Here is a 57,671-nt window from a genome sequence, read left to right on the forward strand (position 1 = left end):
ACTCCCGGGAAGTTCATCACTTCCCCCAGCCCCGCGACGCCTTGCCAGGCAAGGCCTTCCTCAATGTCTTTCACGCCGAGCGCCGCTCCGGCATCTTCCAGCCCGTCCGTTGCGGGAACGCATGACGGATACGTCGTAAATACTTTCAGCGGGAGAGCCCGCCCCTCTTCATGCATCCAGCTTACGCCTTCGCTGCCAAACACATTGGCGATTTCATGCGGGTCCATAAACACAGTCGTCGTGCCTTTGACAATGGCCGCTTTGGCAAACTCGGTCACGGTCATCATGGTGCTTTCCACATGCATATGGCCGTCGATCAATCCCGGAACCATATACCTGCCCCCGGCATCCACGACTTTTGTTCCTGCTCCGATCGTATACTCCGCATTCCCGACGTAAGCCACCCGTCCGTCCGCAACGGCTACATCCACATTCGGGAGCAGTTCGCCGGAATACACATTCACCAGCGTTCCGTTTTTGACAACGAGATCGGCTGCTTCCTCTCCCAAAGCTACCTTGGCCAGTCTTCGGCTTACTTCATATAATGCTTTTCTTCCTGCAGCGCACATCGCCTATTCCCCATTTCTGTTTCCGGTATGTTTTTGAAAATTATATAGCAATTGGGGGCAATGTCAACCGCGCATTCCTCTCAGCAATAAATTTTTGTATCATTTGGACTGTTCGAAATCATTAACGTGTTTCCTTACAAATCGATGACGGCGGTAAAACATCCATATTGCAAGGCTCACGGTAAGGAAGAGGATTTGCATCAGGGTGCGGGGAATCAATTCATCCTCCGGACTCGTCGCAAGACCATTAATAGCTATGTAAAGATTGGCAGGGAACATGGCAATCAGTAGAAGGGATAGCCCGCTGGCTGCCCATGTGACAGTGTGACGCCATAGTAAACCTATTGCCCCGGCCAATTCCAGTACACCGGTGATCGTTACAATCAAGGCGGGATAAGGCAAGATAGGAGGAACCATACTAATGATCTCTGTCCGCATATAAACGAAATGAACTGAGCCGGTTAAAATGAACATTGCTGCAAGACCGCCTCGAAGCGCAACGGGCCATGGGCGCAAACGGCTTACCCCAGCAACTCCTGCAATGAGAATGGCAAACGTGACGACAACGAGCACAATAAGGGGTTCCATAAAATGACCTCCACAAAATTAGTGATTAATGCGTATAGATACTAAACACATTATCCAAAAAAAAGATGCTATCATTTGCCTAGTTGTTCTTCTAGCTTCATTAAAAAATCTTTGATAAATAGCACCTTATCGTCGGGAGCATCCCCTAATACTTCCACGACCATTTTTTTGAATTGGTTCTGATAATCCAAATGGCGAGCGTATGCAATCTCACCTTTAGGGGTTACTTTTAGAATTAACCTTGATTGATTGCGAACATCCTTTTCTTTGGTGACTAGCCCTTTCTGTTCAAGTTTTTTCAGTACTTGGGATATTGCACCTTTCGTAACTCCACAACGTTCAGCCAGCGCTGTAATATGGATGCCTTCATGCTCTCTAATCTCATTAAGCGTATATATCTCGGAATGAAATAAAGGCTCACCTACACCATAATCCCTATTCTTCCTGTCCAGTTTAGCAAACGTTTTGAACACATCCAAAAGGATGTTGCTAATTTTCTCTTTTGAAAGTTCATCATTATTCATCATAGAAGAAAGTGTATAGCGTCTAAACACTATTGTCAAATGGTTTTAACCTATTATCTAAATTTAATTGCTAATTGTTTCTTGCTGTTCATTCCGCAGATCATAGGCGCTAGCCGAGAGGATAAAAAATGAACCCGGCGTGCTTTAAGCCAAACCGGGTTCCGCAGGGTGCAGGGTGTTGTCGTATGGAGAAAGGCCGCTTTTCCTCGTATGCTTGCCTGGCGGGCAGCCTAAAGGTGAAGCTGCGGCGGCTGTGATATTTGCGGGCCGGATGCAGGACTTAACCACGTTTCTCACCGAGTTGTATCATTCATTCTCCCGTTTTCCTTTCTGTACGATCACTTCTTCAGCGGAGGACAGATTGTTGCTTTGGCGCATCGTAATACCTTCATCCGCAAACTCGATATTGACAGTCACGCAAAGCGGGGTCTCTGCAAACCGCAACGTCAGGAGCAGCGAGTGCTCCTGTTCCCAGGTAAAGCTGGCCATCGCCGGCTGCTGCTCCTGTCCCGGCAATGCAATGAGGTTTCTTATCCAAACGCCTCTGCCGAAGCGGATCGTTTCCATATCGCCCGAATCCAAGTAAAGCCCGAGCTCGGCAGTTTGCTCGCCGAAAGAGAACCCGATCCGGCTCCAAGGCAGCTCGCCGCCTTCTAATGCATAAATAAGGCCGGTCACGCGTCTCTCCAACGTGGAGTCGAACAAATAGCGGGGCGGAGTCAGCTCAAGCTTCTGCAGCGTATCTTTCAGCCGCTCATAGGTGCCTGCCTCTTCCTGCACCGGCTCCTCTCCCATTGCGCCGCGCAAGTGTGTCCATACCGCATCTAATACAAGGTGCGTTTGCTGAGTGGCGCAAGTCGTCACCACCACTGCGTCCTCCTCCGGCATCACGATGCAAAACTGCCCAAACGCGCCATCCGCCCTGTAAGCGTCGTCCTTGCACCGCCAGAACTGGTAGCCGTACCCCTGGCCCCAGTGGCTGTTCTCCTCTTCTTCACTTTCGATTTGCTTGGAGGTTGAAAGGTCAATCCACGATTCCGGGATCAGGCGGCTGTCCTGCCAAATCCCCCGCTGCAAATAAAGCTGCCCGAATTTGGCGATATCCTCCGTAGTCAAGCTGAGGCCCCATCCGCCTGTATTGTACCCATCGGGGCACAGTTCCCATCTAGCGCCTGTAAAGCCCAGCGGCTTAAACAACCGCGGCTGCAGGTATTCGTATAATGTAATGCCGCAAACGGTTTGCAGAATGACCGACAGCATGTAAGTAGCTCCGCTGTTATAGACAAAGCGGGTACCCGGCTCAAACACCACTTCCGCCTGAAAAAAAGTGCCGATCCAATTACTCTGCTGCCTGCCATCAATGTTCAGCGTCTCCTTATCATGCCCGGTGGACATGGTCAGCAAATGGCGAATCGTCATCTGCTGCAAGTAGGGGGACAACTCGCCGTCCCGTAGAATATCCGGAAAAAAAGAAATGACTTTGTCATCCAGGGAAAGCCTCCCTTCCGAAACAGCCAGGCCGATCGCGGCGGATGTAAAGCTCTTGCTCAGCGAATACAAGCTGTGGGGAAAATGAGCTTTATAAGGAGCCCACCACCCCTCCGCTACCACCTGGCCATGCCGCAACACCATCAGGCTGTGCAGTTCCACCTGCTGCAGCTTCATTTCATTCACAAAATTAATGATTCCGCTTGAACCCATGCCTTGAATTTCAGGCCGGCTTCTAGGCAACCTAACACCGGAGTCTACTGTCACGATAGCTGATCCTCCCTTGTTAAAAAATGATGATACGAGTAGAAATCGCAAAGCCGTCCTTTACAAAGACGGTATCCGTGTTACGCGAGTGGCCTGATTTCAAACCTTCCAGGCATTCTCCTTTGAAAACGGATTCAACTTATTTTACTTCACTTTCCAATTCAGGTTAAGGTTAACTTAACAATCTTTCGAAAACAGTGAGCGAAATCATAAGTCGACTACAGAAAAGCGAGCTCATAAACAGGTCCCGCCATCATTTTAACGAAAATATACGCTAAGCCTTTGATCCTGTCCGGCTTGGCGTTTTTTTTTCATACTCTAAGCTTGGTTCGGGACGTTGAAAGATAATCCTGAATGAAGATCGTTTTTTCGATTCGTCCCATCTCCCGAAGCGTGGTAGGTAGCTAAACTGATTTGTCTAGCATAGTAGCCTAGTTTCCCTTAATAAGCGAAGCAGAGACAGTCCCTAGTTTGGAGTCAGCTAAGTCGCGTAAGCGCAGCTCAAATCGGAATCCGAGCAAATGCGTCAAACCAAAGACTTGATCCGTGTAAGTATTTGGTCGAGCATGTCAAATTTTGATGTAAAATTTTTGTTTTATTACCAAAAAAACGTGATACAATCTTACTGGTAATATTACACAATATTTGTATATTAATGAAAACAACTACAATTGGGGAGCGATTTAATGTGAAAAAGAAGGCTATTTTTTTAACAGGAGCAGTTTTGGTGATCGCTGTTGGAGCAGCTGGAGCTGCTTTTGGCGCGAACCCGAGTAAACTTCCTGGATCTTTGAAATTTTGGGATGGAGTTATTTATTCAGAACAGGACCAGATTACAAAAAAGGAAATATCAGACTCAATTGACCCCGTTACAGGGAAGTCAACAAAAGAATTTAATATTAAGTCAGGTCAATTAAGTAAAGATGGTAGTTTAGAAATTGATGATAAAAAAAACGAGAAGACAATCGAGTTTAATATGGATGGTAAAGAGCTAAGATTAAAATTCCATTACGTTCTTAAGTCAAATAAAAATATAGTACTGCCCAATAGCGAAGAGGGCTATCAATTAAGTCCAATACCAAATAGTGATCAATATCTGATTGAATATAATGGATCTCTTTATCAACTGGATATAAAAAATTCTAAGATAACAAAAGTTCTATCAGATCAAGTTGACGCTTTTGAATACACAACGTTAAAAAATAAAAAGGTTGAAGATCTTCCTTTGGCTTGGGGTGAAAGACCGTATTATAGCCCAAACGGTGATTATTTGATTTATTATAGTAACCGTAATGCAGTAAAGAACGGTGGCGGTAACGGCCAATTATGGGTTAAAAATTTTAAAAACAATAATGAAAAAGCTGTATATGATGGTGGATTTGAATTTGCCGGTTGGGGAGAAAGTAGCCAAGTGTTCATTCGTGACAATAATAAGTTAGTAGAAATAAATCTGGAGGATAGCTCCAATAAGGTTATCCAAGATAATGTCGCCCTTGAGACTCTTGTGGTTTACCCGTTCGTTATTGCTCCTGAATTAGGTAACATTAATATTACTGATATGAAGACTAATGAAACACATTCAATTAATGAAGGTGTTGGGCGAGCAGATATGTTGCTTGCTGACCCATCTGGTTCACATATTGCGATAAAAAATTATCCTGATCCCAATTCATTCGATACCAATATCTTAGTTCTAGATGATTTGAAAAATGCTGCTTCCTTCAAGAAGATTTCCCCTGATGATGGATATGTTATCGATAGTTTTTCATGGGTAGATTCTGAAAATCTTTTGGTTGTAGTTATTAAAAAGGGAACCATTGAGCAGAGTTCTTATCTAGTTAATATCAATGAACTGAAATAAGGAGGAGACATTAATGAAATCCAAGTTTTTATTTATTATGACGATTATAGCAGGAACCCTGCTTTTTCAGTCATCAGCATTTGCATACGATTTTTCCCGATCTTTTTCTGAAATCTACGGTCTAAATTCTATTATTAACGCTTATTCACCGGCACATGATACCAGCGGAAATGATGCGTTTGTTGCTGTTAATAGTAAGACAAACCAGCCCAGAACGACTGGTACTAGTCCTCATGTCGGAACAGATATTAGTATGGCAGCTGGAAGAAATGTATACGCTATTTATAGTGGAAAAGTAGTTTCAAAGAATACAGATACTTCAAGCCAATTAGGGAATATCATTATTAATTTGGATACTAACAATAATGGTACGCCAGATGGATTTTACATTAAATATTTACACATTGTTCCTAGTAGTTCTTTGAGTGTTGGTAGCTCAGTTTCGAGAACTACTGTAGTTGGTACAATAGACACTTACAAGGTTTTCCCGCCTCATCTTCACTTTGCTAGAACAGATTCAACCGATAGCATTTCGTATAAATTGTACAACTTATATAGACATACATCTATCTCAACTTGGAATAATGGGGAATCACTGGATTATTTAGCAGGAGACTCCATAGTTGGTAGCTCAGTATATATTACAGGTTATACGATGGATGATGGAGCATGGGAAGATCTTTCGACAATTTATGTTTACTATAAAATTGGCAGTACCGGTACTTGGTCATCAACACCGAAACAGATGACAAAATTTAACACTTACGGTAGATGGAAGTATGACTTTAGTGCGGTTGCTTCTTCTGGACAAACCGTATATTATTATTTGGCAGGTATAAGGGCAGATATGTCATCGACATCGGATAACTGGGGATTATGGCCACAATATTATACTCATCCACCCAAAGATCCATCTAGTTTTTCATGGTCGATTCAGTATAAATCTTTTGTAATGCCATAATATTCAACAAAGTTATAAGCAAGGAAAAAAGAAGGCCAGCCCAGGTAAATGTGGTTGGCCTATATTACTGAAAACGTGTTTTCACTTCGTTTAGCATTGAAACTATTTACATTTCGAAGGTGTCTAATATATAGATGGAAAGAATACGATTAAGTGTCCATTATTTTTTCGGGAGAAGAGGGTGAATGATGAAGAGATCTGTAGGGGTGCTTGTCATTGTTTTAACACTTTCCATGATGACTAGTTGTTTAGGCAACCAAGAGAAAAATAAGACCACAGTTACTCCAAGTGAGTCTACAAATACAATACCACCTGAGGAAAATTTGAACAGTACCATTCAGCCACAAGTGGATGAATTCTCACTACTGATAAATAACACCTCAATTTCGCTCCATGCTTGGGATAACGAAATTAACTTAGAACAAGTTTTGGGAAAACCCATTTCCCAAAATATCCATGAACTTAAAGGAGATGGCTTTACAGGGTCATTTCTAAAAAAAATAAAGTACAATGGCCTTGAATTAGAATTATTCTCCCCCAAAGACAATGGTAAGAAATTTTGGATTATGACAATGGTTGTCACTAAAAGAGGCTACCCAACTTCAAAAGGGATTGAATTAGGAAGTACGGTTAAGGAGATCAAGGATGCTTATCCAGCTATAAAAATTTCGGAAGATGGGAGAACAGACCCCAATAATTGTGCATATGAAATTAGAAACGTGCAGGAGTATAACCATATGCAGTTTGAGGTGAAAGATGGAAAAGTAGCACATATTAAGATATTTCATCTAATCCCTTAGATCTTGATTTCAAAGACCTTCGAAAAGTGGAAAGAACCGATGAATCAGTTTCGCGGTGCTTCAGCCCGGAAAGGTCAGAAATGCTGGACAGCCAGCTACCAGGGCCGCCATCGCTTCCGCTGCCTTGTCGCGTGTTCAGATCTTGATTGCAGCATATATGAGCCCTCATCTTGATGACAAGGTGGGGGCTATTTGATGGAAAAACGGCTTTTAAAATAACTATTTTATCCTAGCAACAATAAGCAAAAACGGCCTCGGCCCGGATCGTCTATTTGCATCCGGGCCAACACCGCTTTTACGAGGTGTGCATCATTTGCTGCAGAGGATTAAGATTCCAAATATTGATTAAACCACCCGGCAATCCGGTTCAGGCGCTCCACGCGGAGGATCGGCCGCCCTGAACGGGACAGGTCGTGGCTGGAGCCGGGGAAGCGGACAAGCTGCGTCTCTTTGCCAAGCCGCTTAAGCGCCGTATACAACTGCTCGGCCTGTTCAATCGGGCAGCGCAGATCCTCTTCACCGTGCAGAATCAGCAGCGGCGTCCCGACATTGCGGACGTAAGCGAGCGGCGAGTGCTTCCACAGGCGTTCAGTATGCTCCCATGGATTGCCGTCAATCTCCATCTCCGTAAAGAAGTACCCGATGTCGCTGACTCCATAGAAGGAAATCCAGTTGGAGATGGAGCGCTGCGTCACCGCCGCCTTGAACCGGTTCGTATGTCCGACGATCCAGTTCGTCATAAAGCCGCCGTAGCTGCCGCCCGTAACCACCCAGCGCTCGCTGTCGATAAACGAAAAACGTTTGTTCGCTTCATCCACCGCTTCCATCAGATCCTGATAGTCCCGTCCGCCGTAATCCCCCCGGGAGGCGTTCACAAACAGCTGGCCGTAGCCGTGGCTGCCCCGTGGATTGGTATACACGACGGCATATCCCAAAGAGGCCAGCAGCTGGAATTCATGCATGAACGTATTAGCGTACATGGCATGCGGCCCGCCGTGAATTTCGAGGACGGCCGGATATGCCTTGCCCTCCTCGTAGCCGGCAGGCTTGATGATCCAGCCCTGAATCTGCTCGCCACCTGAAGCTTCGAACCAGAAGCTTTCCGGCTCGCTGATCAGGACAGCCTCAAGCAGCTCCTTGTTCAGCTCGGTCAGGCGCTGCTCCTCGCCCGAGGCAGCGCTGAGTCGGTATAAATCCCCGGGCAGAACGGCGTCGGCCGAGGCAAGGATGAAATCGCCGGTCGCCTTGTCTACAGCAAAGCCGAAGATTTCGCGATCACCTTGGCTGAACGCCTCATATTCGCCGCTCCCATCCAGAGCGAACCGGTACAGGTTCACGTTGCCTTTCGTCGTGACCAGCGTGTATACGGAAGTGCCGTCCGGGCTTAAGACCGGCTTGTAAAATCTGCCGGCCCGCATATCGCTGACCGCCGCAGCCGCGATCATCAGATCATGGCCAGCCGTAACACATTCGGCTTCACCGCCACCGCCGCCCGACGGCATGCTGTACAGCTGTACCAGCGTCGCGTTGCTGTAGGAAAGGTCGTCTCCCAGGAATACAATCCGTTTCCCGTCCGGCGAGAAGACTGGCTGCCCGATATCCAGCTTCGATGAAGTCAGCCTGCGGGGCGTCCCCCCGCCTGCGGACATCTCGAACAGGTCGTTGGTCAGCATCAGGTCCGGATCGGCCTTAGGGTCTTCCGGCCAGTTGGCGGCAAACACGATGTTGAGGCCATCCGGCGAGCATGTGAAGCCCTCAACATCGTAATCGCCTTCGGTCAACTGGATAGCCTCACCGTTTGAAGGGTCTACCCGGTACAAATGGGAGCGCCGCCCGTCCCATTCCCCGCTGCCGTCGGATTTCGGACGGGTCCGGTTGATGACTGCAACCTTGTTAGCCTTGTCCTCCTTCTTGTCTTCTTTCCCGTCTTCCCCCGGTCCGCCGGTCGGCAGCTTGCAGAGCAGGTACGTGCTATCCGGCGACCACTGAAAGCTGCTTACCCCATGTTCGGCCTGAGTCAGTACAGACGCCTCGCCGCCTTCCTTCGGCATGAGCCAGACCTGCATTTTGCCGTCCGCCTTACGCAGGAAAGCAAGCTTCGAGCCGTCCGGCGACCAGGCTGGAGCCGCATCTCCTTCGCCGGAGGTGTAGGCCCGGTCGGTACCGTCAGGCCCAAGCAGACGAAGCTGCGTCACATATCCGGTGCGGTCTTTGTTTACTTTCTTAGCCGTATAAACCACTTCGCCGGTGGACGGATGAACGTCCATCCCTGCAATCCATGTCATGGCGTACAAATCTTCAGCTGTAACCCGTCTCTTCTCTGTCATGTTGACGTTTATCCTCCTCAATTTAATTATCCTTAGGTCAAAAAAACAGTGAACTTTTCCTATGTAATACGTAAAAAACTTACAACTATCTTAATTCCGCCTCCCCCCACCGTCAAGCGCCTATCTTGCCCGAAAATGATTGACTTCCCGATTACCCCGATCTATAATGTGACTAGTAAGTCATATGACTGAAAAGTCACATTATTGGTTTTCGTTTACGAAAGTTTAAACCCTCGTTGTTAAGGAGTGAGATCGTTTGCCTAAAGACACATTTTTCAATTTAAGTGAAGAGAAGCAGGACAAGGTGATGCGTTCAGCAATCAGCGAGTTTTTGAACCAGGGCTTTGAAAAAGGCAACATCGGTGAAATCGCCAAACAGGCAGGCGTGGCCAAAGGAAGCATGTACCAATATTTTGAGAATAAGAAAGAGCTCTTCTTATACTCGGTCCGCTGGGCCATGGACATCATGACCAAGAAGTACAGTTCCATCCAGTCCGTTCCGGCGAATAACCTCTTTGAAAGCTTGTATCAATCCTCCAAAGAAACATGGAGGCAGTTCAAGGTGGAGAAGGAACTGACCATTTTTCTCCAGGATGTGTTTCTGGGCAAATTCAGCAGCGTAGCCGACGAGTCGCTGGCCCAGATGATGAAGATGTCGGATGAATTTGTGCTGCAGCTCATTCGAGACGGCAAGAAGAATGGGACGATCCGCAATGACATCGCCGATCATATTCTCGCTCTCTTCATGATCGGCGCATCCATCAAATTCAAACAAGATTTCCTGAACAAAGTCAAAGACGCCGGCGAATCGGTTCTGGACGATCATTTTTACGAGGCGCACGATCATGAGATTAGGAGCTTCACCGATTTGTTAATCAACGGAATGGGGGCAAAATAAATGTTTATGAACTTGGAGTCGGTACAGAAGAGCTATCAAACCGGCGACGTCAGCACCCCGGTATTAAAAGGCGTCGCAATGGGCCTTGAGCAGGGCGAGATCGGCGTCATCCTGGGCCCATCCGGTTCCGGCAAATCGACGCTGCTCAACATTATCGGCGGGCTTGACCGGGCCGACGCCGGCAAAGTGACCATAGGCGGAATCGAGGTCACCGGGATAAGCGATGCCCAGCTTACCGAATACAGACGGGATTGCATCGGCTTTGTCTTTCAGTTCTACAATTTGATCCCGAATCTTACGGTGGGCGAGAATGTCGAAGTCGTGTCCAACATCAGCAAATCGCCTTTAAAGATCGACGAGGTGCTGAAAGCGGTAGGAATGCTGGAGAAGAAATCCCGGTTCCCGAAGGAGCTGAGCGGCGGAGAACAGCAGCGGGTTTCCATCGCCCGGGCGGTAGTCAAAAATCCGCAGCTGCTGCTGTGCGACGAGCCTACGGGCGCGCTCGATTTCAACACTTCGCGGGACATTCTGAAGCTGCTGCAGCAAATCAACAAGGAGTACGGCACGACAATTCTGATGATTACGCACAATACGGCCATCAGTGCGATGGCTAACCGGATTTTCAAAGTCAGAGACGGGGAAATCGTGGAGAGCACGGTGAACGAATCCGTGATGCCTGCGGAAAGGATTGAATGGTGATGGTCATTCATAAACGAATAACAAGAACGATGCTGGACAACAAAGCCCAGTATCTCGGTTCTTTGGTCCTTATTTTGATCAGTTGCCTGCTCTATACGATGTTTAATCAGCTTAGCGTCAATATGGACCATATCACTTCCTCTTTCGAGACCCAATATGTCCAGGAAGACGCCAGCTTCGTTACCGACAAGGCGCTCACAAACATTCCGGAGCTTGAATCGAAGTTCGGTGTCGTTATAGACAAAGGCGGTGTGTTCGATTATGCCGTAAGCACAGATCAAAGCTTGCGCATCTTTGCGGAGAACGACAAAGTGAATTTGTATGCTCTGATCGAAGGCCGAGCTTTAAGCGGCGGGGATATCCTGCTGGATCCCGCTTACGCCAAAGCGCATCATATCAAGGTTGGAGACAGCATTCGCGTGGAGGGAAAGGACTTCACGGTTTCGGGGTTCATGTCGCTGCCGAACTATATTTATCCGCTCAAGAAGGAAAGCGATCTGCTGAACGATCCGGACCATTTCGGGATCGCAGTGATTGGCAAGGATGATTTTGCGGCGTTTCACCGGGGAAGCAGCTTTTACAGCGTGAAGGTGCAGGGCGATCCGGATTCTGCGGACAGCATACTTGCGGAACTGAAAAATGAGCTGAAGAGCCAAAACACCGTCATTCTGAAATGGATCAACATTGACGAAAATCCGCGGGTCACCGCAGTGACCGCCAAAATGGCCAACATGAATAAGGTCGGTGCCGCGCTGCCGGTCACCATCCTGCTCTTAACCTGCATTTTAACCGGAATCGTCATATGGAGAATGCTGAAGAAGGAAGCCGTCATGATCGGGACTCTTTACGCCCAGGGATACCGGATGAGAGAAATCATGAATCATTATCTCCGCTATCCTTTCGTGATCGCCGTCATAGGCGGGATGATCGGAACCCTGCTAGGGGCGCTTACTTTAAAACCGATGCTCGGGTTCATGGTAGCGTACTTCAATATGCCGATTGACTCCGTTCGATTCAGCATCGCTCATCTGGCAGTCAGCCTCCTCCTGCCTCTGCTCTTCCTGCTGATCAGCGGAACTTTCATTGTCCGCCGGGCGCTGGGGCATTCTCCGATCGAGCTCATGAGGGGCGGCGGACAGAGCCGCAAGATTGGCTTTCTCGAGAGAAGATTGTCCCTGAACAAGCTTAAATTTTCCACAAAATTCAAAATCCGGGAACAGCTCAGAAGCATGCCGCGAAGCCTGTTTCTCCTGTTCGGCGTTGCGCTGGCCACCATGCTGCTGCTGCTCGGCTTCACCATGAAGAGCTCCATGGACTTCTTGTTGAAAGACACTTACGAGGATGCTTACAAATATCAGTACGAATATGTGTTTAATTCGCTGCAGCAGGGACATCCGGCGAGCGGCGAGCCGTTCTCCATGTCGCCTTTCACCGAAACGGCGAACGGTCAAAAAAGCTTTATCGTCTATGGCGTTCGCCCGGATACCAAGTCGATTTCGCTCGCAGACAAAGCGGGCAGCCCGCTTCGCTTTGACCAGGTGATCGTCACCAAGCCGCTGGCCGACCGGCTGAATATCAAGCAGAACGACACGATCGGGATCATAAGCAAGCTGGATTCCGGACGATACAGCATCAAGGTGGACCGCATAGCGGACAGCTATATCGGCGAGTACATCTTCATGCCGCTAACCGCATTCAATGAGATGCTGGGATATCCGCAGAATAGCTATTTAGGCGTATGGAGCATGGATAAACTCCATTTTGCCGAAGATCAGCTGCTCAGTTCGTCATCCGCGTCCGATGCCAAAGCCGCCTTTGCTTCCGTAACCCAGCCGATTCAGGCTATGCTTGGCATCATTTCGCTGATGTCCTTCGTCATCGGGCTGATCGTGATCTATGTCGTCACTTCCCTGATCATCGAAGAGAACAAAGAAAACATTTCTCTGATGAAAGTGCTCGGGTATAAGAAAAAAGAAGTTTTTTCGCTAATTCTGAACAGCTCCACCTATATCGTTATACTGGGCTTCATCATCGGCGTTCCGCTCTTGCTCGCCTCCATGCAGGCCATGTTTCAATCTGTCGCCGACAGCACCAGCTTTGTTTTGCCCGTAAAAATCAATTACGCGTACCTGGGCCTGGGGTTTGTAATTATCATTCTGATCTATGAGTTGTCCAAAGCGTTCAGCAAGAAAAAAATCAACCGCATTTCCATGATCGAAGCTCTGAAGTCGAGAGCGGAATAAGGGCGGCTAGTCTCCTTAAGTAAGACCTAGCGGAAAATTACCGCTAGGTCCTTTGCTTTGCTGTGCTATGTGACACGTTTGTGCTTAGGTGAGGGAATGAGTATGGGGTTCCACCGCTGCATACCTACCGTTGTGCAAACCCACGCTTCCCGGAGACATCCGTGAAGCCCCGGTGCCAGGCGATTATATTCGCAATCAGCAGAATGCCCATATACAAATACACACCGTAGCTCATTACGGTTGCTGCGTAATGTACAAATCCGAATGCGGCGAGAATCAGCATCAGCGGAATCATTTTCAAACTCCGGTTCGTCTGCACGGCCTGAAACGGCTCTGAAAAAGGAAGCTCGGGGCCAAGCAGCAGATAGGAAATGAACGTGTACAGAAACAAACACAGCAGCACCGCGATCAAATCGGGGATAATGCGCAGCCCGAAAATCGCCGTGAAAATAATCGCTTCAATCAGAAACAAAGGCACCAGCAAGCGCACAAGGAAAGCCTTGAGCGTTCCTTTATAGACCGCGTTCATATCTTGAATCGGAATGGCCCGGAAGATCCAGGCGCCCTTATGCTGGCCGGAGAAACCAAGCATGATCACAACAGATGGAACAAGGAGCCCGCAAAAATATATGAACAAATACATTTTTCCGGTTGCAAGGTCGCTAAGCCCCCTGCCGTCCTGAAGGTTCGTGAACAGAAAGATAAACGGGAAAATAATCGAAAAGCCGAGCGTCGGATACACCTTCAGCTTGAATTCCCGCTCCTTCGCCATCATGGCGGAAGCAAAGCCGAAGAATACCGCTTCTTCGCGTGTCCGGCACATCCATTTGCCGATCAGCCTCCACAGCCGGGTGAGCCCTTTGCTTTCGCGCCCCGTCTGTTCCGACAGCTTCTGCAGATTCCGTTCAAAAGCCGGCATCATTTTAATATACAGCAGTATGCCTGCAATCGGCAGCAGGAGGGTAAGCAGGGAAAAAGCCGCCACATACCCGCTGCGATCTCCGCTCAGCACGTACTCGAACGGGCCGGCGAACCAGACCGGGGGCAGCAGAAACTGCCACCATTTCGGCTGGAACCGAAAGGAGAAATCTACGAAATCAAACAGCCTGAACACGAGCTGATAGCCTATCGTTATGCCAATGGTCAAGCCGATCTGTACGTAGTTGATCACGTCCTTCAGCTTCTCCCCGTCGAAGAAGCGAAGCACCAGGAAATACAGAAATGCCGTGAGAGCCACGATCAGAAAATCCATCAGAACGATTTCAACCAGGAAGATGAGGAAAAAGACAATGCCGTTTCTGATTAGTCCCACCAGCAAAGAAGGCAGCATGATAGCCGCTGTAATGAACAACATGTAGATCAAAATATGGATCGTCTTCGCCATGCTGATCGTCCTGTGGTTCAGCGGCTTGGAATATAAAATGTTCTTGTCCCGAATGTCGAGCAGCACCGACGAGAAATCGGAAATAAGCGATGTCATGACCATAAAGAGCATGATGCCGAACACAAAACTCATCTGGAACATGTAATTGTTTCCCATAATGACAAACGGAATCATGACGATCCCCAAGAGGGCATAGACCCACAGGGAGCGGATAAACCGGTTGCTGTCATCGCCGGTTCCGTTCTGTCCCTTCAGCGTGCTGGACTCCCTTCCGCCAAGAAGGGTGCCCTTTTGCCTGCGCGAGGAGTTCCCCACAATGGTCGGGACCCTGCGGCCGTCCATTGTAAGCTTCACTTGCAAAATCCGCCGCATCTGGTCATACTGAACCCCCATTCCCTCGAAAGCTCCCCGGAACCTGTCCAGCAGCTTCAAAGTCCGGAAATCGTTCATATCCTCACCTCATTCACAACCGATACAAATTGCTCGGCCAGGCTGCGGTGTTCGTTAAAGCCCGTCAACTGGTTAAAAATATCTTCCAGCGTGCCCTCGTGATTTTGTTCCTTCAGCTCCACAAAGCTGCCGTCAGCGACAATCCGCCCTCCGTTAATCAGAATAATGCGGCTGCTGATCTTCTCCACCACATCCATAATGTGCGACGAGTAAAATATCGTTTTGCCCTGCTCCGCGAGCAGCGCCAAAATTTCCTTTACCACCATGACGCTGTTCGCATCGAGGCCGCTGAGAGGCTCGTCCAGAAACAGAATATCCGGATTGTGCAGCAGGCTGGAGATCAGCAGCACCTTCTGCTTCATCCCTTTGGAGAAAGAGGAGACTCTGCTGCCAAAAACGTCCTTAAGCCCGAGAATTTCCATTAAATAGCGGGACCGCCGATCGGCATCATCCTCCCGCATGCCGTACAGCTGGCCGATAAAGGTCAAATATTCCTGCGCGGAGAGCGTATCATAAATTTCGGCAATTTCCGGGACATAGCCGATTTTGCGCTTGTAATCCATACTGTCTCCGGCAATATCGGTGCCCAGAATTCGAACCTCCCCGGTGTATCCTTCGACCAAACCGAGCATGATCTTGACCGTTGTGCTTTTCCCCGCTCCATTCGGCCCGATATAGCCAATAATCTGCCCTTGGTACACATCCAGATCAATGCCGTTCAATACAAATCTCTCGCCGTACCTCATCCGCAAATCCCGAATCGTGATGACAGGTTTGTTATTGTCCATTTTCTCTCTCCTCCCATGTTCCTTCTCTATTATGATTGGAACATCACCATTCACCATTTAATTATTCCTTATTATACCAGGTCAATATTATAGCATATGTGATCTTCCTAACCTATCTAAGGTGATTGGCAGCAAGAGGCGTATTGAAAATCCACGGAACCCCCCGCGAACTTTTGCTTTCAATGAACATATAGTATAAGACATATGTCTTGATTCGAGGGACAAATCTGTGACGGGAGGTGTTACCTTTGTCGCAAAAGAAAAGAGGAAAGCGATTCGCAGCAAAACGTCAAATGAACATGAAACGAATCCGCATAAAAATTAGACCCGGCCTAAATCGCAGCAAAAAAACGTTAACGAAAAGAATAAGAAAGAGACGCTTGTTGTTCACGCGCAAACCCCATCTGAGAAGGAGGCTGCACTGGCTCAAACGAAAAGGACATCTTTTAAAACGGCGGGCGGGCAACAAGCATGTTCGAGCATTTGAGCCGCGCCCCCTGATCCATGTTCCCAAACTGCAGTTGCCGGAAGTCAACCATTATGACCCTCAGCTGGCGAATCGCGGAACACCAGAAAGACCGCTCAATATTTTATATTTGGTCCACCAATTTTTCCCCGATTCCTATACCGGAACCGAGAAATTCGTACTAAATATGGCCAAGGCAATGCTCAGCAAAGGGCATCGCGTGAAAGTCGCCGCTTTCAGCGGAAGAGATCCCGATACTTTTCCCGCTGCGGACGGTAATGTCGTTTACCATGAATATGACTATGAAGGGGTTCCTGTGGTTGCCTATCGGCCAAGACATGCGGATCCGGCCCAGTCATTTGAAATTGGCAATCCCGATTTGACTGCATTTGCAGATAAAGTCATTGCCCAGGAACAACCTGATCTTATTCATATTGGGCATCCGATGCGGGCGATGGAGTTTATGCAGGCAAGCTTAGGTGCCGGCGTACCCTACATGATCACCTTAACGGACTTTTGGTTTGCTTGTCCGAAAGGGATCATGCTTCATACGAGCGGCAATCTGTGTGCAGGACCGGAACAAGGCGCTGCCTGTCTGCTGCATTGCCAGATTCCGGATGTCCAGCAGAGACTCGCGACACACATTCCCCTGCTGCAATCGGCCCGAAAAATATTGTCACCTTCGTTGTTTCTCGCCTCGATGATGAAATATTCGCTGCCTGATCTGCAGGTGGAGGTGCTTAGTCACGGTATTAATCGCGATCCGGCTCTAAGGAATACAAAAGTATATCGGCGCGGCGACAGGCTCACTCTTTTCTATGGAGGATCACTAAACGATCATAAAGGCGTACATCTCATTCTCGAAGCAATGTCCCAAATTAAATCGAATCGGCTGAGGCTAAAAATCTACGGCTCCGGACCAGCGGCTTATACGGAAAAGCTGCAGCAGATGGCGGCTTTAGATAGACGTGTGGAACTGTGCGGGCCATACGCGGAGAGTGATCTTCCGCAAATCTATCAACATGTAGATGTTGCCATCGTTCCGTCTGTCTGGTATGAAAACTATCCACTCGCGCTTCTTGAAGCGCTGTCCTATAACGTTCCGGCCATCGTATCAGATGCAGGCGGAATGAAGGAAAAGGTACAGAACGGAGTCAACGGCTATACTTTCCGCTTAGGCGACGCCAGACATCTCGCTGCGCGAATCCGGGCACTGCTCGCTAATCCCGCCTTATTAAACACTTTCAAATCCAATATGAATACCGTCCTCATTCCTACGATTGAACAGGAAGCCCATGCTTATGAGAGCATCTACTATTCCCAAGTCACATAACATCCATGAGCATGGATATCTGGAATCAAGGAAGAACGGAACCAATAACAAAACAACCCCGGCGACGCTCATGCGGTTCTCCGGGGTTGCTTCACTTGCTCATCTATATTAACGGTTCGTTCCGGCCGGTACGAACCCGCTGATGTCTATACCCAGCCCTTTGGCGAGACGCATGCCGTATTCCGCATCTGCGCGGAAAAAGTTGCAAATGGCCCGCAGCTGAATCTGCTCGCTGGTCTGGCTCAAATCGTCAACCAGGTTGCGAATCAAATGGTCCTTCTCCACATCCGTAAAGCTTCGATACAGCTCACCGGCCTGCTTGAAATCATCGGTTTTCTCGATTTTTTCCCGTCCTGCCTGGCCGTGAAGAGGCATCACGCTGTCACGGTAGGCAGGCGCCTCGACCGGGCTGCCGGAATGGCTGTTCGGCTCGTAATTCACAGGCGACGGATCCTGATTGACGTTCATGAGGCCGTCGCGCTGATGAGTGCGCACCGGCGCGTAAGGACAGTTGATCGGAATTTGCAAATAGTTAGCGCCAAGGCGGTACCGCTGCGTATCCGGATAAGAGAAGAGCCTGCCCTGCAGCAGTTTGTCTTCCGACGGCTCAATGCCGGGCACGGTTGCGCTCGGGGAGAACGCGGCCTGCTCTACTTCGGCAAAATAATTTTGCGGATTCCGGTTCAGCGTCATCGTTCCGACCTTCATGAGAGGATAGTTCTCTTCCGGCCATACTTTGGTAGCGTCCAGCGGATCATAGCTCCACGCATCCAAATCTTCCGGCGGCATCAGCTGCACATACAGCTCCCACTCCGGGAAGTCTCCCCGTTCGATATGATCGAACAGATCGCGTGTTGCATGGTTGAAGTCTTTCCCCTGAACCTCCGTGACTTCATCCGCGGACAGGTTGCGGACACCCTGCCTCGATTTCCACGTGTATTTCACGTACGTCACTTTGCCTTCGGCATTCACCCATTTGAAGGCGTGCACGCCGAAACCGTCCATCTGCCGGTAATTTGCCGGCGTCCCGTTATCGGAGAACACCCATGTCATCATGTGCGTTGATTCCGGCGAAAGCGTCATGAAATCCCAGTAGCGCCCAGGCTCCTGGACGTTGGTAGCCGGCGATGGCTTCAGGGAATGCACCATGTCCGGGAATTTGATGGCATCGCGGATAAAGAACACCGGCAGATGGTTGCCGACGAGATCGTAGTTGCCTTCCTCCGTGTAAAATTTAACCGCAAACCCGCGCGGATCGCGGGCCGTTTCAGGAGATCCCGTCCCGTGAATCACCGTCGAAAACCGGACAAATACAGGCGTTTCCCGTCCTGCTTCCTGCAAGAAATGCGCCTTGGTATATCGGCTCAGGTTCTCTTCCGCCCGGAATACGCCGTGCGCCCCTGCTCCGCGCGCGTGAACGACGCGCTCTGGAATCCGCTCACGGTCAAAGTGCCCGAGCTTCTCCAGCAGATGATAATCCTCAAGCAGCGTAGGTCCGCTTCTTCCGGCTGTTCTCGAATTTTGATTGTCGCCTACCGGCGCTCCCTGGTTAGTCGTCAGTCTTTGATCCATCGATCGGGTACACCTCTTTCTCCCTATATTTAGACTTGATCTAATTTCTGAATTCATTCTAACACATAGGCAGACCGGTATCATGAAGATTCGATGATAAACGGATGAATGATTCGGGGGCATAAATGAAGTAAGATGAAGCCGGATGAACCGAAAGATAGGAAGGGACTTATTTGGCATTTGCATTCTCATGATTGGCGAACGGATAGGGCATAGTAAATGGGGACGATCTTGTGGAAAGGAGGCTAACGAGACCCTTGGAAAATACGCACGAATATGTGGAGAAGCTGCATGAAAACCAGGCGAAAGCCGAGCGAAACAGGAAACGGGGCAAAGGCTCGCCAAACGCTGCACTGCCGACAAAGCAGCATGGGACAAACAAGTAGCAGGAACAATAGCGGAAATATAAATTAGAAACGGCAAGCCGTCCTTACAAAGACGGCATCCGTTTCTGCATGAATTAAACATTGGAGGGCATCAACCGGGCAATTCGGCGTGATCTTCATGTACCCGGTCCGTCTCCTCTGCCGGCCACAGAAGCCGGCCTAGCAGTAACCCCCCCGTTCCGATCGCCATGACGATTAGGCCTACCACAAGAAAAATACGGCTTGGACCGGAAGCCTGGACCAATGCGCCTCCAAGCAGCGGGGCTCCTATCTGAACAACGCCAAGCAGCGTATTTTGAATCCCGAAGATGCGGCCGGTCATATGAGGCGGCGTCTCTTTTTGCAGGCTATAATTGAAGGTGACGATAAATATCCCATTGCCCAGTCCCAACACAAGTCCCAGAATGAGCACCGGAACGACAGACACACCCGGCTGAAGGAGAGCCACTCCTGCAAGCGAAACTCCGATCAGAATGTATGCGCCGCCTAATTTTAGGCCATACCCGGATTGTCTGTTCATTTTCCCCATAACCAGCATGATCAGCACGGCCGCAATGCCTGTCGCAGCGATAAAATAGCCGAGCAGATAGGTTTTTTCAGGCGCCAATGCGCGAAACAGGCTCGTAAACTGATAATCCACCACCAGAATGGCCACCATACCCGCAAGGCTGTACACCATCATGCTGAGCAGAAGTCTGTTGCCGAGCAAATAGCTCCACCCTTCCCGCCACATGGTGCGAAACCGAATGGGCCGGGCTGCTTCGTCAGTGGCTTGTGCTTTTGTGTCCCCTGTATTTCGGACACTCAGTAGCAGGAGATAGGAAGCTAGTCTAGCCATGGCATTTACCAAGATGCACCACTGCGGGGATAAGACGAGCAGCGCCGTACCTCCCAGGAGCGGCCCAGCAATTTTGGAGCCTTGTCCAACTAATCCGTTCAATGAAGTTGCCTGCAGCAGCTGATCCTCCCGAACGATGCTCCGGGTTAAAGCCTGCTGGGCAGGAACGCTGAAGGTGGAAAGGGCTGAACGCAGCGTCAGCAAGGGAAGAAGCCAGGTCATGCCCGGAGCAAACAAAATGACCACTGTCAATAAAGCGGTCAGCAGATCGCAAAGGCGCATCAGCCTTAGCTTGTTAAACCGATCGGCCACCACTCCTGAAATCGATCCCAGCAAAACACCGGGAAGCGCGAACGCTACAGGAATCAGCGCCAGCATCAAGGGGCTGGATTGCCATTTGTAGACCGCGAGAGCCATGATGGCCAGCGAATCGAACCAGTCACCTAAGGTTGCTGCCGCATATGCTGTGTAAACACGAGAATAGACTTTATTTTTGAGCAGGTCTGTTTTAAGTGTGGATGATGATTTCATCTCTTCTTTCCTCCATTTTGTAAAGATCGTTGTCTTGATCTTCATGTTAATGAAGGAATATCAGAGGAATATCAGGGAAATATCAGAGGCTATCCAGATAGTTCAGAAGGGTCGCTTCCAGCGGCTGCCCGAACCGGTTCATCTCCTGCCTTCTTTGCTCTTCTCGGAGAAGTCTCCCGTACTTGAGCTGCATGGGCCCATGGCAGCCCAGAATCCGAAAGGAATGAAAAAGCCGGTTAAGCGCATGCATTCTTAAAGGAATAAATCCGGACATATCCAGAATATCCAGACCTTTATCCAGCAAGCTCTCGCCTTCGCTGCATTCTCCTCTTGTCACAAACCACAGACCCTTGACGATATGATAGCTGCCTTTTTCGCGGAGGTAAGGTTTTTCAGACAGTATGTTTTCGATTCTCCCCGCCTGCATGGCGAGTTCCTCATCCGGTTTACCTGCAAGAAGCTGGACAAGCATCTCCATAATAGCTGCAGGGAGCAGGAAATTTGCAAATTCCGGTCCGATAAACAGCCGGCGGCCCAGTCCGATTCTTTCCACCGCTCTGTCCAATTGTCCTGTCCAGGCATACAGCTCAATAATGTTGAGAAATTCCATCTCAATGTGCCGGAAAGGGGACAAAGCCTTGTTCTCCAGAGCCTTCTCGCAGAATTCTATCCCTTTCACGGGATCGCCGGAAAAGATAAAGATCAGGAGCAGCAAGTAGAGGCGTTCGCCCAGCGGAACCTCCTCCGTATTCAGCAGCCAATCCCAGTCCCCTTGTACGAAGTGGACATAGATCGCATAGAACGGATCCATTTCATAACCGAGCGCACCCTGCTGCTCTGCAAGACTGAGCATGGATTTCCCCTGTCCGTATTGATGGTATTTGCAAAAGATTTCGCGCATCGCATCCCGAACTTCCCGATCCCTTATCGTAGGATGAGTGGGAGATCCGGCTGAAGGCTCCTGTATGGCGAGGCTGTATCCATATCCGCGAACCGTCCTGATCTCCAGGCCGTGAATGCTTCTGAGCTTTTTTCGCAGCCGGTAGATATGATCGTCTACCGTCCGTTCAACCGGATATTCCAGCGGCCAGACCTGATCCAGGAGCTGCGCGCGATTGAAGGTTATACCCCGGTTTGTGTATAAAAATTGAAGCAGTGCAAACTCCTTTGGCAGCAGCTCCATGACCCTTCCGTCCGCATATACCTTATATTCGCTTTCGTCCAATTGCAGGCCCATAGACAACCCTTCTTTTTCTGCATTCTACACGCTATCCCCATTATATCAGCTTACGTTATCATGCGATCCAGAAAGGTTGCCCTTAATCGGTTGGCCGAATCCGCCAGGTTATACCTTCTGCACTTTCACGAGGTTGGTCGTTCCGGCCTGCATGACCGGAATACCCGCAGACAAGACAACCGTGTCTCCCTTGTGGATATATCCGGTGTTCAGGGCGTTGCGGATGGCCGACTCGAACATTTCGTCGGTTGTAGCCACTTTCTCCCCGAGAACCGGAATAACGCCGGACAAAAGGCAGATTTTCGGCAGTACTTCTTCGTGCGGGGTAACGGCAATGATCGGCGCCTTGGGGCGGTATTTGGATACCATCCGCGCCGTAAACCCGCTCTCGGTCGAAATAATGATCGCTTCCGCATCCAGCTCCAGAGAAGCGTTAACCGCGCTTTGGCTGATGACTTCCGTAATGTCCGATGGCTGCTGGGTTCTTTTCTTGATAAATTGGTCCTGGTAATCAAGGATGCTCTCCGCTTTTTTGGCAACGGTCGCCATGGTGCGAACCGCCTGAGCCGGATATTTCCCTGCCGCCGATTCTCCGGACAGCATGACCACGTCCGCGCCCTGAACGACAGCATTAAAGACATCCCCGACCTCGGCGCGGGTTGGACGCGGGTTGACCTGCATCGATTCCAGCATATGGGTCGCCACAATAACCGGTTTTCCGGCGCGGTTGCACTTGTCGATGATTTCCTTTTGCAGCATCGGCACATCCTCCACCGGCACTTCCACGCCCAAATCGCCGCGCGCTACCATGACGCCGTCGGAAGCTTCCAGGATGTCATCCAGACCCTCGATCCCTTCCCCGTTCTCAATCTTGGAAATGATCTGAACATGCCCTGCCCCGTGCTGCTCCAGAATCCGCCGGATTTCCCTGATATCGTCGCCCTTCCGAACGAACGAAGCGGCGATCATCTCGATGACGTGCGAAAGACCGAACTCGATATGCCGGATATCGCGCTCCGTAACTCCTGGCAGCGTCGTTTTGACGCCGGGCAGGTTGACCCCTTTCGTAGGCTTCAGCGTCCCGCCGCTCACAATGGTGCAGCGCATTTCCGTACCCTCTGCCTCCAGCACCGTAAGTTCTATCAGTCCGTCATTGATTAGAACACGGTCTCCCGGCTTGACCACTTTCGGCATGTCGGGATAATTGACGGAAATCCGGGACGCATCCCCCAATATCGTCTCCGCCGTCAGCGTAATCTCTTCCCCCGGATGAAGAAATACCGACTCCTCCTTCAGCTTTCCGATGCGAATTTCCGGACCCTTGATGTCCAGCATGATGGGAATAAAGGTGCCCAGTTCCCTCGCCATGCCCCGGACATTGTCGATGCGTCTTGCATGCTCTTCCAGCTCTCCATGGGCCATATTCAGCCGGCCAACAGTCATACCCGCCCGGATCATCTCCTTCAGGACTTCGGGGGAGTCGCAGGCAGGTCCGAGCGTACAAATGATTTTTGTTTTTTGCATGATATCAAGCCTCCTCTGGATAAATGCTGTCTATTAGATTTTACCCTAATCACGGGCAGTATCCCACCTTTTACATCAGTAATGACCGTTCAAGTGACCGTCCTGTGAACAATGTTTCGGGGATAAGTTCAAGTATGCGTAATTTGGGGCAAACCTATATAAGTCTGAACCAAAGAATCACGGGGGAATCATTTGTTCAGGCGTATGGATTGTATTTCCGGAACAAAATAGGGGAAAAGTATAAGCTGCGCTATATTAATCGCTTTTGTTCAGCGGCGAGTATGAAATAATCGGATAGATGGAGGCTGTGGAGGATGTATCACATATATACACATAACGATCTGGACGGGGTAGGGTGCGGTATTATCGCCAAATGCGCTTTTGGCACGAATGTGGAGGTCCGCTACAATTCGCTCGGCGGGGTCAGCCAGCAGGTGGAGCGCTTTCTGGAACGCGCTGCCGAAAAAGGAATCGGGTCCGACTTTCTGATTATCACGGATCTGTCGGTAAGCGAAGATACGGAACAGCTGCTGCAAGCCTATGCGGCGGAAGGCGGTGAGCTCAAGCTGATCGATCATCACAAAACGGCTCTTCATTACAACACGCATCCCTGGGGGTCTGTACATGTAGAGCACCGGGATGGGAGACCCGCGGCTGCCACGTCGCTCTTGTATGACTATCTCATCCGCCAGCGGCTGCTCGAACCTACGGAAGCGCTGGATGACTTTGTTGAGCTCGTGCGGCTGTACGATACGTGGGAATGGGAGAACGCGGGCCGGCAGCAGGCCAAACGGCTGAACGATTTGTTTTACATGGTGTCCATTGATGAGTTCGAAGAGAAAATGATTAGCCGGCTGCAATCCGGCGGACCGTTTGAGTTTGATGAGTTTGAGAAAAAGCTGCTTGATTTGGAAGAGGATAAAATCGAGCGTTACATCCGCCGCAAGAGGAGAGAGCTCGTTCAGACATACATCGGCAAGGAATGCGCGGGAATTGTGCACGCTGAATCGTACCACTCCGAGCTGGCCAGCACTCTCGGCAAAGATCATCCGCATCTTGATTACATCGCTATTTTGAATATGGGGGGCAGAAAAATGAGCTTGCGCACGATCCATGATGATGTCGATGTCTCGGAAATCGCGGGCCGTTACGGAGGAGGCGGTCATGCCAAGGCTTCGGGGTGTACGATGACGGAAGAGGTGTACCGGTCATTTGTTGCCGGCACATTTGTGCTGGAACCCCTCCGTCCCGATGCATTCCGCAACCGTTATAATTTGAAAGGCCAGGAATCCGGATCCTTATTTGAGAGCCCGGACGGCGCCATGATTTTTGTATCCATGGAGGACAATGAATGGGTTGTGGAGTGGAACGATGCCATGCTGAAGGAACGCTTTGGCAGCTTTGCTGAAGCGGAGCGCTTTTTGAAGCGGAAACATAAGGTTTGGCTGGTGCGCGACGATCAGTTGGTGAAATGGCTGACGGGCAAATTAAAGCGGTACCGGATGTCTGAAAAAGATGAATGACCTAGGGTGAGCAGCTCCAGAAAATGAAAAAAGCCCACAAAACGTGGGCTTTTAACAAACGCCTGATGCAGCCTTCGCTACCCAGGCCTTTTAGTCTTTCTCGCTCTCGCTGTTCAAATATTCATTGGGTGCTCCGCCATCTCCAAGGCTGTGGTTCTTGAATTGGCTCAGCCGTCCGGATTGAAGTTCGCCGCGGCTGCCGGCCGTATCGCTTTGACCGTTGTTGCTGGCAATCTGGCGTTCCCGCTTTTGATGCTTGTCCTTTGTCATCGAACAAACGCCTCCCTTAGGTTGTCATTAACCATTTGAATAGGTCGCTGCCCTAGTATGCCATCCCCAAGGCGAATGCATGCACCCAAAAATCGAGACTCCCGGCACTCAGCCGGCCCTTTACACTCTGTTAGGCTTTAAATTTTACGATCGCCTGGCGCAGATTTTCGGCCATTTCGTTCAAGGATTTAATGGAGTAAGCAATCTCCTCCATGGAAGCCTGCTGCTCTTCGGCGGAAGCCGCCACGTTCTGCGTGAACTCGGATGTTTGCTTGGATATGCTCGACAGCTCCACGATGGATGCCGTAACCTGTTCGGAACTTGCAGACATTTGCTGGGACGAAGCGGATACTTCCATAATCTGCTTGGTTACATCTTCTACAGAGCTGACAATATCATTAAAAGCCATGTGAACCCCATTTACGGTTTCAGACATATCCTTAACCGCGATCGAGCCCCGATCCATCATGTTTATCGCTTCCGCGGTGCTCTTCTGGATGACCTGAATCAGCTCGTAGATTTTATCGCTGGAGGTGCGGGACTGCTCGGCAAGCTTACGAATGGAATCCGCCACAACGGAGAAACCGCGGCCGTGTTCACCGGCTCTTGCCGCTTCGATCGCGGCATTCAGCGCCAGAAGGTTAGTCTGCTGGGCAATATCCGATATCAGCCCCGTAATGTCGCCAATCTCCTTCGACAATACGCCCAATTGACGAATAGAGCCGGCAACTTCCTCCACCATAGAACGCATGGAATTCATTTGCTGCAAATTGCGCTGCACTTGCTCTCCGCCTTTTCCGGCAACGCTGAGAGCGCTCGAGGAAGACTCCGCTGCGACGGACGCTGACTCGGCAATGCGCTGAATGCCTATCGACATTTCTTCGAGTCCTCTGCCGCTTTCCTCCGTGCTGCGCTTCTGCCGGTCCGAGCCGGCAGCTACTTCGGCAATGGATTGCGTAATCGAATAAGCGGCCTGGGAAGTCTGCTCAGAACCGAGCTTCAAGGCTTCCGTCGTTTGGGACACCTCTTGCGAAGAATGTCCGATCTTGGAGATCATGTCCCGAATATTAAGAATCATCGTGCTGAAATGATTCGACAGCATACCGATTTCATCGTTGCGTTTAATATCCGGCGTTTGCGTCAGGTCGCCCTCGGCCACTTTTTTCGTAATACGGGACAATTGACCGATCGGCTTCAGCATCCAGTAGATCATCAAGACAATAAGGACAATCCCGGCAATTCCGGCTATAATGCCGATCAATGCGGCAGACCATAAGCTTTTGTTCAACTGCTTCATAATGATGTCATAGTCGAAGTCGATGACCAGTACGCCGAGCTCTTTGCCCCTCTCATTTTTAATGGGAGCCATTGCACTGATCCATTTCCCTTGTTTGTCGCTATAGACCGATGTCAGACCTTGCCCGGTGCTTTCCGCCGAATCAATGGCTTTCTTGACCGCGGAAGGCAATTCGAAAGGTGTCATCGGAGTTAGACCCTGCTTGTACATTCCGTTGTTGGCAAAAAGAATATTCCGGGTCGCCTTCCCGTTAGTTTGCTGCTCTTTCTCTTTGGGCTGGAGTAAATAGGTGTTCGCAATTACACCTGTTCCGCTAAACATATCCATCGCTTGCTGGGTCGACTGGAACCAGACCTGAGATAAATCCGGTTTCTTATCGTTTCCAAGCCTAAGGATAGCCTGCTCGAGGGTTGTCCCTTGTTCCTGCAACGGCTTTTGAATCAGAGTCACGTTGGTTTTAAGCTGATCGTAATATAAACTCTTCTGTTCATTATAGGAAACGAATCCAATTCCGGCGATAACAATAACGAAACAAAGGATCGCCAATCCGCTCAAACGGGTAATCATGCTTTGTCGTAGCCGCTTCATCATAGGTCCTTCTCCGCCCTTTCTATATGATTCCCCTCTCCTATATTTTTCGTCAATATAGGTCTAAATGTTTAGTTTTTTTCACATCTTTCAGCAAATTCATGAAATAGACCAGTGGTTATTTACATAATGTGTAAGGGATTTCATTTGAAATCCTTCCGCTTGCGAGAAGCGCCGGCTCGGTTGTCGTCGTTTTTCAGGCATCTGCGCTTTGTTTGCCTATGCGTACTTCTCCTGTATGTATTCTGAGAGTTTTAGACTTATTATACACCAGCCATACCAATTCTGCATGAAAAAAACCGCCCCTTCAGCTTAAGGAGCGGCTTTTCCATGAATAAATATTAATAAGCGAGTGCAGACAATCCTTTAATGCGTGCCAGGTAACGAATGTTGCTGGCTTCCTTCATCAGGGACGCAGGCATGCCTTTCAGGCGGGTGCTGCTGCCGCCAACCATGGCGATGCCGTCTTTGCGGCCAAGGCTTCCGAGCGTACCGGAGCTGACATAATGGAACGACTCCATTGTGCCGCCTTTGAAGAAGACGGACAGGTTGTAACCGACCGTTTCACCCATATGCCATGCGATCTGAGCGGTTGGCGGATAAGGACGTTCGCCCTCTTTCGGGAATACCACGGCGCTGTCGCCCGCGAGGAAAATGTCTTTATGGGACGTGGATTGGAGCGTATCTGTAACGGTTGCGCGTCCACGATTGACTTCGATTCCGCTTTCCCCTACCAGCGAGTTGCCTTGTACGCCGCCTGTCCAAATCACCGTGCTGGATTCAATGGAGCTTCCGTCTTTCAGGAGCACCTTGTTATCCTTCAGCTCGGTAATCGGCACGCCGGTCAGGAATTTAACGCCACGCGCCTCCAGACTGACTGTAGCGCGCTCCACGAGCTCTGCAGGGAATCCGGCCAGAATCGTAGGACCTGCCTCAACGCAGTAAAGCGAAATATCGTTATAGTCGATGCCTCTTTGACGGCAAAGCTCAGGAAGTTCGTCTGCGAATTCGCCGGCAAGCTCGACGCCGGTCAAACCGCCGCCGCCCACAACAAAAGTAGCATCCGCTTTGTTCTTGGATACTTTGTAGGCGTCAAGGCGTGTTTTAACCGTTTCAAAAATACGATGGGCTTCATCCACCGATTTTAGCGTAAGGCTGTTTTCTTTCAGCCCTGGAATTCCGAAGAACGCCGTTTCACTGCCCAGCGCGATAACCAACGCGTCATATTTATAAGTTGCGCCGCTTGCGAGCTTAACCTGCTTCTCGTCCGGAGAGATCGCCTCAACCGAATCGACAACCAGCTTGACATTCTTGCCGCTCAGCAGTCTTTCCAAAGGAAGAGCTACAGCCTTCTCATCAATGTTGCCGGCAGCCAGACGGTGCAATTCCGTAATAATCTGATGCGTTGGGTACCGGTTAACGACCGTGATGGCAGCTTCTTCAGCGCTTAGGTATTCACGCGCAGTGAGCGCGCTCAGCAGTCCGCCGTATCCGCCGCCCAAAATCAATATTTGCTTCGACATTTCCATCCTCCGTTCGGTATGCTTATTTCATTATGATTTATTTTACGATTACTTCTTCTGGCCGTTCAGCACATCCAGGTAAGCCTGGCTGAATTTCAGCGCCTTCTGCACGTTAGGATCTTTCAGCATCTTCAAGAGGCCGAAAACGCTAACGTTTGGCGATTGATCACGCTTCACGCGCTCACCGGCTTCAATGGCTGTTGCAGCAGCATTCTTCGCTATTCCGACAACCGGACCTACAACGCCCGAAAAACCTGCTTTGATGTCCTCAACAAAGACTTTGTCAGTAGCCAGAGCCTGCACCACATCATAGGCTTGAGTCATGGTGTTCACCATTTCCGTCAGCTTGGGCAGATTATCCACAAGGGCGGCTAGAGATTGCTGTACCTCAGGCTTAAGCAGTTGATCGACCAGATCCTTCGTGTTTGCAGCAGTCTGAGCCCCTTGTGCATCGGATTGATTAATAGTTTGTGACATTTGGAACGTCCTCCTTTACGCTTAGATTGCAGTCCGTCTTTATTCGGGCACACTGATGCCAATAAATTCGGAAAGCATCAGCTTGTGCGATATGCCGATCAGCCACTCGTCTCTATTTTACCCACAAAAAAGAGCCCCTACACCATGGGCCTACTCTATACGCAAACCACATCATCGCAGGTTATTCCCGTAATGTTATTGACGAAATGGTGAATAACAACAGTCCGAAACGAACTCTCTTCTCCTATATTACACCTTTTAAATATCAAGTTGAAATAAATTTTTGAACTTTTCTAAATTTTGCATACATTTTATGCGTTATTCTATTGCATTATTCGCATTTATCTGACCTTATCATTCAAATTTTAAAGAACAAACCGGTTTCCCATGGGCAGAAACGACGTGAATTTTGTCAGACGAAAGGGTTTTCACAAGTATTTTGCGCTGTTTGCAGGTAGAGCCATTATACCGGCCCCACGAGGATTATCACCGAACCAGGCCTTTTTCTACCGCCAATCATCCCGGAGCTGCAGGCTAAAGCCGGTTGCGGTATAGGAGGTGGGGGTATATAATGAAGCTGTCCTTCTTTTGCAAGGACAAAGATCACATTTCAAGGTATAGGAGGCTGCACATTTATGGAGAAGATTCAATCGGAAGAGCAGTACCGCAATCTGATTCAGGATGACGGTTATACAGTAATTAAATATGAGACAAACTGGTGTCCCGACTGCAAAAATCTCGACCGTTTCATCGGTCCGATTATAGAAGAGAATTCCGACAAGCGGTTTTATGCCATGGATGCGGAGCAATTTCAGGATATTGCCGAGCAGAATGAAGTCCGCGGAATTCCCAGCCTTCTCGTGTACAAGAACGGCGAGAAAATTGCCCACCTGCACAGCAAATATGCGAAGACGCCAGATCAAATCCGCGAGTATTTGAAGACGCTGGTCTCCCAGGTGTAAATCGAATCATCCTCCGAAACCTTGATAAAACATGTTTGTAATTGCCTCGAGCGGGCAACTATAAACAAAGTAGACAACATCAAGACTTAGGAGGAATTTACGATGGGTCAACCCAATGAAGAAGAAATCCGCAACAAACAAAATAAAGACAGCGACTCCCTTGCGGAGCAGAAAAAGATGGAAAACGGCGTGGACATTGAGCCTGAAGCCGACGAATGGGTAGCAAAACCCGTTGCCTATTCCGAAACGGAAACGAAATCTTCCAAAGAATAGTCTTGCGTGAACCGCGTCAGGCCGCTCCGCTACAGGAGCGGCCTGTTTCATTTTACGAGCCGATGCATGCAAAACAGCCACCCTGTAAAGAGTGGCTGTCAGTCAGGCTTCAAAGAGATCCGATGCATGAAGCCTAAGGAATATATTGCTGTACAATTTTCACCACTTGTCCGTCCTGCACCGTTATGTGATAAGGGAACGACGCGGGATCAAGCAGTCCGCCCTTGCCTAATACTGTCACGAATTTGTCCAGCGTGATCGGCTCATTCCACCGGATATCCGCATTTTCCGGATGACCGTCACGGTCGTAGAGCTGCATGAGCACTTCCGCATCGGGTTTTACGGCATATGAATCATGCTCTTCCGTATTGTTCACAATGTAATACCCGTCGGGAGAGCCTCCAAGCTCCTTATAGCCTTCCGGCTCCAGCTCTTTAAAAATACGATCGGCCGCTTCTCCCTGATACCAGCTGATCGGATCCACATTTACATAAGTCGTTCCGTCCGTTTGTTTAATCGTATGAATATATGCGGTGAACGTCTTTGTGACCTCTTCCCCGGCCGCTTTATCCGTAATCACTTTCGTTTGACCGATGGCCTGATACGGCGTCAATAGCGACAATCCTGCAATCATAATCAACAGCAGCAACGATGAGCCCATTCGATTCAACATCATCCGCACCCCTTAGATGCACCTGTAACGCAGGCAAAGTATTTAATCATTTCATAACCTGATTATATTCCTCTTCTGCCAAAATCGGGTCTCAAAACCGTTAAAAATGATTACAAACTGTTTATTTATTGCTGCATTCGGGGAAGCAGCATCATCTTGGATGAGGGAGGTTCAGCAAAAAATCGTCAACATCGCGATCAGCTTTCGTTTGATTGCATAAATTGCAGGCGCACACGCAATTGACCGGCGTCGTATGGCCGCCTTTGGCTCTCGGAAGCAGATGGTCAATGGTATCGCCATAGGCTCCGCAGTAGTGACAGGTATAGTGATCCCTCTGCAAAATAAACTGTCTGAACTCCCTGTTCGTGAACAAGCGGCGGATCGTATGCCGGTTCACGACGACGGCCGCCTTCTCCTTCACCAGGAGCTTGGCCAACTCCGGATCAATTTCCTGCTGCCAGCGGCGGCCTTTATCGCTTTTCCCCCGCATGCGGATCATTCCGGAGCGCAGCGGCTTCAGATCTTCCAGGTCAAGAGGCCGGGGAGCTTTAGCGGACCCGGACCGCTTGGGCTCCGCCCCTGCCGCCTTCGGCTTATTCGGTTTATTCGGCTTATGGTCCGCCGGACTCTTGGCCGGGGCATTCCTCATGGTCAGCCGCGCGGCAGCGGCTGTAGCTGTAGCGGTTTCCGCACGCTGCTCCCTGCACTCCTTGCAGGCTCCCCTTCGCGAGCCTGTGCCGGCCCGCCTTCCTGTCCGGCGCCTGAAATCGGTGACCGGTTTTATTTTTAAACAATAGCTGCACGTTTTGGTTTGAGGCTGCTCGGTTATCGTCATCGGTCTTCAAACGGGGTTATGGTTAATCCCGCTCTTGTTTATCACCTCGTGTCCTGTTAAATAAGGATTCTCCTGTCTATATTATAACGTATAACCATTAGGCCGCAGAATATGCCGCTTGGCGGTTTGAAGCATACCGCCCGTAAGGTACTTCTAAACAGGCAAAACTTAAAGGAGGCAGCCTGTCATGAAACGGAATCATACGATCATGCAATTTTTCGAATGGCATTTGGAGCCGGACGGAACGCACTGGAACAGGCTTGCCGAACTCGCGCCCGGGCTAAAGGAAGCCGGCATCGATGCCGTCTGGATTCCCCCGGCTACCAAGGCGATCACCCCGGACGACAACGGATATGGCGTCTATGATTTATATGATCTGGGGGAGTTCGAGCATAAAGGGGCGGTCCGGACCAAATACGGTACGAAGCAGCAGCTGGTTTCGGCCATCCGGGCTTGCCGTGATCACGGCATTGAGGTTTATGTCGATGTGGTCATGAACCACAAGGCGGGCGCGGATGAGACGGAACGCTTCAACGTGATTGAAGTCAATCCGGATAACCGGACCGAAGCGATATCCGGGCCTTTTGAAATCGAGGGGTGGACCAGGTTCTCTTTTCCAGGAAGAAAAGGCAAGTACTCCGATTTCAAGTGGAACTTCGAACACTTCAACGGAACCGACTATGACCAAAGCCAGAAACGAAAAGGGATATTCCGCATTCTCGGCGAGAACAAGGACTGGAATTCCAATGTGGACAGCGAATTCGGCAACTATGACTACCTCATGTTTGCCAATATCGACTACAACCATCCCGTTGTCCGTAAGGAAATGGCCAAATGGGGAGAATGGCTTGCGGACACGCTCAGATGCGGGGGATTCCGTCTGGACGCCATCAAGCATATCAATCACGATTTCATCAGGGAGTTTGCCGTCTCCATGAAAAAGAAGTACGGCGACAAATTTTATCTGGTAGGCGAGTTCTGGAATCCGAACCTTGAAAATTGCCGGCGCTTTCTGGATAACGTGGATTATCAGATCGACCTGTTTGATGTAACGCTCCACTATAAGCTGCAAGCGGCCTCTGCGGCCGGCAGAAGCTTCGACCTGCGGACCCTTTTTAACGATACTCTGGTGGGGTCGCATCCGATGAACGCGGTCACCTTTGTGGACAATCATGACTCTCAGCCGGCCGAATCGCTGGAGTCGTGGGTGCAGGACTGGTTCAAGCAAAGCGCCTATGCCTTGATCCTGCTGCGCAAGGACGGCTACCCGGTGGTCTTCTACGGAGATTATTACGGGATCGGCGGAGACCAGCCGATCCCGGGCAAGAAGGCTGCCATCGATCCGCTGTTGTATGCGCGGGCAAACAAGGCTTACGGCGAGCAGGAAGATTATTTCGACCATCCGAATACAATCGGCTGGGTCCGGCTTGGCGATCCAGAAGCCGTGCGCTCCGGGTGCGCGGTCGTCATTTCAAACGGGGACGACGGAAGCAAAAGGATGTTGGTCGGACAAGCCAGGGCCGGGGAAGTGTGGGTGGATCTGACCGGCAACCGCAAAGACCGCGTAACGATCGCCGGGGACGGATTCGGCGTATTCCCGGTGAACGGGGGCAGTGTGTCGGTATGGGCGCAGCCGGAACAGGATCCTGCGCAAAACGGATAAGCGGGTGCCCGAGGGGAACCGTCAGAAGAAATGGCTTGACGGCGGCTATTCCCCTTCTCCTTCCGCCTGTTGTACACTAGTTATAGAGATTACAGGAAGAAGGCAGGTGCTTGTTCGCACAATGGAACATTTAATCAATTCAGAAGTTAAAAATATTCAGATCAGCGGCATCCGCCAGATTGCCAATAAAGTGACGGAATATCCCGACGCCCTCTCGCTGACGATCGGCCAGCCCGATTTTCCGACGCCTGCCCATATTATGGACGCGGCCCATCGGGCCATTGATGCGGGGCGCACCGTATATACCCCCAATCCGGGACTGCCCGAGCTGAGGGAAGCGGCAGCGGATTTTATAGCCCGCAAATACGGCCTGACCTATAACGGAGTGGATGAGGTGATCGTCACCAACGGGGCCAGCGAAGCGCTCGATATCGCCCTCAGGACGATTCTTGACGAAGGGGACGAAGTCATCCTGCAGGGGCCGATCTACCCGGGCTATGAGCCGCTCATCCGATTATCCGGCGGAAATCCCGTGTACGCGGATGCGAGAAGCACCGGCTTCAAACTGACCGCGGACCTGATAGCAGCCCACCTGACTACGAAGACGAAAGCAGTCATCCTGGGGTATCCCTCCAACCCGACCGGCCGGGTTCTGACACGCGGGGAGCTGCAGGATATTGCCGATCTGCTTAAGGACCGGGACATATTTATTATCTCCGATGAAATCTACAGCGAGCTGATTTACGATGGGCCTCATCAATCGATCGCCGCGCTGGACGGCATGCGCTCCAAAACGATCGTCATTAACGGCTTGTCGAAATCGCACTCCATGACCGGCTGGCGCATCGGATTCACGCTGGCTCCGGCGGAAATCACCCGGCATATGGTCAAGGTGCACCAGTACAATGTGACCTGCGCCAGCTCGATCAGCCAGTATGCGGCGCTTGAAGCGCTGACCGCCGGGTTTGATGACGCCCTGCCGATGAAGGAAGCCTACCGCTTTCGGCGCGACTATGTCTACGACCGCTTAACCGCCATGGGGCTTCCCCTCGTCAAGCCGGAAGGGGCGTTCTATCTGTTCCCTTCGATTGAGCACCTTGGCATGAAATCGATGGATTTCGCCCTGAAGCTGCTGGATGAGGCCGGCCTCGCCGTCGTCCCCGGCAGCGCCTTTTCGGAATACGGCGAAGGCTATATCCGGATTTCCTACGCTTACTCCATGGAAGTCCTTGAGCAGGGAATGAACCGGCTGGAGAACTTTGTGAACAAACAGCTGTCCGCGCAGTAACCGGGTAGCGGGAGCAAAATAAAGCCCTTATCTGATACCGGCAAGAAGGATCAGGTAAGGGCTTTTGTGTGTGATTTGTAATGTGCAAGATCATTTGTTCGTATCATTTATTGTTTTCTCATTAGTTGAGGTATATTTTTAAGTGTGTTAAGATAAAAATACATAGGGAGTCGTGCTTGCCACACGACTCCATGTACACTTGCCGCTTTAAAGAGCGGTCGGCTGTGCTAAGGTGTTACGACCGAAATAGACCGCATCCCTTTGCGTAGGGCGGTCTATTTCTTTGTGTTTTGATTAATCGCTGCGACGATGGCCACCACCAGCGTCAGCAGCGCAATGATAAGCGCGCCAAAACTGATCATGATCGTCAAAGCATCCTTAATCTCCACAGGCATCACCTCCCTTCCGGGAGATTAGCCGACCGTCCTTTTAAGCCAGTTTCGTGTACAAGTTTTATTATAGCAAACTTTGGAAGATAAGAAAGCATTCATATAATAGATTGGAAAGTAAAAATACTTATTCGTTCCAAATGGCTGCTCCTGATTTGAAGCCTATTTGCTGTTATTAATCTCAAAATCCAAAAATCCAGTTGAACACGTTCGTCACTCCATCTACAAAGATTATCGCACAATCACGAGGATTTCCTTTGTTCAGCAAGCCCTAATTGTGCTCTTTGCCGTTCGATTTCCAGGTCAAATAGTCGGCCATTACCGAAATCGCGAGGCCGATGGCCTCTTCCTTCGGTTCCAGCTTCGCATGATGGAGCCCGTACGGCGTATCTACGCCCAGCCAGAACATGAAGCCAGGGGCCGCCTCCAGGAAATAACCGAAGTCCTCCCCGGTCATCGCCTCGGTGCACTCATGAAGCTGCACATCATCCCGCTCCTGCAGCCAGTCCATAAACTCCCGGGTAAGCTTAGCTTCATTGAACACCTGGCGGTAATTGGCGCCATAATTGATTTCGGCCCGGCATTCAAATCCGGTCTCAATGCCGCGGACCAGATTTTCGATCCGTGCCTTGATCTTGCTCATCGACTCCGCCGACAGCGTCCGGATCGTGCCTTCCAGCCGCGCTCTCTCCGCGATGATGTTTTGCTTGGTCCCGCCCTCGACCTTGCCGATGGTGATGACCGCGGAATCCAGCGGATCGATGTTACGGGAGATCACGGTCTGCAGCTGACCGACAAGCTGACAGCCCGCTACGACCATGTCGTTCGCCTTATGCGGATACGCCGCATGTCCGCCCGTCCCTACAAGATCGATGAACAGCTCCGACGTGTTCGCGAACAGAATGCCCGGCCGTGTCGCAATCGTGCCTACGGGGTATTCGGGGGCCACATGGAGGGCCACAATCTGGTCCGGCAGCCAGTCTGCCAATTCCTCGCTGGCCAGCATCGGCTGGGCGCCGCCCGGCCCCTCTTCCGCTGGCTGGAACAGCACGATCAGATCGTCCGCAATCGGATGCTCCGCAAAATGCGCTACAATGCCAAGCCCGATCGTCATATGCAGATCATGGCCGCAGGCGTGCATATAGCCCTTATGCTTGGAGCGGAAATCGTATCCTGTTTCCTCCTCAATCGGCAGCCCGTCCATATCGGCGCGGTAGCCGAGCTTCCGCTTCGGCGCCGTTCCGGCGATTTTGACCAGAATGCCGGTTCTCCATGTCCGGATTTCCAGCCGCTCCTGCGGGAGCTTGTCCAAATAGTCCAGCAAATAGCGCTGGGTTTTGAACTCCTGAAAGCCCGGCTCGGGTATCTGATGCAAGTCGCGTCTTACCGCGATGAAAGAATTCGTCTTCTCCGAATCCCAATAACTCATTATTCGGTCACCCTCCCGTTTGTTCTATAATACAGAAAGCCCGGCGCAGCCGCCGAGCCCTGAATAGCTTAAGGTTTTGTTTTTCGCCCGGTTGCCGATTACAGCTGACGGAGCTCTTGAAGGATCTCGGTCTTCGACTTTGTTTTGTCGTCGACCTGTTTGATTACGCGTGCTGGCGTTCCCGCAACGACAGAGAATGGAGGCACGTCTTCCGTTACGACGGCACCCGCTGCTACAACGGCGCCTTCCCCGATGCGAACGCCTTCCAGCACTACCGCATTGGCGCCGATCAGCACGTCGTCCTCCACGACAACCGGCTGCGCGGAAGGCGGCTCAATAACGCCGGCTAGAACGGTGCCCGCACCGATGTGGCACATTTTACCCACTTTCACGCGTCCGCCAAGCACTGCTCCCATATCGATCATCGTACCTTCCCCGATCGTGACGCCGATATTAATGACCGCGCCCATCATAATGACGGCGTTGTCGCCGATGCTGACCATTTCGCGGATGAAAGCGCCCGGCTCAATGCGCGCATTGATGTTCTTAAGATCAAGCATCGGAATGGCCGAGTTGCGGCGGTCGTTCTCGATGACATAATCTTCGATCTGGCCGCTGTTCGCTTCCAGAACCGGCTGAATATCAGCCCAATCGCCAAATACGACACCGCTCTCTCCGGAAATAAACGTTTTCACGTTTTCTCCGAACGGTACGGATTCCAGATTGCCTTTCACATATACTTTAACCGGCGTTTTCTTCTTGCTGGTTTTAATCAGGTTAATCACTTCTTGTGTGTTCATCTCGGTAGACATAATATCCTGACAGCTCCTTTACAGCCTTATTAACGTAACCCGGACGGACAAGCCGGCGGGCACAAACTACATCCTTTATAGCATAAAAGGAACGCAGCCGCAATTGAACGAAGACAGAAAAACATTTTTCAGGTGGCTTTGTTAAGTTCGGCCCGAATCTTTTTATAAATCTAATGGTTCAAGAGTCGTTGGCTTAACCCATATGGGGATTTTTAGTATGATTACTATAAATTTATTTCGCAGCAGAATTTCACACATAAAGGTAGTTGTAGACTCCATTTTAGTACTAGATTCTAAGGAATACGCAGGGTTGACTAAAGATTGGGAACATCCTTAAAGGAGCGTCAAATCCATGAAAGTTTATGAATTGAGAAATAATTTCAAGTCCACGATTTTAAGAGCTGTTGACGATAGGGACCATCCTATTTGCGGGGACTTTAACGGAGAATCTAAAAAACACATTTGGACACCTGTTAAAGTCGAGACACTTTATAAAAAAACATATATGGATTTTCCAAAATTAATATATGGAAAGCCTATCGTTTCCTACCAGGTTAAAAGCATACTTGAGACATATGTATCTAATGAAGTAGAGTTTCTACCATTAGCTCATCAGGAACTAGACTTGTATCTGATGAATGTAATAAATGTTCTGGACTGCGTGGATTGGGAACGATCCGATGTTCAACTGACTTCAAAAAAACATTTTGCAGGATTCAATAACCTTGTATTTGATTTTTCTAAAATTCCATTGAATACGTATGTTTTTAAATTCAAAGAACTAGCAGAAGTAAGAACATTCGTAACCGAATCCTTTAAAAATCTCATCGAACGCAACAAACTCAAAGGTCTGGATTTTTCGGTTGTATACGACTCGGAATTTACGGAGAAGAAGGAGCTAGAACAGAAGCGGGCTTACGAAGCCGCTTTAGCCGCCATTGAAAATAACAAACGCCTGGAAATTTCATACGAGGAAGCTAGAGAACGGGTAGATCACGGAGCCGCGATGGCAAGCGGTAAATGGAAAATGCAGTTGGATGAACAAGGGCGATTTGGACTGGGGGAACTTCTGCCTGATTTAACCTACCAGTGGATACGCCCTATTTATATTCCGCCAATCCTGCTCGGTTATCGCTGGCACGAGGTCGAGAAATCCGAAATTTCGAATTCATACGGATAAGATATGGGGTTTTGCCCTATTTTTATTAAAAATTTTGCAAAGACGGGATTCCGAAGGTCATATCGCGCCTGAAAAACAAGCTTGGTCCCGCCCGTGATCTGATCTCGTCAGGCCATTTGGGCGGGTTCCTTTACTCACGAAATAAAACGGATGAATAATCAAAGTGAGGAGTGCTTCCATGAAAAATATCAAAAGTTTTGGATCGCGGCATTCATCTCATCCATCATCGTCAGTTCGAATGCAGTCCCAACCTTTGCAGGTGACACTTCGTTTCAGGATATTTCGAAGTCGTATTGGGGATACGCAGACATTCAATGGGCTATAGAGCGCAAGGTTACAACAGGCTATCCTGACGGCAAATTCAGACCGAATCAGACCATCCGCCAGAATGAATTGTTAGCTATGCTGATCAGAGCGTTTCAACCGTCCGATTTTCAAGCCGATTCCTCCTCTGCTTGGGATGTTTCCTATGTCACTTCTTTCATCTAAAGATTTAAGCAAAAATACGATGAACTAAAGCCCCGTCCTGCCACTAAACAATCCTATAATCGCGAAGAAAATGTCATCGTGTATAAGAACGATACCTTTCACTTTACTTTGACCCTCCCTTTAAGCTGGAAAGATAAATATAAAGTTGTCCACCAGACACAACCCGAACCCGTGAAGCAGGACGCTCTGCTCTACCGCTTTCTTCACTTTCGAGAACTGAAGATTTCAATATTTAGGGTTCGCTGAACGCCAAAAAATTAGCTAAAAACCGATAAAAACAAGGGTTTTGAACTCTTTCTGTCGAATTTATTTACAAAGGAAACCACTGGAATCGTATCGAAAAACCTTGCAGATGGAGTGACGAATACGTACAAACCGACCAAGGCGCTAAGGAAACGAAAGACGATACCAACGACAACGAAATGAAAGACTGCATGCCAGACGGAATTTGGAATTACCTGCAACTACTGGGGATGAACCTGGAACGCAGATTGCGCGATCTTTTTTGTTCATTTTTTACTTTCGTGTTCAGCCCAACTACCCTGAAGTTCTACTAAAAATTTCGTCAAGCAAGCCCTAATTTAGGAGATAAGTACAAGACAATAGTTGAACACATTGGCGTAAAATCTCCCTATGACATGGAAAGACCGCTGATTCCTTTAGAGTGCGGATCCCAAGCTCCCATGATATCTCCGGATCCTTCGCACCTCGAATTTTGTCGAAATTGGATTTTTTTATCATGCATCAGAAAAAGTCAATGATTGATTCATGCCTTTTTTGCAAGATTTATAGCGAGAAGATGCCAAATTAATACCAATACTGGATTAATCGGGCGCATTTTCGCCGTCGCACTCCATGTGAGTGCGTGGATTGAAATGAAGCGGACGGACAACGCGATATGAGATTCGGGGGAGTCGCACTCCATGTGAGTGCGTGGATTGAAATCATTTGGTTGATTTGTAAAACTCTCGATTCATCCGTCGCACTCCATGTGAGTGCGTGGATTGAAATTAGCTGGTTTAGAGGACATGTGTACAAAATACTTAAGTCGCACTCCATGTGAGTGCGTGGATTGAAATCTTTTACCACAGCACCCAAGGAGGGCGAATAGATCGTCGCACTCCATGTGAGTGCGTGGATTGAAATTTCATCGAGTTCTCTAACCTGCTTAATTGCTTCGTCGCACTCCATGTGAGTGCGTGGATTGAAATTGGTATTGCCATCTCACAGCCCTCCTTATGGTATAGTCGCACTCCATGTGAGTGCGTGGATTGAAATCGTTAGCGTCCTTGTCCAGTTCATAGGTTAGGAACTGTCGCACTCCATGTGAGTGCGTGGATTGAAATATTGATTCGGTTGGTCAATCAGCAACTGAATATAGTCGCACTCCATGTGAGTGCGTGGATTGAAATGCAAATTGTTGAGCTGTCAATGTCTGCTGACCGTTGGTCGCACTCCATGTGAGTGCGTGGATTGAAATATGATGCTGAGGCTGTCAAAGCGCTACTTGGTCTGTCGCACTCCATGTGAGTGCGTGGATTGAAATTCCGTTTCTGGAAGAGTTGAGAACAAAATAGAAATGTCGCACTCCATGTGAGTGCGTGGATTGAAATGTCGTGGATGCCTGTATATGAATACAGTGACACGTCGCACTCCATGTGAGTGCGTGGATTGAAATTCTCCAAGCCATGATAAGAGCTTGGGCAATATATTCGTCGCACTCCATGTGAGTGCGTGGATTGAAATTTCATGCCGGAAGCATTCAAAACATTTTTCAAGTCGCACTCCATGTGAGTGCGTGGATTGAAATCCTGGATGGTACATGAATGGACGTTAAGGCCGGATCGTCGCACTCCATGTGAGTGCGTGGATTGAAATGGAAGGGATTTCGGTCATGATCGGGATCGCGACGAGGTCGCACTCCATGTGAGTGCGTGGATTGAAATCTCCTGATTTCCGGACCAACTCAACAATACGGAGGTCGCACTCCATGTGAGTGCGTGGATTGAAATTTCTTCGGCCTTGATGGCATGTTGTACATGCTATTGTCGCACTCCATGTGAGTGCGTGGATTGAAATATCGGGTCGGGGATCGAAAACGGCTTCGAACCCGAGTCGCACTCCATGTGAGTGCGTGGATTGAAATCCAGTTGAGTCATAAAAAGATATGATCGGCCCAGTCGCACTCCATGTGAGTGCGTGGATTGAAATGTCACTGTTCAGGATCGTTGCGTCCGACTTGGGCGTCGCACTCCATGTGAGTGCGTGGATTGAAATGTACATGACCAAGGCGAGAAACTGGACGGAACACCGCGTCGCACTCCATGTGAGTGCGTGGATTGAAATAGCTCCACCTTTGCCATGTCATATCCTTGATCTTGCGTCGCACTCCATGTGAGTGCGTGGATTGAAATGCTCTAATCTGATCAACCAGGTACATGTTAGCCTGTGTCGCACTCCATGTGAGTGCGTGGATTGAAATATTCTAAAGGAATACAACGGCAAACAGGACAAAGTCGCACTCCATGTGAGTGCGTGGATTGAAATCTGATGCTTTTTATATGCGATCACACCTGCTGTAGTCGCACTCCATGTGAGTGCGTGGATTGAAATCACAGCGGAAGAAGGGAAAAACGGCATGATAAGCGTCGCACTCCATGTGAGTGCGTGGATTGAAATTATCCCGACACAATGCCACCGCGCTTTCGGGATGCGTCGCACTCCATGTGAGTGCGTGGATTGAAATCTCCTGAAAAAAATAAATCACTTGCATTACATTATGTCGCACTCCATGTGAGTGCGTGGATTGAAATACCAACCTGCTGAACAAGCCCCTTTAGATGCTTATCGTCGCACTCCATGTGAGTGCGTGGATTGAAATAAATAGACGACGGCAACTTTACTCGTATAGCTAATGGTCGCACTCCATGTGAGTGCGTGGATTGAAATGATGGTCCATAAGGACCTTTAGCGGAGACAGTGATGTCGCACTCTATGTGAGTGCGTGGATTGAAATTGCTAGGAATTCAAAATCAAGTATCAATAATCCACGTCGCACTCCATGTGAGTGCGTGGATTGAAATCTTCGGGGAGTATGCCAGCCCGTCATTTGATTCCGTCGCACTCCATGTGAGTGCGTGGATTGAAATTTCGATTTTACCTATCCGGATCCGATGACCGGTCAAGTCGCACTCCATGTGAGTGCGTGGATTGAAATGCCTCGTAGTCCATATAGTAGATCGGATCAACAACGAGTCGCACTCCATGTGAGTGCGTGGATTGAAATCATGAAGGTCGAATTATTAAACTATCGTCTGAAACGTCGCACTCCATGTGAGTGCGTGGATTGAAATGAGATAAGTTTGTAGATAATGAGGGAAACGTCATTGGTCGCACTCCATGTGAGTGCGTGGATTGAAATAGATGGTTGCACGACAGGCTTAGTCTTTAGAAATTCCGTCGCACTCCATGTGAGTGCGTGGATTGAAATACCTGAAAAACAATTACGGTTGGATTGATAAGCAGGTCGCACTCCATGTGAGTGCGTGGATTGAAATGTTGGAACTGGAATTGGAAGACGTTAAATCAAAGCGTCGCACTCCATGTGAGTGCGTGGATTGAAATAGAAGCGTTACGGTCTATTACAGTGGGATTGTGGTCGCACTCCATGTGAGTGCGTGGATTGAAATACAACGCACAATGGCTAAATTTCTTCGTGAACCAGTCGCACTCCATGTGAGTGCGTGGATTGAAATCACGACTGAAATCCTGCATAGCCAATCCTAAAGCGTCGCACTCCATGTGAGTGCGTGGATTGAAATGGAAGCACATACGGAACGCGAACGATTGATATGGTCGCACTCCATGTGAGTGCGTGGATTGAAATACTTGACGCTAGTTAGGCGCCAGTGGCTGCGACCGGTCGCACTCCATGTGAGTGCGTGGATTGAAATAAACAGCCTGCCGTCAAGCAACCCATGGACTCGTTGTCGCACTCCATGTGAGTGCGTGGATTGAAATGATCAAATGGCGCAGGCAGCGTTCGCAGAAGGTCACGTCGCACTCCATGTGAGTGCGACGGTTTGAAACTCGCTAATATCAGGAACCATCTTCCCTCTTTACCCCCTTGATTGTTGTCTTTAGCCGTTTACTTTGTAGGAGTGAGGGGCCAATTCCCATGCCCACTGTCTAGTTCAAGTGGCCTCGCCTCCTGTGGCTGGTATCGATTCGAAGGTTTCTTTACCTCCTCTTCCATTCGTCTTAAATATCCCTAACGAATTCGGATTTTTTTAGTTTTCTACATGGTCACGCTACTGCTTATCTTGCTTGAACTTGTAACCCCCAATAAAATGATTCAGGCGCGTGGAGCCTGAGACATCATTTTCATTTTAACAGCTGCCTGAGGATACGATGTCTGCACTTGACTGCCAACATTTACATCGGAAGCCGTGTCTGCTAGAATTCAATTGTTAACCGCATTCAATAAAATTGGTTAACAATTAGGACCGCCCCATTAAGGAAGGAGATTATCTTTTGATGAACATGTACCCTGAGACTGGAACCTCAACCTGGGATTGGCAGGCGATCGCGGACAAGGCACTGGAGGGAAAATGCTTAAGCATGGAGGAAGGACTCGCTGTCCTGGAAGCGGAAGACACGGAATTGCTGCCGCTGCTTCAGGCTGCTTTCAAGGTGCGGAAGCAATACTATGGCGTAAAGGTCAAGCTCAACATGATTATTAATGCCAAAAGCGGCCTTTGCCCGGAAGACTGCGGATATTGTTCCCAGTCGATCGTATCGAAGGCTCCGGTAGAAAAATACAGCCTGCTTGATAAAGAAACGCTTTTGGCCGGCGCGAAAGAGGCGATGGCCCGACAGGCAGGCACTTACTGTATCGTGGCTTCCGGCAGGGGGCCGACTCCGAAGGAATTGGATCAGGTCGTAGAGGCGGTGAAGGAAATACGCGCCACGACACCGCTCAAGATCTGCGCTTGTCTGGGCCTTCTAGGCAATGAACAGGCTGAGCGGCTCGCAGAAGCCGGCGTGCACCGTTATAATCACAATTTAAATACGAGTCGAACCAACTACGGCAGCATTACGACAACGCATACGTACGAACAGCGAATAGACACCGTGGAGAAGGTCAAACACTCCGGGATGTCTCCCTGCTCCGGCGTCATTATCGGCATGGGAGAAACCAACCGGGAAATTGTGGAGATGGCTTATTCGCTCCGGGAGCTGGATGCGGATTCGATTCCGGTTAACTTTCTCAACGCCATTCCCGGAACGCCGCTGGAGTTTGCCGGAACCACACCGGCCATGAAGGCGCTTCGCGTGCTTGCCTTATTCAGGTTTATTTGCCCTTCGAAGGAAATACGCGTCGCGGGCGGACGCGAGGTCAGCCTCCGGTCGCTGCAGCCGCTTGCCCTTTACGCGGCCAATTCGATTTTCCTTGGAGATTATCTGACGACAGAGGGCCAGGACGTCTCGGCTGACCACCGAATGATTGAAGATCTCGGGTTTGAAATCGAACAGAGGGCTACTGAATGAATTCAGCAGCCCTCTGGTGTTACGGCTCTTCCGGTACGGTCGGCTGATTGATCAGGCGGTGCGGACGGAACGTGAACAGCAGCAGCCGACCGCTCACCACCACCAGCTTGCCGAGCGCCCAGACGCCAGGGTCGCTGAGGAAGCGGAACTGGACCGGCCAGCGCCAGAGCTTTTGCCAGTACGTCAGCGGGCACTTTCAGCGCACCGCCTGTTCACCTTTCACGATTGTCTTCTTGCCCGGCAACCCAAGCTCAATGACGGACAAGATCAGCCCGATAAACCATGGAATGATATAGTAGAAAAAGCGGAACAGGACGAGGACGACCATCACTCTCTCGGCAGGAAATCCCATGTTCTCAAGACCGATCAGCACAGTAAGGTCAAACGCGCCGATCCCGCCGGGGGCCATGCTCAAAATACCGCCGACCGCCGCTACTGTATAGATGCCGAGCATCTCCCGCAGCGAAACGCCATGCAGCACATGGGTCGCGATTAGCCAGAACGTAAGGCCCGCAAACAGCCACTCGGCAAATGAAGCGCCGATCGACTCCAGAATGGTGCGCCACGGAAAGCGTTCCTTTCCTTGCTTATGGAACCATTTTGCAAAGAGGGTCGTACGCTGCAGGGCCACAAACAACGGCAAATACAGGGCGATCCCCCAAACGGCAACCGCCATCCAGCGATGTTCCTGGATCAGAGCGTGCGCCTGAAACAGTCCGGCGATTTCCAGCCAGGCCATCACGGCCAGGCCGTTCAGCACCACCGGTGACAGAAAGACTACTGCTGCTGTAATGGCGGCCATGGGAACGCCGCTTTTTTTATAGAGCAGCGCCCTTACACCCGCGCCGGTAAGCCCGGCGAATCCCAGCAAGTTGTTAAAGGTATTCGATATCCAGGCATAGCGGAACGTTCTCGCGATTCCTACCTGGAACTTGAATTGACGGCGAATAACAAAATCGTAGGCAGACATCACCGCAGCAGCAAACAGCGCCAGCAGTAAAATTTCAACAAGGGCCCGGGGCGGAATCCGCCGCAGTTCGGCGAACATGACGCTCAGGCGGATATGCCTCAGCTCATGCTGGCCAACCCAAAACACGAATCCGAAAATGGCGACAGGAATCAGAATCCGAATGGCTTTTATCCGGTATGCCGCAGCAAGAAACTGTACAAACCGAAGACGGCCAAGCGTTTCTCTCATCTTATCCTTCCTTTCAGCCTCGTGAAACAACGTTTAACTAACTTCAAATTTACTCGCATCATTTCATTCCTTATGCATTTTGAATTCTAGAAAAAGCTCGTTATAATGTCCCAGCATCCGCTTGCCCAGATTCTTATAAACTTCCAGCCGATCGGTTAATTCAGCCGGCGGATAGAACCGTTCATCTCCCGAAATATCTTCGGGAAGAAGGGCAAGCGCGTCCTTGTTTGGCGTTGCGTAACCGACATACTCCGCATTTTGGGCTGCAACATCCGGCTGCAGCATAAAGTTGATAAACTTGTGCGCTCCCTCCGGATTTTTGACCGTTTTGGGAATGACCATATTGTCAAACCACAGGTTGGAGCCCTCTTTCGGCACCATATAATTGAGACTGTCGTTCTCGTCCATGATTTCTGCGGCATCTCCCGAGAATACGACGCCTGCAGTTGCTTCGCCGTTTGCCAGCAGCATCTTGATCTCGTCGCCGACGATTGCTTTGACATTAGGAGAGAGCCGGTTCAGCTTCCGGAGCGCTTCCTGCAAATGTTGTTCATCCGTATCGTTTAATGAATAGCCCAGACTGTTCAGCGACATGCCCATTATTTCGCGGGCCCCGTCGGTAAGCAGCACACTATTATGCAGTTTGGGGTTCCACAGGTCATTCCAGCTGTTAAAGGTAATGCCCCCGGCCAGTTCAGGATTGTACACAACCCCCACGGTGCCCCAGAAATAAGGGATGGAATACTGATTATTCGGATCAAAGTCCAGATTCAGAAACCGGGAATCGATATGCGATAAATTCGGAATTTTCGAATGATCAACGGGAAGAAGCAAATGCTCTTCCTTCATTTTGGAAATCGCATAGTCGGAAGGAACCGCAATGTCGAACGTCGTTCCCCCCTGCTCGATCTTCGTCAGCATCGCTTCATTGGAATCGAAGGTCTGATAGATGACCGTAATGCCGGTCTCCTTCTCGAAACGCGTAATCAGGTCGGGATCGATATAGTCACCCCAGTTGTAGACGGTCAATGTATTGCTACCGGAATACCCCTGGCTCGAGTTCAGCTTGGCCGCCAGTGCCATAAGCCCGAACGCAACGAGCAGAACGACAAGAAACAAACGGACAAGCCGTTTCATCTTGGCACCCCCATTTCAGCCGAAGGCTCTTTAACCTGCTTGCGCCCATTTTTGCGCGTCACGAAATGATAGACGATCACGAGCAGAATGGTGAACAGAAAAATGAGCGTTGACAAGGCGTTAATGGACAGCGATACTCCCGCGCGGGCCCGCGAATAAATTTCTACGGACAAGGTAGAATAACCGCTGCCGGTAACAAAGAAAGTCACCGCAAAATCGTCCAGCGAATAGGTCAAAGCCATAAAGAATCCGGTCAGAATCCCCGGACTGATAAAAGGCAGGATGACCTTGGCAAGCACGTCTCTCCGGCTGGCGCCGAGATCCCGGGCCGCATCGACCAGCGTCGGGCTCATCTCCTGGAGCCTCGGCAGAATCATCAGCACCGCAATCGGCACGCTGAACGCGATGTGCGACAGCAGCACCGAAACAAATCCAAGCTTGATCCCTGCAATCGTGAACAGGATCAGAAACGAGGCGCCGATGATGACGTCCGGACTGACAATCAGCACATTGTTGAGCGAGAGAATTGCATTCTTCAGTCTTTTTCTCCGGATCCGGTCGATGGCAAGCGCACCGATTACGCCAATAATCGTGGCAATCGTGGCCGAGAGCAGCGCGATCACCACCGTATTGATGACGATAATGATAAGCCGGGTGTCCTGAAAGACCTCCTGGTACCATTCCAGGGTAAACCCTTCAAACCCGTGCATCGAGCCTCCGCTGTTGAAGGAGTAGTACATCAGATAAAAGATGGGCGCGTACAGCACAGCAAACAGGATCATCAGATACAGGCGCCCCATCCGGTTCTTTTCGGTCATTTGCGCACCTCTTTTCCGCTGCCGAAGATCGGCATCAGCACGGCCATCATCAGGATGAGAAACACGGCCACCGTCGAGCCCATGCCCCAATCCCGGGTGACCAGAAAATGCTGCTCGATCGCGGTCCCCAGCGTAATGACCTTGTTGCCGGCTATCAGCCTTGTCAGCATAAAGAGCGATAGTGCCGGAATAAATACGGCCATGCACCCGGAACGCACCCCGGACAGCGTGAGCGGAAAGATCACCCGCCGCAGCGTCGTAAAGCTGGAAGCGCCCAAATCCCGGGACGCGGCTATCAGCGTCGGATTGATGTCCTCAAGGGCGTTATAGATCGGCATGATCATAAAAGGAATAAAGATATACACCGAAACAAAAATAAAGCTGAAGCTGCCAAACAGGATCTGCTGCTCGCCGATACCGGCTGCCTGAAGCAGCGCGTTGACCGGTCCGTATGTACCGAATATTCCTATAAAAGCATAAGCCTTAAGCAGCAAATTAATCCACGTCGGCAAAATGATCAGCAGCAGCCACAGCTGCTTGTGCTTCGTCCGCGTCAGGGCATAGGCCGCCGGGTATGCCACAAGGAGTGAAAACAACGTAATCAGGACAGCATACCAGAAAGAGCTTAAGGTCATGCGCAGATAGACAGGCGTGAAGAAGTTCACATAATTGGAAAGCGTGAACTGGCCCAGGGCATCAAAAAAGGAATAGTAAGCAATCAAGATTACTGGCAGGGCAACAAAGAGCACCATCCATAAATAATAAGGGATCAGGTACGCTCCTCTTGTGTTACGTGGCATGGCTGTTCACCTCGTATGATTCCAGGCGTCTGTCGAATTCCTCTTCGGTTTCGCCGAATCTCATGACATGGATCGCTTCCGGCTCAAAGTTCAAACCAATCGTGCTGCCCGGCTCCGCCTTTCGGGTCGAATGGACAAGCCATTCCTGGCCAGACTCGTCATAGCAGCTGATTTCATAATGAACGCCCCGGAACAATTGGGTATCGACCCGCACCCGAAGCTTGCCCTGCTCAAGCGCCGTAATTTCCAGATCCTCGGGCCGGATTACAATTTCCACCGGTTCATTCGGACGCAGCCCCTGATCGACGCATTCGAATCTTTTCCCATTGAATTCCACTACGTAATCTTCTATCATCACAGCCGGTACAATGTTCGATTCTCCGACAAAATCCGCAACAAACCGGTTGATCGGCTCATCATAGATGTCATTAGGCGTCCCGCTCTGCTGGATAATGCCTTCGTTCATGACGAAAATCTCGTCCGACATGGCGAGCGCCTCTTCCTGGTCGTGGGTGACAAAGATAAACGTAATGCCGAGGCGCTGCTGCAGTTCGCGCAGCACGTACTGCATTTCGGTGCGGAGCTTGAGGTCGAGCGCCGACAGAGGCTCGTCCAGGAGAAGCACCTCCGGTTCATTCACAATGGCGCGCGCTATGGCTACACGCTGTTTTTGGCCGCCGGACATTTCGGTGATCTGGCGTTTCTCATAGCCTTCCAGATTCACCAGACGCAGCGCTTCCCCCACCTTGCTTGCGATCACGTCTTTCTTCAGTTTCTTGATGCGCAGCCCGAACGCAACGTTCTCAAACACATTCAGATGCGGGAACAGCGCATAATCCTGAAATACGGTATTGACCTGACGCTCGTTAGGAGGGATTTTGTTGATTTTGACCCCGTTCAAATAAATAGAGCCCTCCGTTGGCTCCGTAAATCCGGCAATCAGGCGAAGTATCGTGGTTTTACCGCAGCCCGAAGGACCAAGCAGCGTATAAAATTTGCCGCGCTCTATCTCAAAGCTGACTTCTTTCAGCACTGGATCGTCCTGATCATACCGTTTGGTCACCCGGTCGAAGCGGATAATGGCGTTCTCTCCCATAGCAGCCTCCTTTGTCTATTTCATTATCTATCTATTTTACCTAACAATCGTCAGGAATGATACAGGATTCTACCATTTTTGACAGGAGGGTCTGAAGGTTTTCCCTCCATTTTTTGCTTATTTTCGCTCCAAGGAGTAATAATAGTAGATGTACAATTTTGAAGGGGGCAGTTGTCATTTGCGAAAAGAAATGGTGGAACGTTTTATTACATATGTAAAAGTGGATACACAGTCCAATGAGGACAACGAGACCTGTCCATCGACACCAGGACAGCTGACGCTGGCCCGGCAGTTGGTAGAAGAACTAAAAGCAATCGGCATGACCGAAGTCAGCATGGACGATAACGGCTATGTGATGGCGACGCTGCCCGCAAACACCGACAAGGACGTGCCGGTTATCGGCTTCCTGGCCCATGTGGATACGGCGACGGATTTTACGGGCAAAGGCGTGAATCCGCAAATCGTCGAACAGTATGACGGCGGCAACATTACGCTGAACGAGGATTTAGGCGTCGTTCTGTCCCCGAAAGACTTCCCGGAGCTGAGCGAGTATAAAGGCCATACGCTGATCACCACAGACGGTACGACCCTGCTTGGCGCAGACGACAAGGCCGGAGTCGCTGAAATTATGACGGCGATGGACTATTTGATCCGGCATCCGGAGATCAACCACGGTAAAATCCGGGTGGCCTTTACGCCGGACGAAGAAATCGGCAGAGGTCCGCATAAATTTGACGTGGCGGCCTTCGGCGCCAAATATGCCTATACGATGGACGGCGGACCGCTGGGCGAGCTGGAGTTCGAAAGCTTCAACGCCGCGGCGGCCAAAATAGCCATTAAAGGGACGAACGTGCATCCCGGCACAGCCAAAAACAAGATGGTCAATTCCATCAAAATCGCGATGGAGCTGCAGCACCGGCTGCCTGCGAACGAAGCTCCTGAGCACACCGACGGATATGACGGCTTTTACCACCTGCACAATATAAGCGGCGATGTGGAGCAGACGAAGCTCCAGTATATTATCCGCGATTTTGACCGGACCCTGTTCGAGCAGAAAAAAGCCTATCTCACAAGCGTCGTTGACGAGCTTAAAGCCAAATATGGCGCAGAGCGGATCAATCTTGAACTGAAAGATCAGTATTATAACATGAGAGACAAAATCGAGCCGGTCAAAGGCATTGTGGATATTGCCCATAAAGCGATGGAGACGCTCGGCATCAAGCCGATTGTCATGCCGATCCGCGGGGGAACGGACGGTTCGCAGCTGTCCTATATGGGACTGCCGACTCCGAATATTTTTACCGGCGGAGAGAACTACCACGGGAAGTTCGAGTACATTTCGGTAGACAATATGGAGAAGGCCGTTAAAGTGATCATCGAGGTTGTCCGGCTGTTTGAACAAAGCCCTGACGTATAAGACCACTTCCCTTGCGAGCTGTCCTGAATATGTAGTTTTTGATATGATGGAGAGGATTCCAGAAAAAGGAGAGGATGAACAATGGCTGAACAAATCCGGCTGGGCAGAACCGATTTGCTGGTAAACCGAATCGGCCTCGGCACAAATGCGGTAGGCGGACACAATCTGTATCCGAATCTCAATGAGGAGACGGGAAAAGAGATGGTTCGCACCGCTCTCGACCTTGGCGTTAATTTTCTGGACACCGCCTTTATCTATGGACCTGAACGCTCTGAAGAGCTTATCGGGGAAGTCCTTAAGGAGAAAGGCAGACAGAATGCCGTAGTCGCCACCAAGGGCGCCCATAAATTTGCAGACGGCAAGGTGTTGTTGGACAATTCGCCCGCCTTCCTGACGCAATCGGTGGAAGACAGCCTGAGACGTCTGCAGACCGACTACATCGATCTGTACTATATTCACTTTCCAGACGAGCATACGCCGAAGGCTGAAGCCGTAGGCGCGCTGCAAAAATTGAAGGAGCAAGGCAAAATCCGCGCGATTGGCGTTTCCAACTTCTCCATAGAGCAGCTCCGCGAAGCCAACGTAGACGGTTATGTCGACGTGCTGCAATCCGAATACAACCTGTTCAAGCGCGAAGCCGAGCAGGATCTGCTCCCCTACTGCAAAGAAAGCAGCATTTCTTTCATTCCTTATTTCCCGCTGGCTTCGGGTCTGCTGGGCGGCAAATACACCAAAGATGCGGCTTTCAAAGATATACGCGCCAATAATCCGCTGTTCCAGGGCGATGCCTTCGCGCGCAATCTGGACAAAGTCGAGCAGATACGCCCGATTGCCGAGCGCTTAGGCTCCGAAGTGGCGCATGTCGTGCTGGCCTGGTACCTGAAGCAGGATGCAATCGACGCGCTGATTCCGGGCGCGAAGAAGCCCGAACAGGTGAGAAACAACCTCAAGACGTTGGAAGTAAACCTGACGGATGCCGATGTGAAGGAGATCAGTTCGATTTTCAAGGATTGATTTCTGCATCACTTGGCGACCTCTGGAATATACTATAATAAAAAGCCACAAAACCTGTCCGCCTTTTCAACATTGGCGGCAGGTTTTTTATTTCGGAATGACCCCGTTCTTGGTGAAAAATGTATGTCTTCATGAAAGTTTTTAGGTAATTTCATCTACTTTCAAATTGCTTGCTGCATTTTCATAAAAACTGTGCTAACATACTTTTGTTTGAAAAGCAACCGGCTGCACCGCCCTCTAAGGGGTGCTACCGTTTTACGATAAAATATGGAAGGGTGACGAATTGAATACCTCAGTAGAAGAGAACACGTCTGCTGTCAGCAAGAAACAGCTCAAGCTGTTTCAGTTAACTTGGCCTATTTTCCTCGAACTGTTTCTGTTTATGTTAATGGGAAGCGTCGATACGTTCATGATCAGCTCCGTCTCCGATGATGCGGTAGCCGGCGTAGGCGCGGCCAATCAAATAATAGCCATCGCCATTCTCGTGCTGGAAGTGATCGGCAACGGGGCGGCGATTGTTGTCGCCCAGTATCTCGGCTCGAAGAAAATAAGCGACGCCGCGCAGGTAACGGGCAATGCGATTACGCTCAATCTGGCGGTCGGTCTGGTGTTGAGCTCGGCCTTTCTTTTGCTGGGAGGGCAAATGCTTCGGCTCCTGCATGTTCAGGGCGATATTCTGGAGTACGCCACCTCATATATCAGCATAGTCGGGGGCGGGATCTTCCTGCAGGCCCTGATCAACGCTCTGGCTGCCACCATCCGGACGCATGGCTTTACCAAAGAGACGATGGTTGTCTCCCTGCTGATGAACATCCTGCATGTTATCGGCAACTATGTTTTGATCTTTGGCCATTTCGGCCTGCCGGCGCTCGGAGTAGAGGGAGCAGCCATTTCCACCGTGCTCAGCCGCCTCATCTGTCTCGCTATTTTCTTCTGGCTGATGTACAGAGTGATGGAAGTCCGCGTGGAGTGGAGATACTATGTTCACCTGTCCAGGAAATTTATCTCCAAAATTTTGCGGATCGGCATTCCATCGGCTTTTGAAAGTATTACGTACCAGTGTTGCCAGCTCATCTTTACTTTGTATGTGACTTATCTTGGAGCCGAAGCGATGGCGACGCGCCAGTATGCCAACAATATTTCGACTTACATTTACCTGTTCAGCATGGCTATCGGAATGGGAACCGCCATTATTGTCGGGCACTATGTAGGCTCCAAGCGCCCGCAGGATGCTTATACCCGCGTCCTGCAGAGCGCAAAATGGGCGCTGGCCGCAACCGTGGTCATCGATCTTCTCATTATCCTGTTCCGGGTGCCGCTGCTCGGACTGTTCACCGACAACATCGCCATTATCCGCCTGGGGGCGCAGGTTCTGCTGCTCAGTATTCTTCTGGAAACCGGACGGACGGTCAATATCGTGATCATCAACTCCCTGCGGGCCGCGGGAGACGCCAAGTTCCCTGTTTATATGGGACTGTTGTCGATGGTATGCATGTCGCTGCCGCTCGGATACGTTCTCGTCTTCCAGCTTCACCTCGGTCTCGTCGGCATTTGGCTGGCCATTGCGGCGGATGAATGGACACGGGCCATTATTATGTACTTCCGCTGGCGGAGCCGGGCCTGGGAACATTATTCGCTGGTCGACCAGGACGATCAGGCCAATGCGGTGAAAGCACCCGCTCCGGCAGCAGGATAACGCGCACCTGCATTCAATCGAACAAGGGCCTGTCCTTCTCCATTTGGAGAAAGGATAGGCTCTATTTTTTTCGCGCATTATCGTATATTTTGCCTTCCTGCTTGCTTGATCAGGGAACGCTCGCTTTTGACGAAGCGCTTGCCGCTTGCGCGAACGTGTGTTTCCTTATACAATGAATAAGGATAAATATGGGCGTGCTACCGGGACGTTCCGCTGCTCATCGTGCGCTCACGGTTCACTGAAGCTTTTCCTTAATAACAGTCTGCAGTTACATAAGTGAGAGGAGTGTTCGTATGTCTGGGGAACAAGCAGCCAAGGGGAAACCGCGAAGGTCCCGGCCCTTGGGGCATTACCGCCTGATGCTTGGGCGCTATGTGCTGCCGCAGCGCAGATTATTGATATGGCTGGCCATTCTGCTGTTCGCGTCGATCGGGCTGCAGCTAATTAACCCGCAAATTATCCGTTATTTCATCGATACGGCCCAGGGAAAAGGAAGTCTGCAGCCCCTTTATGCGGCGGCTGCCCTTTTTATTGGCTTTTCACTGTTTCAGCAGATCGTTTCGGTCTGCGCCGCTTATTACAGCGAAAATCTTGGCTGGAAGACAACCAACAAGCTGCGGGCCGATCTGGCGAAGCATTGTCTGTCGCTCGACATGTCTTTCCACAAGACGCAAACATCGGGATCCCTTATTGAACGGGTGGACGGGGACGTGAATGCGCTGGCCAATTTCTTTTCCAGCTTCATTATTCACCTGCTCGGCAACGTACTGCTCATGCTGGGAATTCTGATTCTGCTCTTCAGGGAAAATATTTGGGTCGGCGTCGCCATGACGCTGTTCGTCGTTGGAGCGGTTTATGCCATTCAATGGATTCGCCGGTTTGCCGTGCCCTCCTGGACCAAATGGCGGGCGCTTAACGCGGAATTTTACGGATTTATCGGCGAGCATCTGGAAGGAACGGAAGACACGCGCGCCAACGGAGCCGCCGGTTATGTGATGAACCGGTTCCATGAGCTGATTCGCCGGATGCTGCCTGTCCGCATCCGCTCTTTTTTCGGCTTCTGCCTGATGTGGAGCACGACGATCCTTGTCTTCGCGCTGGGCAACGCCGCAGCCTTTGTAGTGTGCGCGATTCTGTGGAAGCGCGGCGAACTGACTCTTGGCTCCGTTTATCTCGTCTTTTATTACACCGAGCTGCTGGCCAAACCGATCGAGAAGATCCGCACCCAGCTGGAGGACCTGCAAAAAGCCGATGCGAGTCTGGTCCGCGTTCAGGACCTGCTGGCTACGGAGCCGCTAATCAAGGACGGCCCCGGCGCTCCGCTGCCGAGCGGACCGCTGTCCGTTGAATTCCGCAATCTTACGTTTGCTTATGAGCCTGATGGACAGCCAACGCTGAATCAGCTTGAGCTGCGCCTGGAGCCGGGACAGACGCTCGGGCTGCTCGGCCGGACCGGCAGCGGGAAAACCACGCTGGCCCGGCTGCTGCTCCGCTTCTATGATCCACAGCAAGGACGGATTGAACTCGCCGGGACCGACATTCGAAAGTGCAAGCTCCATGAGCTGCGAAACTCGGTCGCGATGGTGACTCAGAATATTGAAATTATGGAAGGAACGGTCCGGGACAACCTGACGCTGTTCGATGATTCCATCGATGACGGCAGAATTGTTGCCGTGCTGGCCGAGCTGGGGCTTGGCCAGTGGTATGAAGCTTTGCCCGAGGGTCTAGACTCCATTCTCGCTTCCGGGGGCGGCAGCCTGTCTGCAGGGGAAGCGCAGCTGCTCGCTTTTGCCCGGGTATTCCTTACGGACCCGGGGCTTGTCATTCTGGATGAAGCTTCCTCCAGACTCGATCCGCTGACGGAAAGCCGGATCGAAACGGCGATCAGCCGTCTGCTTCAGGAACGAACCTGCATTATTATTGCCCACCGGTTAACAACCGTACAGCGGGCGGATCAAATCCTGATTCTGGATAACGGCCAGATGCTGGAGCACGGACCGCGCGCGAAGCTGGCAGCGGACCCTGATTCCCGGTTCAGCCGGATGCTGTCCGTTGGAATGGAGGAGGTGCTGGCATGAAACCAAGGCATTTTTTCTGGAGGCTGCTGGCTTACCGTCCGGCGCTCTATCTGATGAACTTGCTGGCCTGGACGCTGGTTCATATGTCTCTGCTGGTGCCGGGGCTGGTCACCAAAATGTTCTTCGATTACCTGGAAGGAACTTACGAGTTCTCCTTCGGGATTTGGGGCATCGCCGCCCTGCTGATCGGAGCGGCGCTCGGCCGGATCGCGCTGATCGTCTGCGGCTTTCTGACCGACGTCAATTTCCGGTTCCGCGCGAGCATGCTCGTGCGCCGCAACATGCTGGCGCATGTGCTGAAGGAGCCCGGCGCGCGCGCCATCCCCTGCTCGCCCGGCGAAGCGATCAGCAATTTTCGGGACGATGTCGATCAGACCGAGGAAGCCATAAGCTGGTCCGTTGACTCCCTGGGACTGATTGGTTTCGTCATCGTCGCAAGCTATATTCTCATCTCTATCGATGCGCAGATGACGTTGTTTGTGTTTGTGCCGCTGATCCTCGTTGTGACGGCTGCGCAGATTGCAACGTCGCGGATTCAGAAATACCGGGCGGCAAGCCGGAAGGCGACCGCGCGGGTCACAAGCTCGATCAGCGAAATGTTCTCCAATGTGCAGGCAATCCAGGTCGCCGGTGCCGAATCGCGCGTTGTGAGCCGTTTTGTGGAGCTGAGCGACCAACGCCGCCAAAGCATGGTGAAGGATAAACTGATTACCGAGGCGCTGTCGTCGGTGTTCGCCAACTCCGTCAATCTCGGCACAGGGCTAGTCCTTGTGCTCGCCGGCTACAAAATGCGCAGCGGAGATTTCACGGTCGGGGATCTGTCCCTGTTCGTCTACTACCTGACGTTTGTGACGCAGCTGATTTCCAACGTCGGCAACTTCATGACCTATTACAAGCAGATGACCGTCAGCTTCAGCCGTCTGAAAAATATGCTCCAGGGCGCGCCGGCATCCATTCTGACCGCAGCCGCTTATATCGGGATCGGCAAGCCCGGCAAATACGGCAAACGTCGGAGAGACGCCGCCAACCCGCAGCCGACCACCGAGGCAGCGGCGCGAAACGGCGAAGCGGCGACCTGGCCCGTAGCTGCAGTTGGCGGCCAGGGCGCGCCGGCAGCAGAGGGCGTGCGGGGGCAGAAAGCGCAGACGCCTGCGCAGGAAGTGCAAATGCGGGCGGGGGAAGCGCAGAGAAGCGAGCTCGCAGCGACCGCGATGGCTGCCGCCACGTCCGAGCTTTGGGACCCGATTACGGCTCCGGCCATTGACGCCGGACCGCTGTATACGCTTGAGGCGCGCGGCCTGACGTACCGGTATCCCGAAACCGGACGGGGCATTGAGAGCATCGACCTCACGCTGAAGCGCGGCTCTTTCACGGTGATCACCGGCATGATCGGCTCCGGCAAAACGACGCTGCTGCGCACGATGCTGGGTCTGCTGCCCGCCGAGTCCGGCGAAATGACGTG

The 57,671-nt window shown here is 50.5% G+C and carries 47 protein-coding genes, 1 pseudogene and 1 CRISPR repeat array (2 of these 49 cut by a window edge); of the genes and pseudogenes, 21 read left to right on the forward strand and 27 right to left on the reverse strand.

Annotation, left to right across the window (positions count from 1 at the left end; genetic code table 11):
• From ade to K7397_RS07365, 5 genes and pseudogenes are all read right to left on the reverse strand, one after another.
• Window positions 1-569 carry the 5' portion of an adenine deaminase gene (ade, locus tag K7397_RS07345; RefSeq protein ID WP_223067301.1) on the reverse strand. Its footprint begins 1,258 nt before the window's first position, so the window shows 569 of its 1,827 coding nt (coding positions 1-569); it begins with the start codon at window positions 567-569; its stop codon lies off the left edge, out of view.
• 99 nt (window positions 570-668) lie between these two features.
• Window positions 669-1,157, reverse strand: coding sequence for a DoxX family protein (locus K7397_RS07350; RefSeq protein ID WP_223067302.1), 489 nt, complete (start codon window positions 1,155-1,157; stop codon window positions 669-671).
• Window positions 1,158-1,228: 71 nt separating this feature from the next.
• Window positions 1,229-1,711, reverse strand: coding sequence for a MarR family winged helix-turn-helix transcriptional regulator (locus K7397_RS07355; RefSeq protein WP_337926693.1), 483 nt, complete (start codon window positions 1,709-1,711; stop codon window positions 1,229-1,231).
• 276 nt (window positions 1,712-1,987) lie between these two features.
• Window positions 1,988-3,436 carry a serine hydrolase domain-containing protein gene (locus tag K7397_RS07360; protein WP_337926692.1) on the reverse strand — a complete coding sequence of 483 codons (1,449 nt, stop codon included), beginning with the start codon at window positions 3,434-3,436 and terminating at the stop codon, window positions 1,988-1,990.
• A 314-nt stretch (window positions 3,437-3,750) separates the two neighbouring features.
• Window positions 3,751-3,987, reverse strand: a pseudogene (locus K7397_RS07365) (Tn3 family transposase); the annotation flags it as partial.
• A gap of 137 nt (window positions 3,988-4,124) precedes the next feature.
• Between K7397_RS07365 and K7397_RS07370 the strand changes: the two are divergent.
• The 3 genes from K7397_RS07370 to K7397_RS07380 all read left to right on the forward strand — a co-directional run bounded on the left by K7397_RS07370 (window position 4,125) and on the right by K7397_RS07380 (window position 7,058).
• Window positions 4,125-5,297 (forward strand): hypothetical protein, encoded by a 1,173-nt coding sequence (locus K7397_RS07370; RefSeq protein ID WP_223067304.1) that lies wholly within the window; start codon window positions 4,125-4,127, stop codon window positions 5,295-5,297.
• 13 nt (window positions 5,298-5,310) lie between these two features.
• Complete coding sequence (locus K7397_RS07375; protein ID WP_223067305.1) at window positions 5,311-6,258, forward strand: peptidoglycan DD-metalloendopeptidase family protein; 948 nt, start codon at window positions 5,311-5,313, stop codon at window positions 6,256-6,258.
• A gap of 185 nt (window positions 6,259-6,443) precedes the next feature.
• The gene (locus tag K7397_RS07380; protein ID WP_223067306.1) at window positions 6,444-7,058 is read left to right on the forward strand and encodes a hypothetical protein; all 615 of its coding nucleotides are present in this window, start codon (window positions 6,444-6,446) and stop codon (window positions 7,056-7,058) included.
• A gap of 326 nt (window positions 7,059-7,384) precedes the next feature.
• Here K7397_RS07380 and K7397_RS07385 read toward each other — a convergent pair whose 3' ends face one another.
• Entirely contained in the window at window positions 7,385-9,385 is a 2,001-nt protein-coding gene (locus K7397_RS07385; protein WP_223067307.1) for an alpha/beta hydrolase family protein, read from the reverse strand.
• Between the two features lie 256 nt (window positions 9,386-9,641).
• Between K7397_RS07385 and K7397_RS07390 the strand changes: the two genes are divergently transcribed.
• From K7397_RS07390 to K7397_RS07400, 3 genes are read left to right on the forward strand one after another with little or no spacing between them, the layout of a single operon-like run.
• Window positions 9,642-10,283: a TetR/AcrR family transcriptional regulator gene (locus tag K7397_RS07390; RefSeq protein ID WP_223067308.1), complete on the forward strand. Its 642-nt coding sequence runs from the start codon at window positions 9,642-9,644 to the stop codon at window positions 10,281-10,283.
• Window positions 10,284-10,982 (forward strand): ABC transporter ATP-binding protein, encoded by a 699-nt coding sequence (locus tag K7397_RS07395; RefSeq protein ID WP_223067309.1) that lies wholly within the window; start codon window positions 10,284-10,286, stop codon window positions 10,980-10,982.
• A complete protein-coding gene (locus K7397_RS07400; RefSeq protein WP_223067310.1) occupies window positions 10,982-13,225 on the forward strand; it encodes an ABC transporter permease in 2,244 nt (747 codons plus the stop codon). The genes K7397_RS07395 and K7397_RS07400 overlap by 1 nt, the downstream gene beginning before the upstream one ends.
• Window positions 13,226-13,349: 124 nt before the next feature.
• Here the strand turns inward: K7397_RS07400 and K7397_RS07405 are convergent, their stop codons facing one another.
• Window positions 13,350-15,059, reverse strand: a complete 1,710-nt coding sequence (locus K7397_RS07405; protein ID WP_223067311.1) for an ABC-2 family transporter permease — start codon at window positions 15,057-15,059, stop codon at window positions 13,350-13,352.
• The gene (locus K7397_RS07410) at window positions 15,056-15,847 is read right to left on the reverse strand and encodes an ABC transporter ATP-binding protein (RefSeq protein ID WP_223067312.1); all 792 of its coding nucleotides are present in this window, start codon (window positions 15,845-15,847) and stop codon (window positions 15,056-15,058) included. The genes K7397_RS07405 and K7397_RS07410 overlap by 4 nt, the downstream gene beginning before the upstream one ends.
• Window positions 15,848-16,230: 383 nt before the next feature.
• On the opposite strand from K7397_RS07410, the gene K7397_RS07415 reads away from it, so the two are divergent.
• A complete protein-coding gene (locus K7397_RS07415; protein ID WP_223067313.1) occupies window positions 16,231-17,646 on the forward strand; it encodes a glycosyltransferase family 4 protein in 1,416 nt (471 codons plus the stop codon).
• Window positions 17,647-17,754: 108 nt separating this feature from the next.
• On the opposite strand, the gene K7397_RS07420 is transcribed toward K7397_RS07415, so the two are convergent.
• Window positions 17,755-19,218, reverse strand: a complete 1,464-nt coding sequence (locus K7397_RS07420; protein ID WP_223067314.1) for a catalase — start codon at window positions 19,216-19,218, stop codon at window positions 17,755-17,757.
• A gap of 257 nt (window positions 19,219-19,475) precedes the next feature.
• Here K7397_RS07420 and K7397_RS07425 point away from each other — a divergent pair, with 257 nt between their 5' ends.
• Window positions 19,476-19,604, forward strand: coding sequence for a DUF4023 family protein (locus tag K7397_RS07425; RefSeq protein ID WP_223067315.1), 129 nt, complete (start codon window positions 19,476-19,478; stop codon window positions 19,602-19,604).
• A gap of 91 nt (window positions 19,605-19,695) precedes the next feature.
• Here K7397_RS07425 and K7397_RS07430 read toward each other — a convergent pair whose 3' ends face one another.
• The 3 genes from K7397_RS07430 to pyk all read right to left on the reverse strand — a co-directional run bounded on the left by K7397_RS07430 (window position 19,696) and on the right by pyk (window position 23,734).
• Entirely contained in the window at window positions 19,696-20,973 is a 1,278-nt protein-coding gene (locus K7397_RS07430) for an MFS transporter (RefSeq protein ID WP_223067316.1), read from the reverse strand.
• An 82-nt stretch (window positions 20,974-21,055) separates the two neighbouring features.
• On the reverse strand, window positions 21,056-22,210 hold the full coding sequence (locus tag K7397_RS07435; protein ID WP_223067317.1) for a winged helix-turn-helix domain-containing protein: 1,155 nt from the start codon (window positions 22,208-22,210) through the stop codon (window positions 21,056-21,058).
• A gap of 108 nt (window positions 22,211-22,318) precedes the next feature.
• Window positions 22,319-23,734, reverse strand: a complete 1,416-nt coding sequence (pyk, locus tag K7397_RS07440) for a pyruvate kinase (protein ID WP_223067318.1) — start codon at window positions 23,732-23,734, stop codon at window positions 22,319-22,321.
• Window positions 23,735-24,048: 314 nt separating this feature from the next.
• On the opposite strand from pyk, the gene K7397_RS07445 reads away from it, so the two are divergent.
• A complete protein-coding gene (locus tag K7397_RS07445) occupies window positions 24,049-25,257 on the forward strand; it encodes a DHH family phosphoesterase (RefSeq protein WP_223067319.1) in 1,209 nt (402 codons plus the stop codon).
• Window positions 25,258-25,347: 90 nt separating this feature from the next.
• On the opposite strand, the gene K7397_RS07450 is transcribed toward K7397_RS07445, so the two are convergent.
• The 4 genes from K7397_RS07450 to K7397_RS07465 form a co-directional block, all read right to left on the reverse strand.
• Entirely contained in the window at window positions 25,348-25,527 is a 180-nt protein-coding gene (locus K7397_RS07450; RefSeq protein WP_223067370.1) for a hypothetical protein, read from the reverse strand.
• Window positions 25,528-25,657: 130 nt separating this feature from the next.
• Window positions 25,658-27,415 (reverse strand): methyl-accepting chemotaxis protein, encoded by a 1,758-nt coding sequence (locus K7397_RS07455; RefSeq protein ID WP_223067320.1) that lies wholly within the window; start codon window positions 27,413-27,415, stop codon window positions 25,658-25,660.
• Between the two features lie 338 nt (window positions 27,416-27,753).
• The gene (locus tag K7397_RS07460; RefSeq protein ID WP_223067321.1) at window positions 27,754-28,935 is read right to left on the reverse strand and encodes an NAD(P)/FAD-dependent oxidoreductase; all 1,182 of its coding nucleotides are present in this window, start codon (window positions 28,933-28,935) and stop codon (window positions 27,754-27,756) included.
• A 48-nt stretch (window positions 28,936-28,983) separates the two neighbouring features.
• Window positions 28,984-29,412 (reverse strand): helical membrane plugin domain-containing protein, encoded by a 429-nt coding sequence (locus K7397_RS07465; RefSeq protein ID WP_223067322.1) that lies wholly within the window; start codon window positions 29,410-29,412, stop codon window positions 28,984-28,986.
• 635 nt (window positions 29,413-30,047) lie between these two features.
• Here K7397_RS07465 and K7397_RS07470 point away from each other — a divergent pair.
• Window positions 30,048-30,374 (forward strand): thioredoxin family protein, encoded by a 327-nt coding sequence (locus K7397_RS07470; RefSeq protein ID WP_223067323.1) that lies wholly within the window; start codon window positions 30,048-30,050, stop codon window positions 30,372-30,374.
• A 102-nt stretch (window positions 30,375-30,476) separates the two neighbouring features.
• Window positions 30,477-30,647 carry a hypothetical protein gene (locus K7397_RS07475; RefSeq protein WP_223067324.1) on the forward strand — a complete coding sequence of 57 codons (171 nt, stop codon included), beginning with the start codon at window positions 30,477-30,479 and terminating at the stop codon, window positions 30,645-30,647.
• 133 nt (window positions 30,648-30,780) lie between these two features.
• Here the strand turns inward: K7397_RS07475 and K7397_RS07480 are convergent, their stop codons facing one another.
• Together K7397_RS07480 and K7397_RS07485 are read right to left on the reverse strand one after the other, a co-directional pair.
• Window positions 30,781-31,323, reverse strand: a complete 543-nt coding sequence (locus tag K7397_RS07480; protein WP_223067325.1) for a hypothetical protein — start codon at window positions 31,321-31,323, stop codon at window positions 30,781-30,783.
• 148 nt (window positions 31,324-31,471) lie between these two features.
• The gene (locus K7397_RS07485; protein ID WP_223067326.1) at window positions 31,472-32,155 is read right to left on the reverse strand and encodes an HNH endonuclease; all 684 of its coding nucleotides are present in this window, start codon (window positions 32,153-32,155) and stop codon (window positions 31,472-31,474) included.
• 187 nt (window positions 32,156-32,342) lie between these two features.
• On the opposite strand from K7397_RS07485, the gene K7397_RS07490 reads away from it, so the two are divergent.
• Entirely contained in the window at window positions 32,343-33,818 is a 1,476-nt protein-coding gene (locus tag K7397_RS07490) for an alpha-amylase (RefSeq protein WP_223067327.1), read from the forward strand.
• A gap of 121 nt (window positions 33,819-33,939) precedes the next feature.
• The gene (locus K7397_RS07495; protein ID WP_223067328.1) at window positions 33,940-35,106 is read left to right on the forward strand and encodes an aminotransferase A; all 1,167 of its coding nucleotides are present in this window, start codon (window positions 33,940-33,942) and stop codon (window positions 35,104-35,106) included.
• Between the two features lie 275 nt (window positions 35,107-35,381).
• On the opposite strand, the gene K7397_RS07500 is transcribed toward K7397_RS07495, so the two are convergent.
• The 3 genes from K7397_RS07500 to dapD form a co-directional block, all read right to left on the reverse strand.
• Window positions 35,382-35,501: a putative holin-like toxin gene (locus tag K7397_RS07500; RefSeq protein ID WP_237690749.1), complete on the reverse strand. Its 120-nt coding sequence runs from the start codon at window positions 35,499-35,501 to the stop codon at window positions 35,382-35,384.
• Between the two features lie 265 nt (window positions 35,502-35,766).
• Window positions 35,767-36,924, reverse strand: coding sequence for an N-acetyldiaminopimelate deacetylase (locus K7397_RS07505; protein ID WP_223067329.1), 1,158 nt, complete (start codon window positions 36,922-36,924; stop codon window positions 35,767-35,769).
• A 98-nt stretch (window positions 36,925-37,022) separates the two neighbouring features.
• The gene (gene dapD / locus K7397_RS07510) at window positions 37,023-37,736 is read right to left on the reverse strand and encodes a 2,3,4,5-tetrahydropyridine-2,6-dicarboxylate N-acetyltransferase (protein WP_223067330.1); all 714 of its coding nucleotides are present in this window, start codon (window positions 37,734-37,736) and stop codon (window positions 37,023-37,025) included.
• 352 nt (window positions 37,737-38,088) lie between these two features.
• Here dapD and K7397_RS07515 point away from each other — a divergent pair, with 352 nt between their 5' ends.
• The 3 genes from K7397_RS07515 (at window position 38,089) to bioB (ending at window position 44,955) form a co-directional block, all read left to right on the forward strand.
• On the forward strand, window positions 38,089-38,916 hold the full coding sequence (locus tag K7397_RS07515) for an imm11 family protein (protein WP_223067331.1): 828 nt from the start codon (window positions 38,089-38,091) through the stop codon (window positions 38,914-38,916).
• A gap of 150 nt (window positions 38,917-39,066) precedes the next feature.
• Window positions 39,067-39,405, forward strand: a complete 339-nt coding sequence (locus K7397_RS07520) for an S-layer homology domain-containing protein (protein ID WP_223067332.1) — start codon at window positions 39,067-39,069, stop codon at window positions 39,403-39,405.
• Between the two features lie 845 nt (window positions 39,406-40,250).
• A CRISPR array of direct repeats spans window positions 40,251-43,493; the repeat unit is 32 nt; unit sequence GTCGCACTCCATGTGAGTGCGTGGATTGAAAT.
• A gap of 448 nt (window positions 43,494-43,941) precedes the next feature.
• Window positions 43,942-44,955: a biotin synthase BioB gene (gene bioB / locus K7397_RS07525; protein ID WP_273545586.1), complete on the forward strand. Its 1,014-nt coding sequence runs from the start codon at window positions 43,942-43,944 to the stop codon at window positions 44,953-44,955.
• Window positions 44,956-44,957: 2 nt separating this feature from the next.
• Here bioB and K7397_RS07530 read toward each other — a convergent pair whose 3' ends face one another.
• The 6 genes from K7397_RS07530 to K7397_RS07555 form a co-directional block, all read right to left on the reverse strand.
• Entirely contained in the window at window positions 44,958-45,149 is a 192-nt protein-coding gene (locus K7397_RS07530) for a hypothetical protein (RefSeq protein WP_223067333.1), read from the reverse strand.
• A 2-nt stretch (window positions 45,150-45,151) separates the two neighbouring features.
• Window positions 45,152-46,153 carry a lysylphosphatidylglycerol synthase domain-containing protein gene (locus K7397_RS07535; protein ID WP_223067334.1) on the reverse strand — a complete coding sequence of 334 codons (1,002 nt, stop codon included), beginning with the start codon at window positions 46,151-46,153 and terminating at the stop codon, window positions 45,152-45,154.
• Between the two features lie 63 nt (window positions 46,154-46,216).
• Window positions 46,217-47,290: an ABC transporter substrate-binding protein gene (locus tag K7397_RS07540; protein WP_223067335.1), complete on the reverse strand. Its 1,074-nt coding sequence runs from the start codon at window positions 47,288-47,290 to the stop codon at window positions 46,217-46,219.
• Window positions 47,287-48,108, reverse strand: coding sequence for an ABC transporter permease (locus K7397_RS07545; RefSeq protein WP_223067336.1), 822 nt, complete (start codon window positions 48,106-48,108; stop codon window positions 47,287-47,289). Before K7397_RS07545 ends, K7397_RS07540 begins: the two co-directional genes overlap by 4 nt.
• The gene (locus K7397_RS07550; RefSeq protein ID WP_223067337.1) at window positions 48,105-48,908 is read right to left on the reverse strand and encodes an ABC transporter permease; all 804 of its coding nucleotides are present in this window, start codon (window positions 48,906-48,908) and stop codon (window positions 48,105-48,107) included. The genes K7397_RS07545 and K7397_RS07550 overlap by 4 nt, the downstream gene beginning before the upstream one ends.
• Window positions 48,898-50,004 (reverse strand): ABC transporter ATP-binding protein, encoded by a 1,107-nt coding sequence (locus tag K7397_RS07555; RefSeq protein WP_223067338.1) that lies wholly within the window; start codon window positions 50,002-50,004, stop codon window positions 48,898-48,900. The genes K7397_RS07550 and K7397_RS07555 overlap by 11 nt, the downstream gene beginning before the upstream one ends.
• 148 nt (window positions 50,005-50,152) lie before the next feature.
• On the opposite strand from K7397_RS07555, the gene pepT reads away from it, so the two are divergent.
• The 5 genes from pepT to K7397_RS07580 all read left to right on the forward strand — a co-directional run.
• A complete protein-coding gene (pepT, locus tag K7397_RS07560) occupies window positions 50,153-51,421 on the forward strand; it encodes a peptidase T (RefSeq protein WP_420488759.1) in 1,269 nt (422 codons plus the stop codon).
• Between the two features lie 81 nt (window positions 51,422-51,502).
• Window positions 51,503-52,435, forward strand: coding sequence for an aldo/keto reductase (locus K7397_RS07565; protein ID WP_223067339.1), 933 nt, complete (start codon window positions 51,503-51,505; stop codon window positions 52,433-52,435).
• A gap of 283 nt (window positions 52,436-52,718) precedes the next feature.
• Window positions 52,719-54,131, forward strand: coding sequence for an MATE family efflux transporter (locus K7397_RS07570; RefSeq protein WP_237690750.1), 1,413 nt, complete (start codon window positions 52,719-52,721; stop codon window positions 54,129-54,131).
• 293 nt (window positions 54,132-54,424) lie between these two features.
• The gene (locus K7397_RS07575; protein WP_223067340.1) at window positions 54,425-56,209 is read left to right on the forward strand and encodes an ABC transporter ATP-binding protein; all 1,785 of its coding nucleotides are present in this window, start codon (window positions 54,425-54,427) and stop codon (window positions 56,207-56,209) included.
• On the forward strand, window positions 56,206-57,671 hold the 5' portion of the coding sequence (locus K7397_RS07580; protein WP_223067341.1) for an ABC transporter ATP-binding protein. The gene runs 550 nt beyond the window's last position; the window shows 1,466 of its 2,016 coding nt (coding positions 1-1,466); its start codon is at window positions 56,206-56,208; the stop codon falls past the right edge of the window. Before K7397_RS07575 ends, K7397_RS07580 begins: the two co-directional genes overlap by 4 nt.

The organism is Paenibacillus caui, from assembly GCF_019904135.1.
In the GTDB taxonomy this organism is placed as follows: domain Bacteria; phylum Bacillota; class Bacilli; order Paenibacillales; family Paenibacillaceae; genus Fontibacillus; species Fontibacillus caui.

Excerpts from the sequence above, each read along its gene's own strand:
- K7397_RS07490 (WP_223067327.1), top strand. The coding sequence starts at position 32,343 with ATGAAACGGAATCATACGATCATGCAATTTTTCGAATGGCATTTGGAG.
- K7397_RS07505 (WP_223067329.1), bottom strand. The coding sequence starts at position 36,924 with ATGAGTTATTGGGATTCGGAGAAGACGAATTCTTTCATCGCGGTAAGA.
- K7397_RS07565 (WP_223067339.1), top strand. The coding sequence starts at position 51,503 with ATGGCTGAACAAATCCGGCTGGGCAGAACCGATTTGCTGGTAAACCGA.
- K7397_RS07380 (WP_223067306.1), top strand. The coding sequence starts at position 6,444 with ATGATGAAGAGATCTGTAGGGGTGCTTGTCATTGTTTTAACACTTTCC.
- K7397_RS07485 (WP_223067326.1), bottom strand. The coding sequence starts at position 32,155 with ATGACGATAACCGAGCAGCCTCAAACCAAAACGTGCAGCTATTGTTTA.
- K7397_RS07550 (WP_223067337.1), bottom strand. The coding sequence starts at position 48,908 with ATGCCACGTAACACAAGAGGAGCGTACCTGATCCCTTATTATTTATGG.
- K7397_RS07375 (WP_223067305.1), top strand. The coding sequence starts at position 5,311 with ATGAAATCCAAGTTTTTATTTATTATGACGATTATAGCAGGAACCCTG.
- K7397_RS07420 (WP_223067314.1), bottom strand. The coding sequence starts at position 19,218 with ATGGATCAAAGACTGACGACTAACCAGGGAGCGCCGGTAGGCGACAAT.
- K7397_RS07480 (WP_223067325.1), bottom strand. The coding sequence starts at position 31,323 with ATGATGTTGAATCGAATGGGCTCATCGTTGCTGCTGTTGATTATGATT.
- K7397_RS07460 (WP_223067321.1), bottom strand. The coding sequence starts at position 28,935 with ATGTCGAAGCAAATATTGATTTTGGGCGGCGGATACGGCGGACTGCTG.
- K7397_RS07450 (WP_223067370.1), bottom strand. The coding sequence starts at position 25,527 with ATGACAAAGGACAAGCATCAAAAGCGGGAACGCCAGATTGCCAGCAAC.
- K7397_RS07465 (WP_223067322.1), bottom strand. The coding sequence starts at position 29,412 with ATGTCACAAACTATTAATCAATCCGATGCACAAGGGGCTCAGACTGCT.
- K7397_RS07515 (WP_223067331.1), top strand. The coding sequence starts at position 38,089 with ATGAAAGTTTATGAATTGAGAAATAATTTCAAGTCCACGATTTTAAGA.
- K7397_RS07540 (WP_223067335.1), bottom strand. The coding sequence starts at position 47,290 with ATGAAACGGCTTGTCCGTTTGTTTCTTGTCGTTCTGCTCGTTGCGTTC.
- K7397_RS07500 (WP_237690749.1), bottom strand. The coding sequence starts at position 35,501 with ATGCCTGTGGAGATTAAGGATGCTTTGACGATCATGATCAGTTTTGGC.
- K7397_RS07405 (WP_223067311.1), bottom strand. The coding sequence starts at position 15,059 with ATGAACGATTTCCGGACTTTGAAGCTGCTGGACAGGTTCCGGGGAGCT.
- bioB (WP_273545586.1), top strand. The coding sequence starts at position 43,942 with ATGAACATGTACCCTGAGACTGGAACCTCAACCTGGGATTGGCAGGCG.
- K7397_RS07535 (WP_223067334.1), bottom strand. The coding sequence starts at position 46,153 with ATGAGAGAAACGCTTGGCCGTCTTCGGTTTGTACAGTTTCTTGCTGCG.
- K7397_RS07435 (WP_223067317.1), bottom strand. The coding sequence starts at position 22,210 with ATGGGCCTGCAATTGGACGAAAGCGAATATAAGGTATATGCGGACGGA.
- K7397_RS07455 (WP_223067320.1), bottom strand. The coding sequence starts at position 27,415 with ATGATGAAGCGGCTACGACAAAGCATGATTACCCGTTTGAGCGGATTG.
- K7397_RS07470 (WP_223067323.1), top strand. The coding sequence starts at position 30,048 with ATGGAGAAGATTCAATCGGAAGAGCAGTACCGCAATCTGATTCAGGAT.
- K7397_RS07520 (WP_223067332.1), top strand. The coding sequence starts at position 39,067 with ATGAATAATCAAAGTGAGGAGTGCTTCCATGAAAAATATCAAAAGTTT.
- K7397_RS07400 (WP_223067310.1), top strand. The coding sequence starts at position 10,982 with ATGGTCATTCATAAACGAATAACAAGAACGATGCTGGACAACAAAGCC.
- K7397_RS07445 (WP_223067319.1), top strand. The coding sequence starts at position 24,049 with ATGTATCACATATATACACATAACGATCTGGACGGGGTAGGGTGCGGT.
- K7397_RS07555 (WP_223067338.1), bottom strand. The coding sequence starts at position 50,004 with ATGGGAGAGAACGCCATTATCCGCTTCGACCGGGTGACCAAACGGTAT.
- K7397_RS07395 (WP_223067309.1), top strand. The coding sequence starts at position 10,284 with ATGTTTATGAACTTGGAGTCGGTACAGAAGAGCTATCAAACCGGCGAC.
- pepT (WP_420488759.1), top strand. The coding sequence starts at position 50,153 with ATGTACAATTTTGAAGGGGGCAGTTGTCATTTGCGAAAAGAAATGGTG.
- K7397_RS07350 (WP_223067302.1), bottom strand. The coding sequence starts at position 1,157 with ATGGAACCCCTTATTGTGCTCGTTGTCGTCACGTTTGCCATTCTCATT.
- K7397_RS07385 (WP_223067307.1), bottom strand. The coding sequence starts at position 9,385 with ATGACAGAGAAGAGACGGGTTACAGCTGAAGATTTGTACGCCATGACA.
- K7397_RS07575 (WP_223067340.1), top strand. The coding sequence starts at position 54,425 with ATGTCTGGGGAACAAGCAGCCAAGGGGAAACCGCGAAGGTCCCGGCCC.
- K7397_RS07410 (WP_223067312.1), bottom strand. The coding sequence starts at position 15,847 with ATGGACAATAACAAACCTGTCATCACGATTCGGGATTTGCGGATGAGG.
- K7397_RS07430 (WP_223067316.1), bottom strand. The coding sequence starts at position 20,973 with ATGAAATCATCATCCACACTTAAAACAGACCTGCTCAAAAATAAAGTC.
- K7397_RS07475 (WP_223067324.1), top strand. The coding sequence starts at position 30,477 with ATGGGTCAACCCAATGAAGAAGAAATCCGCAACAAACAAAATAAAGAC.
- dapD (WP_223067330.1), bottom strand. The coding sequence starts at position 37,736 with ATGTCTACCGAGATGAACACACAAGAAGTGATTAACCTGATTAAAACC.
- K7397_RS07545 (WP_223067336.1), bottom strand. The coding sequence starts at position 48,108 with ATGACCGAAAAGAACCGGATGGGGCGCCTGTATCTGATGATCCTGTTT.
- pyk (WP_223067318.1), bottom strand. The coding sequence starts at position 23,734 with ATGCAAAAAACAAAAATCATTTGTACGCTCGGACCTGCCTGCGACTCC.
- K7397_RS07495 (WP_223067328.1), top strand. The coding sequence starts at position 33,940 with ATGGAACATTTAATCAATTCAGAAGTTAAAAATATTCAGATCAGCGGC.